The following is a 52,804-nucleotide window of genomic DNA, read 5'->3' on the forward strand; positions in this document are numbered from 1 at the left end:
GTGCGGGGGGCAGAGGGGAAAACTCTTCTCCCTTGCTCCCTGCTGCCCTGCTGCCCTGCTTCTTCCCCACTCCCTACTCCCCATTCCCTACACCTAGAATGCACCCACTACGTGCTGGAACAGTCAATGACAACTGCTGAGTTTCTCCTTCACTATTCCACTCAACTTCAGCAGTACCATATAAGAGCTTGTTGGGTTGAGTACGTAAACTGACGACATCTGCATTGGCTGTTGCCGAACTTGTGCCAGCGTTGACGGCAATTATCAATTCCTCTGTTCCTAAAGTTCGGGCAAAGATATAAATTTGTCCTTGAGCATGGAGGACTTGGTAATCACCTGTACGCAAGGCTGGGTATGTGTGGCGTAGGGCAATTAATTGACGATGAGTATTGAAAATTTCTTGATTCCAATTACTCTCTAAAGGAAAGCCACGACGTGAGTCTGGATCTATTGCACCAGGTAAACCAACTTCATCACCATAGTAAATGCTGGGCGCACCGGGAAAGGTAAGTAGCAGTAGAGTTGACAATTCTATACTACCTATATCGCCGCCTGCAATGCTCATCAATCGGGCTGTATCGTGACTTGCTAGCAAATTGAGTTGAGTTAGCTGAATTTCCCAAGGGTAAAGTTGCAGTACTTCTTGGATTTTGGTGGCGTACTCGGCGGCAAATAAGGGTGGGTAGGGTTGATAGTCGCGGCTTTGGACTTGTTCTAAGACTACGCGATCGCCTGCTGTAAAAGCAATTGTTGGCCCAGTAAATAGATAATTCATCACGCCGTCAAATTGTGTTCCATCCAACCACTCGCGGGAATCTCCCCAGACTTCGCCCACAATGTAAGCTTCGGGATTGACTGCCTTGACGCGATCGCGGAATTCCTGCCAAAATCCAGGAGTTTTTATTTCAAATGGTACATCTAATCGCCAACCGTCGATGCCGAATTTAATCCAATATTCGGCAATTTCCATAATATATTCCCGCACTTCTGGATTGTCGTGGTTAAATTCTGGTAAAGCACGATTGCCTGCCCAACCTACGTAGTTTGCTGGGAATTCTCCATTGTATGGTGAAAGAGGCCAGCCTTCTATTTTGAACCAATTTACCCAAGGCGAATGAGGACCATTTTCTAAAACGTCATGGAAGAAGAAAAAACCACGGCTGGAATGGTTAAATACCCCATCCAAAACAACTTTGATATTCCGTTGATGGGCTGCATCAAGCAATTCCTTAAAAGCCTCGTTGCCCCCCAGCATGGGGTCAACTTCATAATAATCGTGGGTATGATAGCGATGATTGCTAGCGGATTGAAAAATGGGTGTAAAGTAAATTGCGTTAATTCCCAAATCCTGGATGTAGTCTAAACCCTCTATGATGCCCCATAAATCCCCGCCTTTATAACCCTGGAGTGTTGGCATAGAGTCCCAATCTTCCCAACGGGCTTCACGCAGCAGCCGTTTGTGCGGCTGTTTGCTTCTAGCAAAGCGGTCTGGAAATATTTGGTAGAAAACAGCGTGCTTTACCCAGTCTGGTGTTTGAATTTGCATGAATAAATTTTTGTACCTTCAGAAGCGATCGTTGCAAATCTTAGCTTCTTTATGGCTCTTACTTATGATAGAAAATCTGTCATTTGCCAGCAGTCATTAGCGATTTAGTCTGTATCCGGCTACTTTATACGCAAATGTTATCAGTCTTAACTATTTTGACTAGAAACTAGAATTTATTTGAGTTTTTAACAGAAATCAGAGATGCGGCTGCTCAAAGATGTCTCACGAGCCACAGAAAATAACTATGAGGGAGACAGAATTCAAGAAGATGAGTTATGAATTAGCAATTGTCTTAGGAAAAGCTTACTGCCTCCTAAGCTTATTTGATGTTATCTATGAAAAAAATAGATAACTATAATCGCATCAAATAATAAATGCGAAAAAACTACGTTATAGAGCGACTGTTCCCTACTCAAATCACTACTTTCTTGACAGTAAAGAAATTTAACGTGAGGTAAAAATGAGGCACGAAAAACTTTCTCCTGGATTGCTTTTGGCATTTCAAGACTATCAAAATGAAGGAGATCAAGCTTTAGTTACACACAAGCGATCGCTTGGCATCATTGCCCACAAAAGCCCAGTCAAGCCCACTAAGAGCGTCGTTTTTATTTACTGCGACCATGATGCAGACTTAAGTTACTTATCACAATATAATATTGAAGTCAATCAAAACTCTGGAAGTGTGCGGACGGCTTTCTTACCGATAGAGAGTTTAGATGTCTTATCTGAAGAAGATGTGATTCGGCGAATTAAGCCATCACGCAAACTTCATTTGAGGATGGACACTGCAATGGGAACAGTCAAATTACCGGAGTTCCAGAACAAAACCGGACTGACTGGTAAAGGAGTAATTATTGGCATTATAGACAGTGGCATTGATCCGAAACACCCCGCCTTTGCTGGACGAATTTTACACATTTGGGATCAAACACTGCCAGGGCCAGGAGTCACAGAGGGCGGCTATGGGGCTGAATTGACGGGGGCGCAACTGACAATTTCTCAGGATACTGGTGGTCATGGTACTCACGTTGCAGGAATTGCCGCCGGTGCCGATGCTAGCTATGGCGGTATAGCACCAGAAGCGGAATTAGTTGTTGTCAGGTCAGATTTACAGGATGCCCACATTGCTGATGCTGTGCGTTACATTTTCCGAGTTGCTAGAGAATTGGGACGCCCAGCAGTGGTAAATCTCAGCTTGGGTGGACATGCTGATGCCCATGATGGTAGTGATTCTTTATCCAAAGTCATCAATGCCGAAACTGGCCCTGGAAGAATTGTTTGCTGTGCTGCGGGTAACGAAGGAAACTATAACATTCATGGAGAAGCGACGATACCCTGTGGACGCACTCGTGGTATGCGCTTTAATGTTCCTTTGAATCAAATAAGCATAGTTTGGTTAAACGGTTGGTATTCCAAAGACAGCGAATTGGAAGTGTCTGTGCGGAGTCCTAACGGTTTTGTCACCCCCTTCCAAAAAATAATTACTCACGGTAATGCCGCACAAGATTATCAGTTACCAGATGCACGGGTGCAATTAGCAACACCAGCGCCAGACCAAGCCAACGGCGACCATAATTTCTTTGTGCAAATACGCGGTATCGACCCCTCGCCAGTCATGGGAGGTATTTGGCAGCTGCGAGTCCGCAACAGTTCTTCAACTGACACACGTTTGAATGTGTGGACGCTAGATGACACTTCATCAGTGTTTTTTACAGGTAAAAGTGTGAAGGATACAGTAAAAATTGGTTCGCCAGGAGCCGCTAGCAGTGCAATTACAGTTGCCGCCTATACTACTAGAACCAAGTACACAGATATTGATAACAAAGAGCAAGAAATGGGGTTAGAATTGCATACTATTTCGGAATTCAGTAGTGAAGGGCCACTACGCAATGATGGACAAAAGCCGGATGTAGCAGCACCAGGAGCAATGATTATTTCCACCCTTTCCGCCGATGCAAGTTTTGACCGTTCATCAATGATTAATTCCAAGTTTGTGGTACAGGCTGGTACGAGTATGGCAACACCCTTCGTTAGTGGGTTAGTGGCACTGCTGTTGCAGCGCGATCCTAAACTTGATCCGGCTGCTGTGAAAGACTTGCTACGTAAAAATAGTACAATTCCCGGAAAACCCCCAAACACATTTGATGAAAAATGGGGTTATGGAGTGATTAACGCAGCTAATCTGTAATTAGACTGAGAAAGGTAAATATTATTTCTGTACAAGGATAGGCAATAAAAACCTATAAATTTGATAAGTTAGGGTAGGCAATTTTTGCCTGCCCTTTTTACCAAGGAATTACTGATGAATTATCAGAAACTAGATGCGGCTCTTGCTACAGCGCTGAATGGTGTTCAAAATTCAGAAAAACCGAGTTTGACGGTTTTTATTCATACTGAACCAATTTTAAACTCGGCTGCAACTGCTGTTTTAAAAAGTTTAGGCGTTAGTGGTGTTAGCAATGGCAAAGATATTTTCACGGCAACACTGTCACCAAATGCCATTTCTCAGTTATCAGAGCAACCTTGGGTGAAGTATTTGAAGCGATCGCAGCAATTAGGTTTGGTTGAGAGGAGAATAAATACTGGGAAGTTGGGTGTTTAATGAGTAAATAAGAGCGATCGCATTTCTAAACCAAGAATCTGTGTTATGCAAAGTCAATAAATTAAGGCTAAATTTGCTTTTTTAGTTAGAGTTGAAAATTAATATTAATATTTTCTATATAATCGTCTTGAGACAAGGCCGCTATTGCCATTTTATTACATAAAATATTTCTAGGTAACAAAAAAGACTTACACTTACCAATAGTAGTTTTCCTTAGACTGTCAGTAAGCGTAATTTGTAATTAATATACCGCAAGCGTTTCATTGATTTGGAATGTCTGATTTATTTACGCAGTGTCGTACTAATAGTCTGCCTCCCACACAGATTATGACAGGTTACAGATCCCTAACTTATTGAAAAAGTCGGGGATCTAAACACCCTCGACTAGTCAAAATTACGCTTGGTGGACTACTAGCAGAAATACCAAAGTTCAGCAGTTAGTGGTTTAACAATTAACATGAGAGGTTTTATCTGTGAAACGTCTAATTCAATTTCCCTTAGAAGACGGTAGCTACATCTTAGTAGAAGTAGATAAACCAGAGTCTGAAGATAGCATAGGACGAATTGGCCGCCAAGAGGATCTCTTGCAGAAGGCTGAACAAACCTTTGAGACAGCTTTGGAAGGAATCAAGCCCATAGCCAATACTATTATTAATAAGCTTCGGACTTTAAATCAGCCAGCCAACGAAGTAGAAGTAAAGTTTGGTATCAAAATGAGCGCTGAAGCTGGGGCGATTATTGCCAGTGCTAGTATTGAAGGAAACTACGAAATCACCCTTAAATGGAAACAAAAGTCAGTATAGATGCCAACAGAACTTGAAGCAGCAATTGTCCGAATTTGTAAGTCTAACGGAGTAGTTGTCGGTGCTGGCTTTCTAGTATCTCAAAAGCATGTCATTACTTGTGCCCATGTGGTTGCTGATGCACTAGAAATTTCCAGGGACACTCAAAAAAGACCTGCTGAAGTTGTGTATCTCGACTTTCCTCTCATCGCCCCAGAAGAAACGTTAACTGGAAGAGTAGTGTTTTGGCGACCAGTTCCGCCTAAAGGTTCTACCTCAGTCAAGGGTAAAGAAGACATTGCTGCATTGGAATTAAATAGCACTGTTCCAGAAACCGCTCAACCCGTAGATTTAATTATAGAAGAAGATTTACGCGGCCATTCCTTCAGAACTTTTGGATTTCCTGCTGGACATGATGACGGGTTAGAAGCTACTGGTGTACTACGCGGACGCCAAGGAACTGGCTGGATACAAATAGAAGATATCAAAGAAACAGGAGTTCGATTAGAGCCAGGCTTCAGTGGTGCGCCTATTTGGGATGAACAACTAAATGGCGTAGTCGGGATGGCTGTAGCAGCTGATCAAAAGCGTCCAGAAGCCAAGGTTGGTTTTATGATTCCAACTAAGGTAATAGCAACCGCTTGGCCTGCACTAGCTCAACAGACTATTCCACCACTAATTCTGACCCCGAAGAAACGCTTTCGATTCAGGTATAGCCCTTGGACATTAACTAGTCTTACTTTGCTTCCTTTATTGGGAGGGGTATTTCTTCTTGTGCCAAAAAATCCAACGCCACCAAAAATCTATCAGTGTAAAACTATGTCTCAAATGCAGGAAACAGTCAATAAAATTGTCATTGCTAATTTCTACAATACTAGTGTTGATACAAAAAATATTTTGCGAACAGAAGATCGATTATTTGAAATACTTAAAAAGGATGTTCAAAAAGTAAATGCAATCGAGGTTTGTCTTGCTAATGAAACAGTTTATAACTCATTAGAAGCCCAAAATTTAGGAAATAAGCTAAAAGCAACAATAGTTATTTGGGGAGGCCACGATAGCACATCGTTTGAGGTTAAATTAGAGGGAATAAAAGAAAAAATTCCATATCTAAATGGGTTATCATTTCCTTCAAGCAACGCTTCAGAATATAATTTACAGACCCAGGATATTCCAGGTTTGATAAGTGTAATGACTGCTTTTGGCTTGAGTGTGAGTTATTACTTGAACCACCAAATTCCTAAAGCTCGTGACATACTCACAGAGGCATTAGCAACTGCCGATCAGAGAAAGCTTGGTAAAAACAATGACGAGAATGCCGAAAGATTAGCAGAAGCTTATTATTTGTTGGGTTCTATGTTTGAGGTAAATATTGATGATTATAACTGTGAAAAGACTTTCGAGGCTTGTCAAAAAGCTTTAAATGCTTATGAAAAAGCTTCGGAATATAATAAATTTAAACCGTCCCAAAATCTTTTAAATAAAGGCATACTCTACGAAAAGTTAAAGCTACCAGATAAAGCCATAGAAGCTTACAAAACAATAATCGATTATGAACCTGAATCAAATTCTGCTGTAGTAGCGCGTGCTTACCGCGCAGATGTTTTATTAAGTAAAGGGGAAAAAGAAGAAGCCATAAAAGATTTAGACATTGTTTGTCAACGAAAACCTGCAAATCTTGAGTATCGTCATTTTTTAGGTTTAGCCCAATTACAAACAGGAAAGCTGGAAAAAGCTAAGGAGACATATCAGTATGTCAATATCTACGTAGATTCAGATAAAGAATTGAAAGATGAGATCATTGAGGATTTAAACACCCTCGCTAAAGGAACAAAAAGTCCAGATATGACAAAAGCAATACATGAAATTATTTCTGCTCTATAAAATATCATCAGGAGGCGAAGTTGGCCTCGGTCCGTCACCGCCACATAGTGTATCAGTGCATTGTCCATTTTTTTTACAACGTCCTCGCTCTCCACGATAAGGGCCATCAGGACAAATTGGCATACAGGTACATCTTTTCATTTTTAGACGTGATTGGAAATTTGTGTTCTCAGAAATGTTTGATGTAATTTCTTCAAGAGAAATTTCAGTGATTAAAGGCTCCTGGCTTGGGTGGCTAGATATTAGGTTAACTTCCATAAATCTTTTTTGTGCCTGATTTTAATTAGGTATGGAATAATACAATTATGAGTATTGCTCGTATTATGACATAACTAAAAACCGTAATACTAGGCAATTTTCCTAGAATTTATCTTGAGTTTATGATGATATATCCTAAAATTTGATCGCACCCCTAACCCCTAAATTTAACCATTATCTTGCTTCTGACTGCCCACATACATCTAAATCTACTAGTCTAGGTAACTCTAAGTAGACTATATTATCAGTGTCTAACAAGTGAAGCTTTGTGATGTGAAGTGAGATTCATTGAGTTAGCACTTATAACACTAGCGTAGCGATCGCCCCCCATTCCTCATACCAATTAATACAAATGTTCTGGTTGTCTACTTCCAGGCAGCATTATCTATCACCAGTAGTATTTTATAAAATTCATCCCTGAGAATATTTGCTCCCCCCTTACCTGTGGTGGCAGACAGTCCTAAACTGAAGATGAGAGTTGAAAGGCAGTCTGGAGAAATTTTGTGAAAAAAGTATTATCAATCATCCTTGGTGGTGGCGCGGGTACTCGGCTTTACCCGCTAACCAAACTACGCGCTAAACCAGCAGTACCAGTAGCGGGGAAGTATCGCCTAATCGATATACCTGTCAGTAACTGCATAAACTCCGAAATATTCAAAATCTACGTCTTGACACAATTCAACTCAGCTTCCCTGAATCGTCACATCGCCCGTACCTATAACTTTACTGGCTTCAATGAAGGGTTTGTGGAAGTGCTAGCGGCACAACAAACACCAGAAAACCCTAACTGGTTCCAAGGTACAGCCGATGCTGTGCGTCAGTACCTGTGGTTAATGGAAGAATGGGATGTAGAAGAATATCTAATTCTCTCAGGCGATCACCTCTACCGCATGGATTATCGCGAGTTTATCCAGCGCCATAGGGAAACGGGGGCTGATATTACTCTCTCAGTCATCCCCATCGATGAGCGCCGCGCCTCAGATTTTGGCTTGATGAAAATTGATGATTCTGGTAGGGTAATCGATTTTAGCGAAAAACCTAAAGGTGAAGCATTAATCCAAATGCGCGTTGATACAAGCGTACTGGGATTATCAAATGAACTTGCCCAGCAACAGCCTTACATCGCCTCAATGGGGATTTATGTCTTTAAAAAAGAGGTTTTGTTCAAATTGTTGAGAGAAGGTATAGAAAGGACTGATTTCGGCAAAGAAATTATTCCTGATGCCTCTAAAGATTACAATGTCCAAGCTTACCTTTTTGATGACTACTGGGAAGATATTGGGACAATCGAGGCATTTTATCATGCAAACTTAGCACTGACTCAACAGCCCCAGCCACCCTTTAGTTTCTACGATGAAAAAGCACCAATTTATACCCGCGCTCGTTACTTGCCTCCGACTAAACTTTTAGATTGCCATATCACAGAATCAATTATCGGCGAAGGTTGCATTTTAAAAAATTGCCGCATTCAACATTCAGTTTTGGGAGTGCGATCGCGAATTGAATCTGGCTGCCTCATCGAAGAATCTTTGCTCATGGGTGCAGATTTTTACCAAGCTTCTGTAGAACGCCAATCCAACGTAGAACAAGGTGACATTCCCGTAGGTATTGGTGCTGACTCGATTATTCGCGGTGCCATCATCGATAAAAACGCCAGTATCGGTCACGATGTCAAAATTATCAATAAAGATAACGTGCAAGAAGCTGACCGCGAAAGTCAAGGTTTCTACATCCGCAGTGGCATCGTGGTTGTGCTGAAAAATGCTGTCATTCCCGATGGAACCATCATTTAGTCATTAGTCATTAGTCATTAGTCATTGGTTAATAGTTACAAGTGACAAACGACAAAGGACAAAGGACTAATGACTAAACTCATTTTGTTGATTGGTCTTCCAGGTAGTGGGAAGTCAACTTTGGCAAAACAATTGCTGGCAGAATGCCCCCAGATGCCACTGATTTCTACGGATGGCATTCGGGGGCAACTGTTCGGTTCCCAAGCTATTCAGGGGCCGTGGCTGGTGATTTGGCAAGAAGTAGGACGGCAATTTCAGCAAGCTATTTCTACAAATAATACAGCTGTTTTTGATGCTACCAATGCCCAGCGCCGCCATCGGCGTGAAGTTATTGCTTTAGCCCGTGACTTGGGCTTTACCCAGATTACGGGAATTTGGGTGGATACGCCAGTGTGGCTGTGTTTAGCACGTAATAAAAGGCGATCGCGCCAGGTTCCTGAAGAAATTATTTTGCGGATGCACCGTCAACTCCGAGATGTTCCCCCAAGTCTGGAAGAAGGACTAGACAACCTGATCCGCTTATCAGAAAAATCGGAGTACGGAAATTGCGATCGCTTGTTGAGCGAGAACCACACTTGAATTTCTATATTCTTTGTTAATTTAAAGTCAGATTCTCTTTGCTTGGCACTATACCGGGCAAACTAACATCTCTTATCTTAAAAAAACATAACAGGAATTTCTATAGGAGGCTGGTAGATAGATGGCTGCAACCGACTTCAAAGACTATTACGCAATTTTGGGAGTTACTAAGACTGCCACTCAAGAGGAGATTAAGCAAGCCTTTCGTAAACTAGCCCGCAAATATCACCCTGATGTTAACCCAAATAACAAACAGGCAGAAGCACGCTTCAAAGAAGTTAGCGAAGCCTACGAAGTTGTGTCAGACCCAGATAAACGCAAAAAATACGACCAATTCGGTCAATATTGGAAACAAGCTGGTGAAGGTTTCTCATCTGGCGGCGCTGGTGTTGATATGGGTGGCTTTGACTTCAGTCAATACGGAAATTTTGATGAGTTCATAAATGAGTTGCTAGGACGCTTTGGTGGTGCTACCCCTCGTGGTGGCCGACAAAGTTACTCACAACAAAATAATTACTCAAATTCAAATTACTCACAAAATTACTCTTACCGCAGTTCTACAGGTACGACGAATGGTTTTAGCAGCACCTTTAACGATTATGGGTTTGGTGATGTAGGTACGGGTACTTCCCAAGATAGTGAAGCTGCGATCAGTCTAACTTTTGCTGAAGCATTTAACGGTGTGCAAAAGCGCTTCAGTTTAGGTAACGAAACAATTGATGTTCGTATCCCATCTGGCGCTAAACCTGGTACTCGTCTGCGCGTGCGGGGCAAAGGTCAAATCAACCCGATGACTCAACAACGAGGGGATTTATACTTAAAAGTCGAATTTCAGCCGCACTCTTTCTTCCAAATGGAGGGCGATAACTTGGTGTGCGAAGTGCCAATCACGCCAGATGAAGCTACCTTGGGAGCGTCTATTGATGTACCTACTCCTGATGGTTTAGTTAATGTCAAGTTACCAGCAGGAGTGCGTTCTGGTCAATCGCTGCGTTTACGTGGCAAAGGCTGGCCCCTCGCCAAGGGTGGACGCGGCGATCAGCTGGTGAAGGTGGCGATCGCACCACCAAAAGACCTCAGCCAGCAAGAGCGGGAATATTATGAAAAAATCCGGGCTATACGTACTTATAATCCCCGCAGTCATTTGCAACAAGTCAAGCTGTGAAAATTTAGCTTTGTAGAGATGGAAAATTTACCGTCTCTACATTGACTAGCTATGAATTTGCTGCGTGTTTCTCGCTACTACGATGGACTTTAACGCTTCCATTGCCTCTAGTGTAGCCTCGGTAGCTTGCCACGTTGAACGTGCAGCTAATCGGTCGTGCCAAGCATTCACTTTTGGATAATCACTTAAAGAAATGCCTACTTCTGGCAGCCATATTACTACAGTTCCAGCTACAATCTCAGCTAGAGTTAAGTTTTGACTACCAAAGTAAGGGCGATCGTCAAGTAAATTCTCAAAAAGCTTCAGCACTGTTGAAATTTTTTGCTTTGCCTGCTCGATTTTTTCTGGATCTTCCCCAGGTAAGCCCAATACCTGAGGTAAAAACGTGGTGGTTGCTGGCAAAAGCTCATTTACAGTTACCAGTTGTACCATGCGTGCGATCGCTAAATCCTTGGCATCTTTAGGCAACATCGCAGGTGTGGGATATTTTGCCTCTAAATAGTCCAAAATTGCCAAAGATTCCACTACATTAAAGCCATCATCCACCAAAGCTGGAATGTGATGGAAGGGACTAATTGCCGAAAACTCTGGTTTAAACTGCTCTCCATCCAGTTTTATCTCTACTAATTCAAACTCAAGTCCTTTTTCTAGCAGAGTAATCCAGACGCGGCGGGAGTTAGGAGAAATCGGCGCGTGGTAAAGTGTCAGCATGATAAAATTCTGATACTAGCTAATTGAGTAGTGAACTTATGAGAATTAAACAATCTTTTCAGATTATTCCACTTGTAATACTTACAGTATGCTTAATAGTCGCACCAACTTTATTATCAATTTCAACAAATAAGTTAGAAACAGTTGCCATAGGACAAACTACTAACATTGTACCTTCTGGATACGTGGGTGTTTGGCGTGGTAATGGTATCCAAAATAATAAGAATCAGTGGTCGATATTAATAACTCTAATATCCGGTGAAGTTGATTCTATAGTTGGCACAATTGCATACCCTTCCTTGAATTGTGGAGGATAACTTTCTCTGCAAAGGGTAAACAAAAGTTCTATTGAAATCTCAGAAGACATTACTTATGGCAGCTGTACTGGCAATGGAATAATTACTCTCCAGCAAGCATCAGCAAGAAAGCTAACATATGCATGGCGAAAAAACTTCAGCTCAGAAACTGCTACTGGGAGCGTGCAAAAAATTAGCAGTAATTAAGTCATTGTGCTTTGAAAGCATAACCGCAAACGTCAATTGATGACTTTTGCAATCAGTGTATTCATTTTGATAATTTCATTGGATTGAATTGTTCTAACAAAGTCTCAACGCTAGCATTGTGATCCAAAAAAGAAAATAAATGCCAGTACTGGAGTTTTCCTTCTTTATCTAATACGAACTGTGCTGGCAAAGGCGCTCCCAGTGCTTGTCCTACTTGATAGGTACGAAAAAATCGACAACTAGGATCGCTCAATAACGGCATTTTTAAACCTAAATCCCTCACAACAATTTGACTCTGCCGTTCATCGGTACTAGTAATCATCAAAACTTCTATACCACGTTTTTTAAATTGCTCGTAGTTCTCCTTTAAAGCTTTGATGTGAGGAAAACAAAAAGGGCAATATTGTTTTTCAGTAAAGATGCGAGTAAAGGCGAGTAACACTGGTTGCTTGCCTTTATAATCAGACAATTTTACTAAAGTTCCGTTGGTAATATCTGGCAGTTGAAAATCTGGCGTTCCTACTCCCAACCTGAGTTTATTTGTCGCTGGAACTGGTAAAAAATTGCGGAAGAATCGCTCATTTAATAAGCCACTAAAATCAGTTGAAGTAAGCATAATTTTAACCCTGATTATTTAAATACTATTTTATGAGAAAACCACAGATAGATACCGAGGTTGACACTGTTTAATGTGTATTATCTCTGTTTATCTGTGGTTTTCGTTGATTTTAGTCTCAACTCCAAAAGGATGGATTAGATCCTAGCTAGCGAAATTTAGACAGCAGAGAAGTAAACTTTAGACTTCACTGGATCAGGATTCATTGTCTTGTCACCAGGTTGCCAACCAGCTGGGCAAACTTCGTCGGGGTGAGACTGAACATACTGAATTGCTTGCAGTGTCCGCAGGGTTTCATCAACGCTGCGACCAAAAGCTAGGTTGTTAATGGTGGCGTGCTGTATAATACCATCTTTATCGATGAGGAACAGACCACGCAAGGCAATGCCTGCTGCTGGATCAAGAACGTTGTAAGCGGCGCTAATCTCTTTTTTGATGTCGGAGACTAGAGGATAATTCAGGTCGCCGACGCCACCAGACTTACGATCTGTTTGAATCCAAGCGAGGTGAGAGAATTCACTATCAACAGAAGCCCCAAGGACTTCAGTATTGATTTTCTTGAATTCTTCGTAGCGATCACTAAATGCTGTGATTTCAGTGGGACAAACAAAGGTAAAGTCTAGTGGGTAGAAAAACAGGACGACATACTTACCGCGATAATCGGAAAGTTTGATTGTCTTAAATTCCTGGTCTACCACAGCTGTTGCTGCAAAATCGGGAGCTTGTTGACCAACGCGGAGGCTTCCTTCGGTTCCGTAAGTAAGGGACATTAACCTAATTCTCCTTTATCAGTTTAGTAGCGTTGGAATTTGGGTCAAGTAAAACTCACCCATCCACGCTCTCACAATTTAATTACGATCTGTTACAACTATATCATACTCATAACGATTTTGAGTAGCAAATGCTTGATTTAGATACAAGAGAATGGGTGCTTACCAATGGCTTAGGAAGTTTTGCCAGTGGTACAGTTTCGGATGTCCGCACACGTACTTATCACGGTTGGCTGTTTGCCGCTACAAAGCCTCCTTCTGAGCGGACTCTGCTGTTTTCGCACCTAGAAGCTAGCTTGGAAGTATTAGGGAACGTTGTAGCACTGGGAACAAATTTTTGGGGTAACGGTCAGATTGAGCCGACAGGCTACGAATTGCTACGCTGTTTTGATATTAACCCAGTTCCAAAATGGATTTGGGGTCAAGATAACTGGCAGTTAACTAGACAATTAGTGATGCCCTATGGTTGGGAAGGGAGTAGCGAATGGGGAGTAGGGAGTAGGGAAAAGAATCATACTTCTTACTCCCCACTCCCTAGTACAGATGCGATTAATCGCGTCTCTTCCCACTTCCAATTTTGCCATCGAACTTTAATCCAATATCGCTACGAGGGAAGTGACACAGCGATTTTACGGCTGCGACTGCTGATAGCAGAACGTAACTTTCATCACCAGCAAACTGCTAATCCAGGATTACAGTTCTCACAATTGCTTGGGGAACAGCAAATCTGTCTGCAAGCAAAAAATTCTAGGGATTTCGGTATACCTTGGCACTTGCGCTGGACACAAGGAAGATATCAAACAGATGCAGTTTGGTATTGGAATTATGGATTGCCTGAAGAGACAAAACGGGGATTAGGCGACAAAGAAGACCTCTACAGTCCTGGTTACTTGATAGTTACACTGCAACCAGGAGATACAGTCACTCTAGAAGCACGAGTAGGTTTTCCCGACTCGATGGCAGGTGTTCTCACCTCCGAAACCTTTGCAGAAGCAGTAGAGGCAGAGCAAAAACGGCTCTCCCAGATTTTTGGATGGAGAGAGGGAGGCAGAGGGGCAGAGGGGCAGGGGAGCAGGTAAGCAGGGGAGCAGGGGAATAATTACGAATCTCAAATGCCCCATACCCAATGCCCCATGCCCACTTGCCCTAAGCGTATCGCTAAAGCGAAAGCTCCGCTAACGCGCAGCGCCTTTGTTAGGAGAAGCCGAAGGGATGCCCACTCCGGACTCTGGCAACAACTACTCAAAGCAAGCGATCAGTTTATCGTCTATCGAGCCTCAATTCCAGGCCCTACGGTCATTGCTGGTTATCACTGGTTTAATGACTGGGGACGCGACACATTAATTGCTTTACCTGGGTTGGCACTAGTTCCACGGCGCTTTGACTTGGCAAAAGGAGTATTGCGGACTTTTGGGCATTATTGCCGCCACGGTTTGATTCCTAATGCATTTCTTGATGTCAATGGAGAACCAATTTATAACAGTATTGATGCAGCGTTGTGGTGGATTGAAACTTTAGGACTTTATTTAGAAGCTACCCAAGACTGGGAATTTTTGGCAGAGCAATTCCCTTTAGTACAGCAAATTTACAAAGCATTTGTTGGTGGTACACATTTCAATATCCAGATCGATGCCACCGATGGGTTAGTTAGTTGGGATGCCCCTGGTTTAGCCCTTACCTGGATGGATGTGGTAATTGGCGCATACCCCGTCACTCCCCGTTACGGTAAGCCAGTGGAAATCAATGCACTGTGGTATTCTGCTTTATGTTGGCTGAGTCAGTGGGCAGAACGATTGAGCCAGCTTGAGTTTGGTGAGCCAGTGCGCCTCACGAAGCAAGCACAGCGTTATGCTCAACAAGCACAACATGTGAAAACCTCGCTGCAAAAATTCTGGAATCCTCAACTAGGTTATTTGTACGATACTATTGAGCCGGACGATCACCGGAATTTTCAAGTTCGTCCCAATGCGGTTTTGGCGCTGTCGCTGCATCATTGTGGCTTTTCTGTACAGCAGGGGTGTCAAGTATTAGATTTGGCAACTGTGAGCTTACTCACCCCCTATGGTCTTCGCAGTCTCGATCCAGGAGATCCCGAATACAAAGGCAGATATGAGGGTAATCAAGAACAACGCGATCGCGCCTATCACCAAGGCACTGTTTGGGCTTGGCTAATTGGGCCATATATTCGGGCTTGGCAACGTTTTTATCCACAGCGATCGCTGCCTTTTGATTGGCAACCTCTGCTAGATCACTTCTTATTTGACGCTTGTCTTGGTTCTATTTCTGAGATTTTTGATGGCGATGCACCTCATAAGCCCAGAGGAGCGATCGCTCAAGCTTGGTCAGTTGCCGAAGTAATCCGCCACATTAAATAGTATTGAAAGGATAGAAGCAGAATTTTGGCAGGAGTTTAAACAATTCGAGCAGGAGCGTACCATGAGTTACATGACCACAGGCGAGCGCATTGGCTACGAGCGAGGGAAGGAGGAAGGACAACAGGAACAAGCACAAACACTTGTACTACGACAGCCTAGCAACTGTGGTTGAGCTTGATGCTGAAAGACTACGACAGATGTTGCCTCCAGAAGGTGTAGGAATGAAGCACAGCCCAATTCCCTTGTGGGGAGCCTGCTATGCTGAGTCAGTTTGCCATAAAATCGAGTGGCAAATTAAAAAGACGGTGGGATGCGTAGGCCAAGCCCGTCGCAGACATCGCCATCAGTTACGCTTGTTACCAAAATGCCTTGTCTGTGAAAAACTTTTTCCATTCCGGCTTTATGGATGGACGGGCAATGCCAGCGATGTAAAACATCCTTTGCAAAAATGGCAGAATATCAAAAGCCTTACTAAGTAACAGAACTTGTCTTAACACTTTGACAATATAGTACCTTAAAAATAGTTATCAGATTGCGATCGCTTAAAATCAGCTTTTTAATTAAGCAACGCCATTTTCTAAGCAACATCAAGCTACTACAGCCAAAAACAGACACCTTGAAAGGGCTGGTTCTATATAAGGGAAACAACGATCACCATAATTGGATATTTTGTGGAAGGTTTATAGATATGATTTTATTTCAGAATATCTGATAAAGCTGCGTAGGCGTAGCCAGCCGTAGGCATCGCTGTGGACACAACCACTTATGCTGTCACCATTGACCGTACTGAATCAGGGGATGCTGGCTCAAAATGTAACACCATAATTTGCTCTGGGCGTAAACCGACAGATTCATAAGTGCGACCGTTGCGATCGCTAAATTCAACTTCAAAAGCAGCACCGGCAGCTAATAATTCTACTACTGTGCCAACTTGACCACGGTACAGGTTGTATTCAGGCAGATCAGCTGTCAGTGCCACTACATCCAGCAACTTGATTGTATTTTTAGTCATCTTCTACCACTTCCAAATATTTACAGCAGATAGCAGGTTGTTAATCTTGGGATATCAAAACCTTCTTCGATAATCCAACCACTGCGAATGGTCGCACTTCTATCTTGCCATTCCAACGTGAAATCTAGAGTGTAGCGTTGTCCAAATTCATCGCGTCGTCCCAAGCGAACTTGATGAGTTTTGACAACTTTGAGAATAATCTGGCGCAATTCTTCAGCATCGTCAGCTGTTATACCTAGAGTTGAGGAAAAAACGTGAGCTTTATGTTTCCCTTCATCATGTTCTGGATTGAGGCAATAATCACGCAGTTTACGAATATCAACGACTGCATTTTCTGCATTTGGAATTAAATTAGCTGAATTAGACATAATTTTTAGACTAGGTACTGGAGTTTAGGGAATATAAACATAGAAAATGCCTGTGCAAATTAAGTTTTACAGCCAAGGGGCTATTTGCGCTTAAAATACACAGGCACTTCAATTTTATTTCCTTAGTACATATTATACATTTAAGTCATAGCAAGGGTATATTTATTGAATTTTATTCAACTTTTTCAACAGAGTTAATGCTATTCCTTACCGCCGCCGAAAAGTTTGTATATCCCGTATCCAATAGCTGCCGCAGCAGCAACAGGTGCAGCAGCAACTATCGCAGTACCAGCGATCGCACCTCCCCCAACAACACCACCGATACCTGCAAGGGTACTCATAATTGCAGCACCAGAAGCACCAGCAGCTACTGTTACAGCACCAGCACCAGCTACACCAGCAGCAGCCCCAATATTTGTAGCTGTTCTTGCAGCTGCACGAGCTTCACGTTCTTCCGCAGACAAATCCGGTTGGTCTTTGAACAAAGTTTCATTCATTATTTTTGCTCCAGCATAAGCTGGGCCTGCTGCCAATACAGCAGGAGCAGCCGCCATACCACCACCAACCACACCACCTGCAGCAGCTAGACCAGAAGTGATTCCTGCTCCTGAAGTTGCTGCAACAGATAACCCTGTAGCAGCACTGACAGCAGCCCCTGCGGCCGCACCGGTCTCTACAACGGCTTTTACCGTCTTTAGGTCTTTAACGCCTAAAGTTTTTTCTACAGCAGTTTCTACACCTTTTTCAACGGCTTTATTGGTAATATCTTCAAAATTCATAAATCAATTTCTCATAATCTGGTACACGATACTCTACTATTAAAGCATAATTGTTACTAAACTTGTACCAGTATTAACACTGGTGGCATTTCGCTGTATACCAAATCAGCAACAAAGAGTTTGAAGCTGCTTAGAATAGTAGTGATAGAGAGGATTATAATTATGAGCGTCGTTATTCCTAATGAAATATTAACCGCAACTCGGATGACTGAAGGCGAAATGAAGCAGGAAATTGCAGTGATGCTTTTTCAAAAAGAAAAGTTAACCCTTGCTCAAGCCAGCCGATTTGCAGGGATAAATCGTATAGCATTTCAGCATCTACTCGCAAGTCGTCAAATTTCAGTGCATTATGGGGTCGAGGATTTTGAACAAGATATAGAAAACTTGCGGGCAATGGGTAGACTGTGATCATTGTCAGTGATACTTCGCCAATTAATAACCTCGCCGCCATTAACCATCTTCATTTACTACAACAGCTTTATGGAACAGTCCTAATTCCTGAAGCTGTCTACCGAGAACTAACTGATCCCAACTTTCCAGTTGCAGGTGCAATTGAAGTCCAAACTTTTATCTGGATTCAAACTCGTCCAGTTCAAGATCGTATATTGGTTGAAGCACTCAGCAATGAACTGGATATTGGTGAAGCTGAAGCGATCGCTCTAGCGCTGGAAATGAAAGCAGATCAAGTTTTGATTGATGAACGTCGTGGTCGCATGATTGCAGCTAGGCTAAATCTTGGTTACACAGGAATTTTAGGGATCTTGGTTGAAGCTAAAAGTCAAAGGCTGATTTCTGCTGTGAAACCTTTGTTAGATGCTCTGATTAACCAAGCAGGATTCTGGGTAGCAGAACCTTTATACAAAAGGGTTTTGCAGCTTGTTGATGAAAATTAATTTTTGATACATGTATGCGCTGAAGCATAACATAGGTCAGTTGATAGACAATGCGGCATAGACTCTCTAGCTGGGCAGCAGTAGGCATTCTGAACATTTCCTCACCTATTGGCTATCTTAGCAAGTCTTTGCGCTTAATTTGCCAGTAATACTTCGCCCATCAATAACTTCGCCGCCACTCTACTGAGTTTCCTTTTACTCTGATTCAAATTTATGCCAGAAGTCTATTGACTTCTGGTAAATCTATTGAGAAGCTAATAGTTAGCTTAACTAAATAATGCAGGTGCATCAAACTTGTGACAATACTGACGGGAAAAATAAATAGATCGCAACTTCCTAGCGAACCAAAACCGTTGATTTTGGAAACTCAGGGACTCACACGCCGTTTTGGGAAGTTAACCGCAGTTAATAACCTGAGCATATCTGTGGAACAAGGCGAAGTGTTTGGACTACTTGGCCCCAATGGCGCAGGGAAAAGTACAGTTATTAAAATGTTGACAACCTTACTGCCTATCAGTGCAGGGAAAGCAACCTTAGCTGGCTATGACGTGACTCGTCAACCTAATCCTGTGAGACGGGCTATCGGCTATGTCCCCCAGGCGCTCTCTGCTGATGGTAGTCTCACGGGTTACGAAAATCTCTTAATCTTCGCCAAGCTGTATGGAATACCTGCCAAAGGACGCGATCACCGCATTTATGAAATTCTAGAGTACATGGGTTTGCAAGATGCGGCGAAACGCTTGGTACGAAACTACTCTGGTGGGATGATCCGCAAGCTGGAAATTGGCATATCAGTTCTACATCAACCCCAAATTCTCTTTCTTGATGAGCCGACTGTCGGACTAGATCCCATCGCTCGGACTCAAGTATGGCAGCTTGTACTACAACTCTGTGCTGATTACGGCACAACTATATTTTTAACAACCCACTTTTTAGAAGAAGCAGACAGCTTATGTAACCGAGTGGCGATTATGCAGCAAGGTGAAGTCGTTACCACAGGTACACCAAGCGACTTAAAAGCTTCTTTAGATAACCCAAATCCAACTTTGGATGATGTCTTTATTCACTATACAGGCGACCAGTTAACATCAGGAGTCAACTACCGTGACACAGCAAGAACCAGACGTACTGCTCAACGGTTGGGTTAAAGCACCACCCACTGTCCGAGTAAATTTGATCTCTGCAATTAAAGAGCTAGTTACAAAAACCCTGGCGATCGCAGAATTGGAAATACGTAAACTCCGCCACGATCCCACTGATTTAGTAGTTCGAGCTGTGCAACCAACCTTATGGCTGCTGATCTTTGGGCAAGTTTTTGCCCGCACTCGCGTCATTCCTACAGGAAACTTACACTATTTGGACTTCATTTCTGCTGGTATTTTGGCTCAGAGTATTTTGTTTGTGGCAATTTTTACTGGTGGAATGACGCTAATCTGGGAGCGAGATTTAGGGATTGTACATAAATTTCTAGCTAGTCCCACACCCCGAATGGCAATGGTGTTGGGCAAAGCCCTGGCATGTGGGGTGCGATGTTTATCTCAAGTAGTATTCATTTACGGATTGACATTTCTATTGGGTGTCAAACTAAATCTTCATCCCTTAGCTATTCTGCAAGTACTAGTGGTAGTAATGCTGGGGGCGGGAACATTTTGCATTTTTTCATTAATTATTGGCTGTTTGGTAAAAAGCCGAGAAAGGATGACGGGTATTGGACAATTGTTAACCATGCCGTTATTTTTTGCGAGCAATGCCATCTATCCGATTTCGTTGATGCCCAGTTGGTTAAAGTTCATTTCCCATTTAAATCCCTTGACTTATGAGGTTGATGCCTTACGCGGTACCATGCTGTTAAACGGCACTAGCATCTATGGCTTTGGTCTGGATTGTACAATTCTCTTATTAACATTAATAATCTTAGCCATCATTGGTGGAAAACTTTATCCACGGGTGGCGATGTAACTAGGAGAACAACAAGCCCATGACCTTGGATAAACCTAATCAAGGTACAACTTCCGAAGAATGTGCCGCTAGAGTAATGGACACAGTTCCATTAGTGATGCGGTTTATCCGAGCGGATATGCGTGCCCATAGTGCCGCTTTTTTATCTATACCTCAGTTGCGATCGCTAGCATTTATCAACCGGAATCCTGGTGCTTCATTATCTGACTTAGCAGAGCATTTAGGTGTCACCTCTGCCACGGCATCAGCAACGATAGAACGCTTGGTAAAACGGGACTTCGTGAAACGGATTGCTCATCCTCAAGAGCGGCGGCGGGTGCTGCTCAATTTAACTGAAGATGGAAAACACCATCTCAAGCAATCCCAAGATCAAACTCGCGCTCATATTACTGACTTGCTGAAAGGTCTTACAGAAGACCAAATTTCCAATATTGAAGAAGGCTTAACTCTACTAAAAAATGTCTTCGAGAAAACAGAACTCAAAGCCCCATAACTTTGAGGTTGCACAACACGATCCCTTTGCAGCCTTTAAGTTTCGAGACTATCGGCTATTCACCATTGGACGGCTAATATTGTCCGTGGGGTCGCAAATGCAAACTGTAGCTATCGGCTGGGAACTCTATGAGCGGACTAACTCAGCCATAATTCTAGGTGGTGTGGGACTGGCGCAAGTATTGCCAATGATTGCTCTCACCTTGATTACCGGACATGTGGCCGATCGCCGCGAGCGCAAACTCATCATGTTACTGTCAGTGATGCTGCTAGCTCTCTGTTCGCTAGCTTTGGCAGTACTTTCTTATACTAAAGGTGCAATTTTTCTAATTTACGCCTGCTTGGTATTAACAGGTGTCGCTAGAGCATTCCTCAGACCAGCAAGTGATGCTCTGATGTGGCAGTTGATACCTGTGAGTGCCTTTACCAATGCAGCAACTTGGAATAGTAGTAGCTTTCAGCTAGCCGCAGTCATCGGCCCAGCCTTCGGAGGATTTGGGATTGCGCTGTTGGGAAGTGCTACAGGAGTGTATATAGCAGCAGCGATCGCAGCATTGCTGTGTTTTATTTTAACGCTGCCGATCAAAGAGCAAAAAAGTATTCGCTCAACCGAGCCAATCTCATTCAAAGCACTTGCAGCTGGTGCTAAGTTTGTTTGGCAGAATCAGTTGATTTTAGCCGCGATTACATTGGATATGTTTGCTGTATTGTTGGGTGGTGCGATCGCACTCCTCCCGATCTTTGCCAAAGATATTTTACATGTGGGGCCAGTGGAGTTGGGATATTTACAAGCAGCTCACTCCATCGGTGCTTTGACTATGGCTATCACCCTGGCGTATTTACCACCATTACGCAAAGCAGGACCAGCCTTATTATGGTCAGTGGTTGGCTTTGGGGTTGTAACAATTATCTTTGGACTTTCTCATTCTTTTTGGCTGTCTGTGTTGATGCTGATCCTTGGTGGCGCACTAGATAGTATTAGCGTTGTGATTCGCCATACATTAGTTCAAATCAGAACACCAGATCATTTGCGTGGTCGGGTTGCTGCTATTAATAGCGTGTTTATTAGTGCCTCGAATGAATTAGGGGGCTTTGAGTCAGGCTTGACTGCTGCTTTATTTGGCCCGGTGATTTCCGTTGTGGGTGGTGGAATTGGCACAATTGTAGTAGTGATTGCTACGGCAATGATTTGGCCAGGAATTCGTAAGTTAGGGGCTTTGCAAGAATATAAATAGAAGTACGTCTGATTTTAATTCCTGCATTTTGTAGCTCAGTTACTTACAAACTGCTGTAAAAAGGAAAATGGTAATAGTCAGATGATGAAGTCATAGCTACTACCATTTATTCCATAGATAATATTTGTCCTACCCAAGCAAGAGATAACAATCAGAATATGTTAGCTTTTGCATCAGGTAGGATTTTTAATTAGCGATTACACATTGCGTAATTAGAAGGTAGAAAAACCTAGAATTTGGGGATAATTTCTAACTTCAATTCGCCCTTAAAGTTATGCAATTGGCACTAAGCAATTGGGAAACCGCCGTCACCAGTACCAAATGGTATATTGCCTCCTTGTGGAATTCCATACTTAGAAAAGTCGAAGCTGCCTTCTTGTGGAATTCCATAATTAGCTATTTATTAACTCATATCTTTTCGAATTCCATAATTACCAAATCTAAATCTGCCTTCTTGTGGAATTCCATACTTAGCTTAATCGAAGCTGCCTTCTTTGGGAATTCCATACTTAGCAGAATCGAAGCTGCCTTCTTTTGGAATACCATACTTATCAAAATCGAAGCTGTCAGCCGTTGGGATGCCAAAAGCACCTCCAGGTGCGAAAGGATCGCTGAGGTTGCTAGCCTGACCACCACCATTAACGGGGTTACCAAAAACAGAATTTGAATCAGATGCCATTAGAGTTAATCCTCCTATTAGGACATAAATATTGCTTCATTAATAAATGTCAAAAAGCACAATTAAGCTTTATCTGTAGCTTTTTTATTGTTTTTTGAATTGCTAATCTTGAGCTTTTCGGACTAAATTACAGAGTTTTTTTATGAAAAAAATTACTGACAAAAAAACTGTAATTTGCCCTGGTCATGTTAATAAATATAAAAAACTTAACTTATTTTTACAATGAAAAATCTTTAGATGCTTGTGCCAAATCTTTTGATGCTTATGTAAAATCTTTAGATAATTTTACTAATGCAATTTGCAAGGTAAGATCATGTAAATTGGTATAAATAGGACTTGACAAATGGGCATTATGAGTAAAAAGACAATAATGCTGTTTTAAAAATTTCAAGGAGCAGATTACTTCTATAGCAATCCGATTTGATTATATGAAAAACTCTACGTATACGTAGGGTGTATTATGTCTTTTTTTATTACCTTTGATAGAGAATAATCTAAAACCTATATTTTTACCTCTCTTCTCAACAAAGAAGTTTAAATGACAAAGTTAGCTTGCGCTGCACAATTTATTATTTTATTTAGCGTTCAGAAGTGAGGCAGTATTTTTCTCTCCTCGTAGTAACAAAAGAGGGGTCAGGAGTCAGAATTCATTCTGAATTCTGTACGACTGGCGGATAGCCCAGCGTAAAGCCTTCGGCATGGCTTCTCTACGAGACGCTACGCGAACGCTTAGAGCGAGTCCACGTACTTTTACAGAGAAGCAAGCTACGCTTTTAGCGTCTCGTAGAAAGCGTCTGAATAATCGGCGTTTTTGCACCCCCACCAAATTTTCAATTTGGTGGTCAACAAGAAAGTCGCGGGTCTGAATCCCCAACTGATAGTGCAGCGTTAGCGTTAGCGAGGAACGAGCGTCTTGATTCTGACCGGAGGCAGAGCGTCTCCGGCTTTGCTCCTGAATTCTGACTTCTGAATTCTTCTTCAAGTTTAATTTTTAATTTTTTGACGGTGGTTAGCAGCTTGTAATAACAGAGATTCGGCAAAAGCGATCGCATCACTTGCAGATTTACCACCAGCTAACTGTGCTAGTTCTTCCCGGCGAGTATTTAAATTCTCCAAGGTAGTAACTCTGACAACGGTGCGCTGTTCGGCGTTGTCATTGTTGGCTTTTTTACCTTTGCCTTGATTGATAGTTTGCTTATCTACGCGGAAATGGCGATCAGCCATTGCTGCAACTAAAGGCTGGTGGGTAACACATAATACTTGGTTGCGTTGACTTAGGTGGTGTAATTTTTCTGCGATCGCTTGGGCGACTCTTCCTGAAACCCCAACATCAATTTCATCAAAAACCATTGTCCCAGCCACATCAACCTGAGAAAAACAAGCTTTCAGCGCCAGTAAAAAGCGGCTCATTTCCCCGCCAGAGGCAACTTCCGTTAAAGGTTGCAGTGGTTCTCCAGGGTTGGAACTAAACATAAAGGTAATTTTATCTGCTCCCATAGCAGTTGGGGGAGCAGGCACTATCTCAACCAGAAACTTCACCTTTTCCATCGCTAGGGGCTTGAGTTCAGTGATCAAACGTGATTCTAAATTAGCAGCCGCCTTACTCCGCAATTGAGTTAACTGATTACTTGTTTGGGTGAGTTTCTCAAAACACGCCTTTTCTTGCTGTTCTAGACTTTCGATAGATTGTTCGCTGTCGTTGAGTTGGGCTAATTCCCCTTGGATACGTTCGTAATAAGCGATCGCTTCTGTAAGTGTCGGCCCATACTTACGGCAAATTTGCTTTAATTCCTGAATTCGTTCTTCCACCTCTTCCAACCGATGCGGATCGGCTTCCAATCCATCCCCATAAGCATTAATCTGCCTTCCCACTTCCATTACCGCAGCTTGCGCGTCCCGCACCAATTCTAATAGGGATTGGAGCTGGGTATCATATTCCACCATGTCATTTAATGTCGCCTCACTATCTCCCAATAAATCTGCGGCGGCGGGAGTTTCATGATCGTTTTGATACAAAGCTTGATAAACCTTGTAACTCATTTGTTGCAAATCAACGACATGATTTAGGCGTTCTTGTTCTTGTCCCAACTGTTCCAATTCATTAGGTTCGCTGAGGTTGGCTGCTCCCAGTTCTTGCACTTGATAAGTGAGCAAGTCGAGTTGTTGTAACCGCTCCCGTTCTGATGTGCGGCGTTTTTCAAGTGCTAAATGCGCCTGTTGGTAAGCACTGAAGCCCGTGGCAACTTTATGACGCTGCTGCATCAGAGAGTCACCCCCATATAAATCCAACCAATCGCGGACTTGAGCAGATTGTCCCACTTGTACAGTTTGACCTTGGGCTGTGATTTCCACCAAGCGATCGCGCATTCCTGCCATAATCTGGCGATTGACCAACACACCATTCACCCGCGATCGACTGCGGATATTACTACCAGTGGCTGTGATTTCTCGGCTAATAACTACGGAATTTTCATCAAGCAAATCTATTTCTTGTTCAGTTAACCAAGCGGCTAGGGGGGCGTTTGAGGTGAAAGTAGCTTCTACCATCGCCCGACTTGTCCCCGTGCGAATGACTCGACTAGAGACTTTACCGCCCAAAGCGGCATCAATGGCATCCAAGATAATCGATTTTCCAGCGCCGGTTTCACCTGTTAACACATTTAGTCCCGCGCCAAATTCCAATTCCAGTTGGTCAATTAGGGCAAAGTTTTCAATTCGCAGGCAAAGCAACATCAAGCCAAATTCTCCATGAGGGCAGATGCCAAATACTTCTAACTTACAAGACAATAAGTATGATGATATTTCAGCAACTAGCAATACCTACTACTATTGAACTAGTATGCCCGTTTAAGTGTAGCAGACTAGTGGGGAGTAGGGAGTGGGGAGCGAGGAATGAGGGAGATGAGGAAGAAATAATTAATGCCCAATGCCCAATGCCTAATGCCCAATGCCCCATTCCCAATTCCCAATTTTTAAACATATTGTTACAATACTTAATGTGATCGTTCTGACTGGTGGCCATTCTTCATGATTGTTAAGACACTTCCCCCTAGTTCCCGACCGATTCAGGAGGACAGTAGCAACGGCACAAATAGCCGAGGCGAACTGGACGTTATTGATATAGTGCCAGAAGATGGTACACCAAGCTTAGTTGTGCGCTCGCCAAGACTCTTAGCAGCCCAACAGTTGAGGATAACAGCCCAACCTGAGACGCTTTACGATCCTGTGGTCATAGCGGCGCATTACCAAAACAGGCCCCTACAAGTTGTACGGCGGATTTTCGCCGTGTTGGGGCCGGCTCTATCCTTTGCTTTTGGGTTGTGGTCGGATAGTAAACGGGGAATTGTCGTCAAAAATGATCGCCGCCGAGCTACTCAATTACGAGTATTGCTGACCAAATTAGGGCCTGCTTACATCAAAATTGGACAAGCTTTATCCACCAGACCGGATCTGGTTCCTCCCGTATATCTAGAAGAATTAACTAAGCTACAAGACCAATTACCGCCTTTTCCTAACGAAATTGCTTACCAGTTTATTAAAGAAGAACTAGGCGCTCCTCCAGAAGAGGTTTACGCCGAACTCTCGGCCCAGCCAATTGCTGCGGCTTCATTGGGGCAAGTGTATAAAGGTAAGCTAAAAACTGGTGAAGAAGTTGCTGTTAAAGTTCAACGCCCCGACTTAAGAGAGGGGATTACCATTGACTTGTATATCTTGCGTAACCTCGCCGCTTGGGTGCAGAAAAAGGTCAAACGGGTAAGAAGTGATTTAGTTGGGATTCTCGATGAATTAGGCGATCGCATCTTTGAAGAGATGGACTACATCCACGAAGGTGAAAATGCCGAGCGATTTTTCGAGTTATACGGTCACATAAAAGACGTATATGTACCGAAAATTTACTGGGAATACACCAATCGCCGCGTCTTGACGATGGAGTGGATTAACGGCACTAAATTAACCCAAACAGAAGAAATTAGCGCTCAAGGTATAGATGCTCGTTATCTAATTGAAGTGGGTGTGCAGTGTTCCCTGCGCCAGCTGCTAGAGCATGGATTTTTCCATGCAGATCCCCACCCTGGTAATTTGTTAGCAACAACCGATGGTAAGTTAGCTTATCTCGACTTTGGCATGATGAGCGAGATTAAGCCACCACAACGTTATGGTTTAATTGAAGCGATCGTCCACGTCGTCAACCGCGATTTTGAAGGATTAGCAAAAGATTACGTTAAGTTAGATTTTTTATCACCAGAAACCGATTTAACACCAATTATCCCAGCTTTTGCCAGAGTCTTTGCTGATGCCCAAGGAGCCAGCGTTGCCGAACTTAACATTAAAAGCATTACCGATGAACTATCGGCTTTGATGTATGAGTATCCTTTCCGTGTACCGCCCTACTACGCCTTAATTATTCGCTCCCTGGTGACACTTGAAGGTATTGCAATATATATAGATCCCAACTTTAAAGTCCTCAGTGAAGCTTATCCCTACGTTTCTAAACGCCTGTTAACCGATCCAGCACCGCAATTAAGAGCATCATTGCAAGATTTGCTATTTAAAGATGGCAGATTTCGCTGGAACCGCTTAGAAAACTTGTTAAAGAATGCGCGTAATAGTCAAGACTACGACTTTAATTTAGTGCTGAATCAGGGGATAGAATTTCTGGCATCTGAACGCGGTGCTTTTATTCGTGACAAGCTAGTAGATGAATCTGTTAACGGACTCGATGCTTTAGGTAAAAATGTTTTGCATAACTTCACCTATTTGCTACGGGAACGCGTTGGGTTGACAGCAGTTAATGAAACTCCGGCGGCGACAGTTGAGCAACAACAAACCTTGGAGCATATCAAACGTATATTAGGTATTCTCCGAGAAACACGAGGCTTTGATCCAATGGAACTTGCGCCCAAAGTTGCCCAGTTATTGGTAAATTCAGATGTACAGCGTTTGGGTCAACAAATTGCCAACCGCTTTACGCAAAAGGCTGTAGCCAGATTAATTCGCCAATTATTGGCATCTTAGTAATATAGCAATCCTATCTGATTTGTGAAAATTCGCAGTGTCCAGATCCCCGACTTCTTAAAGAAGTCGGGGATCTAACTTTTCACGAATGATTTAGGATTGCTATATATAACGCAATACAGTTCAGTTAAGCATTTATTTCTTCTCTGAGTGCCGCGCCAGTTGCTAAGAAAGCGGGAACGCTAAGAGCGAACAAGTCGGGGAACCGCAAGGGCGCACTGGTTTCTTTGCGCCTCTGCGGTTCGTTAAAAAACTTGACTTTGCCAAAAGGTTTTAAGCCTTAACCCAAGCATATTGATATGTAACCCAACTCTTCCAGCTTTTTTAAGACCTTAGTTGCACTTTGAGCAACACTTTCTTCATTCGTTTTGTATTCGACTTCTGGACGGAGTGGTATTTCATAAGGATCATCAATACCAGTGAAGTGCTTAATCTCCCCGGATCTGGCTTTTTTATATAACCCTTTTACGTCTCGCTGTTCACAAACTTCTAATGATGCATTGACGTAAACTTCAATGAAAGATGGAATACTTTGGCGCACTTGTTCCCGAATTTCACGGTATGGTGAAATGGCCGAAACCAATACAATTACATTATTTCTGGTAAGAAGATGAGCTACAAAGCCAATGCGCCGAATATTCTCTTCTCGATCCTCTTTACTGAAACCCAATCCTTTGCAGATGTTTTGACGTACCGCATCGCCATCCAGAACTTCAACTCTGTATCCCTGTATCCGCAGTTCCTTCTCCACGAATTTACAGATAGTAGTTTTACCTGCACCACTTAGACCAGTAAACCATACTGTTACACCATACTCTTGTTGTTTCATCTTACCTTTGCCGTACACTTCAAATGGCACACCAAAAAAATGCTTTTTTGGGTAGTTTTAGGTCAATAAATACACACTTGAGCATGTTGTAGCTTTGTTACACAATTTTGGATTTTAAATTTTAGATTTTAGATTGATTTAAAATCTAAAATTCAGTGGGCAACACAATTACAAACTTTTAATAAATTCTGGGGGTTTAAGTCCCCGGCTTCTAACAAGCGGTAAGTTTTGTAGCAGAGTATAAATCCCCGTTGCAAAACTTAATTCACGAATTACGAATTACGAATTACGAATTATTTTAACTTTCCTCTTGGGAATGACCGTTTTTCTCACGTTTGAGGCTTTCTTCTAAGGCTTGAATTTGTTCACGACGAGCTTCCAATTCTAAGGAACGCCGCGCTAAGTCTTGGTTTTGCAAGGTTAGGGATTGTCGCCAATGTTCTGCTCGTTCGGCTTCGTGCTGCAAAAATTCCGGGGTAATGCCTATAGTGAGGTAGCTTTGTACCAGATGGAGTACCCAGTTAGTGGCATCTTCTAGTCTTTCAATGTCGCCTGTAGGGGAAAGTTCTACTAAAACAAGCAAGTTTTCACTGATAATTTTTCCCTTTCCTAGCAGAATGAAAGCGTCTTCTGGAATTATCGCCCACAAGTTATCAGCTTCTTGACGCGCCAACAAGCGTAACTGGTGCTTGTCTAAAAAATCGTTTTTACGCACCTGGGCTAGATATAGCATGAGAGTCGCTTCGCTCCAATTAAAAATTAAAAATTAGAAATTAAAAAATTTAATAAAAAAATAAGTGCCATTGATATTTGGATTTTGTTAATTGGTAATGGGTTATTGGGAATTATTGACACTCCCTATTACCCATTACAGTTATCCTAAGCCACGCAGGCGATCGCTACGACAACCCCTTGAGGCGATCGCGCAAAATTTCAGCTTGCTTCTGTGCTTCTGCGAAGGCATCCCGCGCCCCTTGTACCACATCAGCCCTAGCTCTATCTACAAAACTAGGATTGTTTAATCTGGTACTCAGGGATTGAACTTCGGCTTCAGCTTTACTTAAGCTTTTTTCTAGCTTGGCACGTACAGCTTCAATATCTACCACACCGCTTAGAGGAATTAGCACCTGTATTGTACCAATTACACCTGCAATCGCATTTTCTGGTTCTTGTGATTGTTCTAATTCTTTCTGCGGAAAAAACTGTCTCCATAACTTTTGTCTAGCTTGAGCAGTGAGTAAATTTTGGCTAACAAACCACGCTGTGTAACCAAAACCAACTAGTTCAAAGAAAGTTCCGATAATGGGAATGTCATCAATGGCATTTCCCGCAGCTAAACCCAATCTACCAAAGACAATGGCCACAATAATTAAGCCAATTGTCTTCAAACCCCTTTGAGGTTTTTTCGCAGCAATAGTTTGGTTTTCTTGCTTGTCGGTAATAGTTAAAGTCCCAACCTTCGCCAAATCTTTAATGTAATCTTGTCCAGCAGTGAGAACTTCCCGCTCTTTCTGGCTTTCAGTTTGCAAATTCGCTGTCACTTTTACCCCTGGCTTAATATCCGCTTCAGCCCGCAAATTCCGAATTGTGCGGATAGTAGCAATCAGTAATTCAAACTGTTCTTCTAAAGCTTGATCAATCAAGTTTGCATCTACCTGGGGATAGATTTGTAATGGTAAAGTTTGCGGGGAATCTGCTGATTGTTGGGTGAGAGTTTGCCAAATTTCTTCGGTAATGTGGGGCATGAAGGGATGAAGCAGTTTCATAATCCCTTCCAGTATGTAGCCGAGGGTTTGCTGTGCTACCCGCCGCGATGCTGGATCGGCATCTGCTTGCAATCTGGATTTCACTAGTTCAATATACTGATCGCAGAAATCACCCCAGATAAACTCATACAATCCCTTAGCTGCTTCCCCTAAACCGTAATTATCGATGTAATTGGTGGTTTGTTTAACAACTTGATGATACCGCGAGATAATCCAGCGATCGCTCAATTCGATAGCTACTGGGTTCCCCAATTGTTGCGGCGTTTGTCCATCCAAATTGATCATCACAAACCGGGCAGCATTCCACAACTTGTTAGTAAAGTTGCGGGAAGCCTCCACCGATGCTGATTCATCCTTTTTGCGATCGTACTCCAATCGGATATCTTGACCAGCGCCAGCCACTTCCCTAATTAGGGTATACCGCAGGGCATCAGTACCATATTTGTCAATTAATAACAATGGGTCAATGCCATTACCTTTGCTCTTTGACATCTTCTGGCCTTTTTCATCCAGCACCAAGCCGTGGATGTAAACTGTTTGGAAAGGCATTTTCCCCGTAAAATGCCCAGCCATCATGGTCATTCTGGCTACCCAGAAAAAGATGATGTCAAAGCCTGTCACCAAAGTAGTAGTCGGGTAGTAAGTTGCTAAATCCTGAGTTTGTTCCGGCCAGCCCAAAGTCGAAAATGGCCAGAGTCCAGAAGAAAACCAAGTATCTAGCACATCTGGGTCTTGTTCTAACTTGACATTTTCGCCAAATTGCGCTTTGGCTTTCTCCCAAGCTTCAGTTTCCGATTTTGCCACGACAAACGGCGTGTTATCGGTAATTTGCCCACCCGTTTCACTGACAGCGTACCAAGCCGGAATTTGGTGTCCCCACCATAATTGGCGAGAGATACACCAATCATTGAGTTTTACTAGCCAATCACGATAGACCTTTGTCCAGCGTTGGGGAACAAACTCTGGAGAATTTTGCTGGTCGAGGAATTCGAGAGTTTTGTCAGCTAGGGGGCGAATTTTGACAAACCACTGAGTCGAGAGGAGAGGTTCAATGGGTACTTTACCGCGATCGCTGTAGGGAACGGTATGCTTATAATCTTCTATCTTCACCAAAAAGCCATCTGCTTCTAGGCGAGAAACCACATTTTTTCTAGCAACAAAGCGGTCTTGTCCTTGAAACTCCCCAGCATTGGCGTTGAGAGTGCCGTCTTTATTCATAATGTTGATTAACGGCAGATTGTGACGCTTACCCATATCAAAATCGTTCGGGTCATGGGCGGGAGTTATTTTCACGCAACCTGTGCCAAAAGTGGGGTCAACGTATTCATCGCCAATGATCGGAATTTCTCGTTGTAAAATGGGCAGAGTCAGAGTTTTGCCAATGAGATGTTTGTAGCGATCGTCATTAGGATTAACCGCTACAGCCGTATCGCCTAGCATCGTTTCTGGTCGAGTTGTCGCCACCTCCACAAAACCGGAACCATCGGTGAGGGGATAGCGGAAGTGCCAGAGATTTCCATTCACCTCTTGATTTTCTACTTCCACGTCAGACACAGCCGACTGAGAAGCGGGACACCAGTTAACTAAATATTCACCACGATAAATTAAGCCTTCCTCGTAAAGGCGAGTAAATGCCTCCACAACAGCCTTAGATAAACCCTCATCCAGGGTAAACCTTTCCCGTGACCAGTCCACCGAGACACCCAAACGTCGTAGCTGATTCAGAATCGTTCCCTCAGACTCCGCCTTCCATTGCCAAGCGCGTTCTAAGAATTTTTCGCGCCCCAATTCATAGCGAGTCTTACCCTCTGTCTTGAGTTGCTTTTCCAGCATACTATGAACAGCGATGCTGGCGTGGTCAGTTCCCGGTAACCACAGGGTATTGCGCCCCTGCATCCGGTGGTAGCGCACGAGGGTATCAATCAACGCACTTTCAAAAGCGTGACCCATGTGTAAGCTGCCGGTGACATTCGGTGGGGGAATGACGATGCAGTAGGGTTCGCCACCTTTATTGGGGTCAGCTTTGTAAACTTGGTTGTCTTCCCAGAATTTTTGCCACTTGGCTTCGGTGGAAAAGGGGTCGTAGAGACTGGGGAGATTGGGAATGGTTGCGGTCATGCGGGGCAAACTAAGGAAGGACTTTAATAAATTTTGCCACAGGGTTGCAGAGGGTTTGTTTAGCAATTCTCGAAATCGTGGATGTACCCTTTAAAAAATTTGGAAATGCGAAATCTATTCTTGACTCTTGTAGTTATCTTGATAAATTCCGTAGCTGACATCTGTATATTCATCCAGAAATACTCATGAAATTGAAACCAGGTTTATTTCAACTCATCGTGTTCGTTATGACTGTATCGCTACTAGCTTCTTGTGCGACAACCCCAGAAGCAAGACAGTCAGATTGCATCTCCACAACGTCGCCGAACCTTAAACAACAACCCAATAACTGTTCACCCTCATCTAATAATAGCGGCAGATCAAGTGGTTACTCTGGTGGTAATAGCATTAGAAGATCCGGTTCTGGGAATTTATCTGAGGTCGGTACTTCCAGCGGTTCTTCCAAGGGTCGTAGTGGTTTTGGTAGTTTCGGTCGTGGTGGTCATGCGGGTGGATAAGAGAGTTATGAATATTTTCAACAGTCCTCAACGAAAGCGTCTATTTCAGTCGATGAAAATGGGTTGGTACAACTTTGCTCCCATTGAAGAAGGAACAGGTATACCTCTAACTGACCAAGAAACACCTTACGCTCTTTATTATTGCCATCAAGTTTTACCACAGACGATACAAGAAATCCGGCAAGCATCGGAATTAGTCGGTAGTGTTTTAACCCAAGCGTGGGAAATTATCCGCACTCTTGATGAGGATACATTACTTTACTATGGATTTCCTGAAGCTACCATCAAGTTAGTTAAATATGACTTCCTTGCACCATTTTGTATGCGTCTTGACTGGTGCTGGAATCAAGAAACGGGGATAAAAAAGGTAGTAGAAACTAATCCCCAAACTCCTAGTTTTTGGTTTGAGTGTACGGACGGCAATAACAAAGTCGCCAGACATTTTGGATTCCAAGAACCAGATTTAGATGCTCAAAAAATCTTAAAAATAACACTTAATCAGCATGTAAATAGAGCCGCATTAAATTTGCGTAAACCAATTACAGACTGTCGCGTGGCATTTACAGCTTTGAATAATGCGGAAGATTTAGGTACTATGCGATGGTTAAACAATTACTTGGAGTCTAAAAGTAGCGTTTTACCCTTAGAATATCTTGGCATCAAAGATGGTGAATATCTATTTGACCGGAGAACACAAAAACCAATAGATATACTCTTTATGTGGTATCCCATGGAATGGCTAATCCATGATACTGATGAAAAAGGTGAAAGATTATGGCCGGCTCTAGAGCAACTAATTTTTGAGAATAAAATTGTGATTGTGAACTTTGGTTCTGCCTTTGCACTGCAACCAAAAAGTATATTTGCCCTAATTACAGATTTGGGATATGACTTTTTCTCTGACAAAGATGCTGGAACAGTCTGGGAATATTTTCCTAAGACATCACTGAGTGCAACAGCAATAGGTAATTCATACTTTGCCAAACCTATTTTAGGAAGAGAAGGTGAAGGAGGATTTGCAGTTAATTCAGGAAATATCTCTGTGCGTAGTAGTAATAATGACCCTTGGTATACACAACAAAATTATGTCTATCAAGAGTTATTAGAGTTTCCTAAACTAGAAATTGATGGCAAGTCAATGACTCAAGTTTGGGGAGCATGGCTATATAACAATGGTAATGACAAGTTTATATCTGGAGGTGTAGGAATCCGCCTTTCTGAAGGGGAAATTACAGATAACTTATCCTATTGGTGTCCTATTGGATGCTAATTTTAATAGCATCGATAATTAGAGGCAAACATGAAACCTCAAACAACTTCCCCTTGGACTTTCATCCCTACCTTATATTTCACCTCCGGCATACCTTACGTCATCATCAACACAGTTTCCGTAATCTTTTACAAAAAACTCGGAATAGATAATACTCAAATTGCCCTTTGGACAAGTTTTCTTTATCTACCTTGGGTGATCAAAATGTTTTGGGGGCCAATTGTTGATATTTACTCTACCAAACGCAAATGGATACTTTATACCCAATTTGCCATGTTCTGTTGCTTGGGTTTGATAGCCATCTCTTTACAACTGCCAAATTTCTTTTTCATCTCCCTTGCAACATTAACAATAGGAGCATTTATATCCGCAACTTATGATATTGCTACCGATGGCTTTTATCTGTTGACTTTATCTCCAGAACAACAAGCCTTCTTTGTCGGCATTCGCTCACTGTTTTATAGAATGGCTGTCATTTTTGGCTCTGGAATATTAGTAGTCTTAGCAGGTCAGCTTGAAGTATCTCTCAATAACATTCCTTTAAGCTGGACTATAGCTATTGGCTTATCAGCTTTAATTTTAGCAATTTTGTTTATTTCGCATCGCCTAATTTTACCTTTATCTGAATCAGATAAGCAACGACAAATACAGGCTAAGGAAAATATACCTTTTTGGCCAATCATTAGCTCATATTTTACTCAGGATAAAATTATAAATATTTTAGCATTTATCTTACTATACAGACTTGGTGAAGCAATGCTTATCAAGATAGCCTCTTTATTTTTATTGGACAAACCAGAAGTAGGGGGCTTAGGTCTATCAACATCAGATGTCGGATTAGTCTACGGTACATTTGGGGTAATCTCCCTAATCTGTGGAGGAATTTTAGGAGGCTTACTAATTTCTAAATATGGATTAAAAAAATGTCTCTTACCTATGGCTTTAGCATTAAATTTACCTGATGTATTTTATGTTTATATGGCTTACATGAAGCCTTCACTAACATTAGTGTATCCCTTGGTTTCCTTAGAGCAATTTGGGTATGGTTTTGGATTTACAGCTTTTAGTGTTTATTTAATGTATATCTGCCAAGGCGAATATAAAACTTCTCATTTTGCTATCTCCACTGGCATTATGGCTTTAGGAATGATGTTACCCGGATTAGTTAGCGGTTATTTGCAAAAAGCACTTGGCTATCCATTATTTTTTGTCTTGGTCTGTTTGCTGACCATTCCTGGGATGATTGCTCTATTTTTTATTCCTTTAAAAGAAAAACCGAAGCATCAAAATAATTAAGATTATTGCAATTCATGAGTTATGTTTTAGGAATAGATGGCGGCGGTAGCAAGACTGTTTGTGTCTTGATGGATGATTCGCGTCAAGTGCTAGTCCGTGGTGAAGCAGGGCCATCTAACTATCAGAGTATAGGTATCGAAGCAACTTTACAATCTATTCAATCTGCAATTCACAATGCGGTTGAGGCAGCAATAATTACAAATACTGTGAATATTGACGCTATATGTTTGGGTTTAGCAGGTGTAGGTCGTGCAACAGATATCGAAGTAGTAAAAGGTTTAGTTAAAGAGTTACAGAATAACAAATTGCCTATTTTTTTGGCATTACAGCCAGCGAATATTGTAATTTGTAACGATGCTTTAATTGCTTTAGTTGGCGGAATTGGTCAGCCTGTAGGAATTGTGGTTGCAGCAGGTACTGGTTCGATAGTTTTCGGCCGAAATCATCAGGGATATACTAAACGAGTCGGCGGCTGGGGTTATATTATAGGAGATGAAGGTAGCGCCTATAAAATTGCGATCGCTGGCATGAACGCAGCATTAAAATCTTATGATGGACGGGAAATATCAACGAGTTTGCTAAAGGATTTCAAACAGCATCTTGATTTGAAAAGTATAGAAGATTTAATAGAAGTAATATATCGGCGAGAATGGGGAGTTAAACAGATAGCTGCTTTAGCACCAGTTGTAGATTTTGCAGCAGCGTCAGGTGATAGAGTAGCGAATATCATAATTGATGATGCTGTAAAAGAGTTAGTAAAAGCTACATCTACAGTAATTGATGCAATTTTTACTGCCGACTCAGTTTTAGAAGTAGTCACAACAGGAAGTGTCTGGCGGGGTAGATGCAAGATCCATGAAAGATTTGCAGCATCTCTTGTTAAGAAGTTTCCTAATGTAAAGGTGATTTTTCCGAGGTATGAACCTGCTTACGGTGCTGGTTTGTTAGCGTTGCAGACAACTCAAATTTGACGGACTACTAAATAATAGGAGTTTTCAGTCTGCAAATATGCGCCTCAAGAAAGTTACTATTTCAGACCAAGCTGCGGTGGTAGCACTAGAATCATAACGATAACCGTCGTCGCGCATGAATGTATGTTCTGCTTCATACAAGAAAACTTGGTGAGGTATGTTAGCATTTTCAATTGCTTTTATTATGGTTTGGCGATCGCTCTCTGGTATATGAGGGTCAAGAGTACCAAACACCATTAGCATCTCGCCTTTGATTTCACTTACCCTCTGGATTGTATCGGCTACCTCCTTACCCAGTTTACCACTGGGAATACCAGTAGGGTAACAGCAAACGGCAGCCCGAATTTCGCTTTGAAATGCTGCGCGGAAAGCTAAATGTCCACCAATACAGAAGCCGAGAGTGCCTATTTGATTTGGAGAAACCGCACTCTCTGTTTTCAGAAATTCAATCACAGCAAGGCAATCGGCATCATAATTAGCTACCGAGGTTCGACGCGCATCATCATTACCGCGCATCCTTCCCAAATCGTCTGGCTCAATTACTAAACCAACTGGCTCAATTCGGTGAAAAATTTCTGGCGCTGCTACTACATAGCCGTATCCTGCTAAGTAGTTAGCTAGACGAATCATTGCATCACCTAACTGATAAATATCACTGTAGAAGACAATACCAGGGTATTTTCCTGCTGCTTTGGGAGCCGCAACATAAACACGCATTAAGCTGCCATCTACTCTTAATTCAACATTGCGCTTAGTGATTTGCACTTTTTTGTCTCCGTGTTACGCTTGCTGTCATTAGCTTCTACACTGTAGCGCCGCAGCATCCGGTTACTTTCAAGTTACTAGGGAACCATATATTATTACTCTAAGTATTTTTACGCTAGCGTTTTATTTATTCAATAAGTACATTGAAATGATTGATAACATAAAACATTAGAAATTTTTACTTATTATATAATTTTTTATGGACAATAATTACGAAGAAAAAAATTTTTTCTATGAAAATACCTTTAAAGTAATCGAACAATACAAAAATAAGCACAATGATAACAATATTTATAATTCTCAAGAATATAAAGATTTTTTAAACATAGTAAAAACTCCATTTATTAAATTCTGCGACTTTATATATCAACAAATACCAACTGAAATTGCTGCCAATAATTTTTATGTAACAGCAGAAAATGGACGAAATGAGGTAGATATCTATATATTAGTTTCTCCTAGTAAGTTTCGCCTACACAAGTATTTAGATATATTTTCATTATTAAGTATAGAATTAGTAGATTCAGGTATAAATATCAAGTTAATAGAAAATGCAGGCGAATTTCTAGCAAAAAAGATTGTACAAATAAATCCTGTAATGATAGCAAATAGAATTGCTGAAGATATAAATGCATTTGATTTTCAATATATTGATGATGGTTGTTATTTGAATGAAATAGAAATATTAAATTCATCTAAAGAAGAATTAAATAATAAGTTTAAAGAATGGTTTCAACATTATCTTCCGTTATTTTTACAAGCAGTATCTAAGGAGGCAATACCTGATATTTGCCCAAATATAAGTGAACCTTATACCTTAAACCAATGTACTGAAGATACTGGAGTTTCCCAACTAGTTTTAAAACATTGGATACGCACGATTAATCGTAAAGGTCAAGCGATTTTATATGGTTCACCTGGAACAGGCAAAACCTTCATAGCTGAAAAACTTGCAAAACACTTAATTGGCGGTAGTGATAGTTTTTCGGAACTAGTGCAATTTCATCCAGCATACTCTTATGAAGATTTCATTCAAGGTATCCGCCCCCAAAGTCAAGATGGGAAATTGACATATCCGTTGGTTCCAGGGCGCTTTTTAGAATTCTGCAAAAAGGCGGAGTCTTGCCAAGGCACTTGTGTTTTGATCGTTGATGAAATAAACCGCGCTAATCTCACACAAGTTTTTGGCGAACTAATGTACTTACTTGAGTACCGAAATAGAGAAATTCCACTAGCTGGCGGTAACACCTTTCGCATTCCAGAAAATGTCCGCATTATTGGGACAATGAATACAGCAGATAGGTCTATTGCCAATATAGATCATGCCCTACGCCGCCGCTTTGCATTTATTGAACTTCGCTCAAACTATGATGTGCTGCGACGTTATCACCTAAAAACAGGTTTTGCAGTAGAGGGATTAATTAACATTTTACAGCAATTAAATCAGGCGATCGCAGATAAAAACTACGAAATTGGTATTTCATTCTTCTTAACAGATAACCTAACTGAAGATATAGAAGATATATGGTGCATGGAAATTGAGCCATATTTAGAAGAATACTTTTTTAACCAGCTAGAAAAAGTAGATAAGTTTCGCTGGAATGAAATAAAAAATAGACTATGAATATAAACCTAACAAAACCAAGAATTATTGAACTTACAGAATACGAAAATAAATTATTTCCGCTTGATAAAATACCTTATTCAGCCGGAGTCGAGTTATATGAGAAATACAAAACACAAGTAGATATAGAATTTCCTACATATACAACGAGACAACATTGGAAACTCAAAGCTAAAGGATGGGTAGGTTACATTCCTATAACTCCTGGATTTCATCTAAAAATAAATCCGAAAGTACCTATCCAAAACCTCTTCGGAATGCTGGAATATGCCTACAATTTAAAAGGGTTTCACTTTCTTGAAGGGCTAATGGATTGTGAATCTCTAGAGGACTTTTATAATAATCTGGCTCATATCTTAGCCGATAAAGTTTTAGATCGATGCCGCAAAGGACTATATCATACTTACTTACCTAAAACACAGCAGCTTTCTTATGTACGGGGAAGGCTAGATGTGCAACAGATAATTCAAAAGCCGTGGAATGTTAAACTTAAATGCAGTTACGAAGAACATACGGCTGATGTTAAAGAAAATCAAATACTGGCATGGACACTTTATATCATTGGTCGTAGCAGTTTATGTTCAGAAAGAGTATCACCAACAGTACGAAAAGCTTATCACGCTCTACAAGGATTAGTAACGTTGCAACCTTGTAGCGCAGAAGATTGTATCGCCAGACAGTATAATCGCCTCAATACAGACTATCAACCATTACATAATTTATGTCGATTCTTTTTAGAAAATAGTAGTCCCAGTCATGAAAGGGGAAATTACAAAACTCTACCCTTTCTCGTTGATATGGCACATTTATATGAACTTTTTGTTGCAGAATGGCTTAAGAAAAACACGCCGCAAGGCTATTTTTTTAAACAGCAACATCCAATAGAAATTAGTCAGAATCGACACTTTATTATAGATATATTACTCTGTAATGCTGCTGGCAAAACAATAGCAGTTCTAGATACAAAGTATAAAGCCTCTGAATCTACAGTAAATACAGATATTCATCAAATGATCAGTTACACCAACACAGCAAAATGTGAGCAAGCCTTTTTGATATACCCCAAAGACTTGACACAGCCACTAGATATTATAAGTGATCAAATCCGAGTCCGCAGCCTCACCTTTTCTCTAGATGATAATCTCGATCGCGCAGGTGAAACCTTCTTAAAAAACCTTTTTCTCCTAATCCCTCAGAACTCACACCAATAATTAATAAAGGGGACAGATGACATTCGCTTGCTGTGAAGCACCCATCCCCGAATAGCTGCCCAGATCATGAACCTGGAATCTATAGTCCGGTATCTAATCATCCCAGTATGGTCCGAGATATGTTGATTGTCACTGGGATAGATACTGATTTACGAAATACCTACGAAAAGATTGTTACACAATTACTCTTGTTCACCCTTACTTCCGCCTCCCATCGCCAACAGCGCCGTTCCGTAAGCTGCTTCTGTGTACACTGACGCTACTACAGGAACCTGCAAATAACGCGCCCTAATCGCAGTCCAATTATCATTCGCCGCGCCACCTCCAGCAGTATAAACACGGCTCAATTTATCTGCGCCCATTTGCTGTAATAATTCATACCCTCGCGCTTCTATGCGGGCAATGCTTTCTAACAACCCATGCAAAAATTCCACTGGATTATCTGGGCGTGGTGACAAACGTGGGGGTAGATTGGGATCGTTAATCGGAAAGCGATCGCCTACCTTCAACAATGGATAATAATCTAACTCGCTAGCTTTTAATGCATTAATCTCCCGGCTAAGGCTTTCTAACTCTGCGTTTGTGAAAAATTGCTTTAGTACTGCACCTCCAGTATTAGAAGCACCCCCAGTCAGCCACAAATCACCCAACCGATGGCTGTAAATCCCATATCTGGCATCTTCTACACGGGTACGACTTAATAACTTTAGTACCAACGTTGAACCAAGGGAAGTCACGGCTTCACCAGGTAATTTTGCCCCACTGGCGAGAAAAGCCGCAATACTATCAGTTGTACCTGCACACACCAGACAATCACGGCAAAAACCGAATTTGTCTGCAATTTCAGGGCGCAATTCGGCAATGGGAGTCCCAGGAGTTAAAACTTTGGGTAGCTGAATCGGTATTTGCAAATTTTCTAGCCATTCTGGGTATTTCAACTCTTCCACGTCATAACCCAGCTTTAAAGCATTATGATAATCGCTAATACCCAACTGTCCATGTAGGAGAAATGCCAGCCAATCTGCTTGATGCAGAAAATATCTAGCTTCACTAAAAGACGGTAATTGCCTCATCCACAAAAGTTTGGCCAGGCTGGAGGTGGCACTCAATACGGTATGATTGGGGGGTGCTATACTCTTCAAATGCTCTAGCACTAATGATCCCCGCGCATCGTTATACAGCAATGGTGCATCTGTTGGATTGCCAACAGCATCGAGCAGCAAGACGGTGGAAGAAGTACCATTAATTGCGATCGCTTTAATTTCTTGCCGCAATCGGTCAGGTATTTGTTGCACCAGCATAAACAAAGCCTCCTGCCAAATTTTGGGCGTAACGGCGGCTGGTGAGTCCTGGAAAGTATATCGCACCTGTACCTGGATGCTAGCTTCCTCGTCAACCACCATACCGCGTGCGCCAGAGGTGCCAAAGTCGATACCCAAATAGAAATCCATAGTTTTATGAATTTTTTTAATAAAGAATCACTAAGGACTACTGATTAATAACTGCTTTTGTTGCATCTTGTAACAAGATATTCCCCAATCTTGGCAAAACAAGGAAAAGTAGTAAACGAACTGTTCAAAATCTATTCAGGTTAGGAGGTTTTCAGCCATGCCTATCTTAGATACTCTGTACATCGCTCAGATATCTTCCATCTCAGATACTCAAGTCTACATCGCTCTAGTCGTAGCCTTGATCCCTGGAGTTCTAGCTTGGCGATTAGCCACAGAACTTTACAAATAAGGCTCCGATGTGACACAGTTAAAAAGCTAATAATCCTGGCAGTACGGGGTGCAATTTCTAGACCTTATGGTGTAAAGCCATAAGTATCAAGAAACCTTGCACTTACGTAAGCCAGGTTATTTTTTAACTAGTGCAACACTTGTAGCTATTTCAAAAAAATGAAGTAATATGACAGCTAAATCAGCAGTAATTAGCGCCAGAGAGCTTTTACAGTGCTTCCCTTCATTCAGCGAGGTTATTTTTTAGGATCATGAACGCGATTCAACCCTCCAAACCACCGTTACAACCTATACAAAAACGCCGGGTCATTCCTCGACCAAAGCGGCATCTTCGCCAACGTTCTTACCAGGTGATGGCTCTGGAAAGCACAGCCAAAATAGCAGTTAATCTTGTGATTACAGCCGTTGCAGCATCTGCCTTATCACAACTTTTGCCTTATCATTGGTCACAGCAAGAAAAGTTGCGCGAAATTAGTACTGAAGTCAAGCTGATGGAAGGACATGTCAATGGTTTGCAGGTGGAATTTAGCCGTAACTTTGATCCTCAGCAAACCAAAAGTATTATGCAACAACAAGGATACAGATTCGATCCTAATCAGCGTCGGGTCGTGTTGATGAATCCTGATCGCCGAGAAGATGAACAAACAGAGTCATCACCCTAAGACAAATAGCGAATTTGGGATTATTTAAGTTTTTTGTGATTCAGGCTACGTATAAGCCGGGTGTTAATTTATATTATTGCTAATAAATAATGGTTAATAGCTAATTTTTGAATAGCTATGTAGCTATCATCTATTAGTCATGAGCGATACAGCGTCACTAAACTCTCATTCAAAGTTTAATAATTTATTTTAAATTTTGAATCCCCCAGAAGAACTAATCTACCAATTAGGACGCTGATTGAGATAGCAGTTCGTTTAGCCAATTTTCGAGTTGTAAACGCAAGCGATAACCAGTAATATCCTTACTGTTATCGAGAAAGGGCAGTTGAGTGAGGGCGCGACGATAATCAGCGATCGCACAATTCCAGTCACCCCAAAGATGGTAAGTCCTGCCACGTTCAGCCCAGATATGACCTTTTAGTTGACCGAAAAGCAGTGCTACCTCAAAATTCTCAATTGCCTCTTCATAGTGCCCCAAATCACGCCAGGTAATGCCTCGGTTAATCCACGCCCGGACATGGCGAGGATTTAAATCAATTGCTTGGTCGTAGTCGGCAAGTGCTGCTGCTAATTCTCCACAAGCTGCGTAGTAATTTGCCCGATTATTATAAGCACTAGGCAAATAGGGATTAAGCTTGAGGGCTGTATTATAGTCGTCAAGCGCTTTTTGCGTTTCACCACTTTGGAAATAAATTAGCCCCCGATTGTTGTAATCAATGGCATTGTGGGGATGGCGGGAAATTAGTTGGCTTAGAAGTGCGATCGCTTCAGTATAATCTCCTTGTTGAGCTGACCTCAAAGCACAAGAGCGTAAGTAGCGATCGCCTAAAACAGATTCGCCACTGTCATTTTTCCTCTGTGCTTGGGCTTTCTGTGTAATATTGGTAACTATTCTACATTTGCTACTGTGCTGGTCACCATCAGCTAAAAATGAGTGAATATTCATACTTACCTTTACTAAATACCTGCTTTATGGAATCAAATTCTAGTTTTCGTCTGCTAGTGGTTTTACTACTATGTCTATTTTTAAAGTAATTAGGGTTACAGTAAAGCCACTCAAGAGAGAACTTAACCTAGCCGCACAAGAGAAATCTACGCCCTAGATAAACAATTGATCCTCAAACCTAATCATGAATACTTCATCCCCAGGGTGAATTCCAGAAATAGCAGATGTCAATCTCAAAGGCGAGTCAAGTAGTAAGAGCTACAAATTGGTAGAATGCCAACAAGCCGTTCTTTTAGAGTGAAAAAGATGGCAGAGGGCAGAGGGAGATGAAGAAGCAGTTCTTGCTGGGGGAGAAGGACAAGGGAACAAGGAGAATTAGAGACAAGTGGAAAGACTTATTGCAAGTTCTCACTCAAGTCACCTTATCCCCTTCTTGTCCCCTGCTCCCAGCAAGAACTGCCCCTCTGCCTCTTCCTAATACCCCATTCCCTAAATCCAATTTTTAAATTTTGAGAAATTTTCCGATGACAACTGCAATTTCCTATCCCAATGCCCCTGATTTAACAACCGATGATTACATTGTTATCGGCTTGGCAACCTGCTTCGTTAAAGAAGATGGAGAAGTTTATCAAATCGAAGTTATAGAACCGATTCCCTCTGCGGCTTTAGAAGCCCTCTTAAAGGGCATTCCTACCTCCTATAAGCTGGCTCATGCAACAACTTTGGGATCTGTGCTGGATGGCGATTCACAAGTGTTGCCAGATGGCTTCCCAAAGTCGGCTCAGTTTGGAGAAGAATTTGTACCACGGGCATTTGCAGCAGCTCGTACCTACAAGCGTCGTGAATCTGCAAAATCTTTAATTCCTTTAGGTACAAATTACAGCGAATTTAAGTATTCCATTGAGCGCAAGCGGGTATTAAACGCCGCTAGAGTTGTCACCAAAGAAGACAACATTAAACAACATTCTCACACTCACAAAGTTCTTTAAGTAATTATGCTCAAACTTTATGGTGGCGCTCGTAGTCGAGCCTCAATTGTTCACTGGTATTTAGAGGAACTAAAAGTTCCCTACGAATTTGTCAAGCTCGATATGCAGGCAGGTGAACACCTCAAACCTGAATATTTGGCAATTAACCCAGTTGGTAAAGTTCCAGCAATTGTTGATGGGGATTTTAAACTTTGGGAATCTGGAGCAATTTTGCTGTATCTTGCCGATAAGTACAGTAAAACTTCACTTTCACCAGAGGAACGTGCTGTATTTTACCAATGGGTTTTGTTTGCCAATGCTACCCTTGGGCCAGGAATTTTTGTAGAAGCAAGTCGGGAGCGGGAAATGCCCCGCTTGTTGACTCCGTTAAATGAAATTTTCAGTAAGCAACCTTTTTTGCTTGGCGATAAGTTCACTGTTGCTGACGTGGCAGTGGGGTCTATTCTGAATTACATTCCCATCATACTGAAGCTAGACCTCAGTTCCTACCCAGCCGTGTTGAACTATATGAAGCAGTTATCTGAGCGTCCAGCATTTCAAAAAAGTATTGGCGGACTGGCTTAATTGTAGTAAGGACACACAGATGTGCATGGGTGTCAATTTAAGCCTCGGCAAATAGAATTCGCGGCTACACAAACATAGACGCCTTGCGGCTTCCCGCAGGGTAGCCCACGGAGGTGGGCTAAGATAAAATTAAGGTTGATTTAACCCGATTAGGCGGGTTCTGCCTGTGTAGACGCGGTTTCTAACCGCCCTTCTAGGTTAAGTTAACTACCGTGTATTTAGATCCAAACAAAAATCTTCACAAAATGTAGTTTGGATAGGTAGTGCCCACCATGCAAATCTGTTAACGATAGTTTGTAAATTGCAAAGCCACCGGGTAGTCTTCTTGCTTCAGTCGCTGCATGACTACTTGTAAGTCATCTTTAGATTTGGCAGAAACCCGCACAGCATCTCCTTGAATTGAAGCTTGTACCTTTTTGAATTCGTCCCGAATCAATTTGGAAATTTGTTTGGCGATTTCCTGACTAATGCCTTTTTTGAGTTTGATTTCTTGACGCACGCGATTACCACTGGCTGATTCAACTTTGCCAAAATCAAAGATTTTCTGGGATAGGTTACGCTTGGCGGCTTTTTCCCGCAGAATGGTGTGTACAGAATCTAAGGTAAACTCGCTGTCAGTACTAACGTTGATGCTTTCTTCAACTAACTCGACAGTAGTTTCAGTGTCTTTGAGGTCGTAACGACCTTTGATGTCTCGTATAACTTGATCGACAGCGTTAACCAACTCTTGTCGGTCAAAGTCGCTCACAATGTCAAAAGAAAAAGTAGAAGCCATAAAACATTTTAGATTTTAGATTTTGGATTTTGGATTGGGAAAAGTTTTCCTCACTCCCTATTCTCCATGCCCCAATTAACTAATAGCTTGGATGATGCTCAAGAAAAAGAGAGTACCAGAGCTAAAGATGCCAATGGCAAACATCAGCGAGCCTTTTTCAGAGGAACTACGCTAACGCAAAAGGGGTATATTCAAAATATAAAAAATCGAGTATAGCAAACGAGCCACCAGAAAGGCGATGTCTGGCGACAAGCTGCTTTGCGTCTACGCAGCTACTTGGGCTGTAAAAGAATTTACACCAGTTACATAAACCATCAATGCTGCTGCAAACACCATAAACGCTTCAAAGGTGTTCTGATGTGCCCAAGTAGCTCGTTGGGCATAAGGTGGCAATTTATCAAACATAGCGCCAGGAGTAGAAAAAGTTTCATACCCAATACGCACACGGGCATAAGCTACTAGCAAAAATGGCACGTAAATTAGAACGACAGCAGCAGCGATCGAGTACAAAAAAATTATCATTACTTATTAGTTATTAGTCATCAGTCATCAGTCATCAGTCATCAGTCATCAGTCAAATACAAATGACGAAAGACAAATGACAAATGACTAATCAAAGTAAAAAAGCGTCACTACTTTTCTTTGTTCTTCTGCATCCTGACAAGTTTGTAACAGGGTGCGACTATCGTGAAACGCAAAGCAGATTAGTTGCTGGCAACGGGAGACAATCTCCTTGTTGCACAAGTAACTAGCTTCAGCAAGAGACAGATTATCATTACTGGGATTTTCGACTAGATGCATTACCTGTTCTAGTTGCTGGCGCGATTCCAAAGGCTGGCGTTCCAGGCTTTGGGGTAGAATCACTGTCAACAAATTTGCATCAGCCCGTGTTGCTCCCTTGATGGCCGCTGAATTTGTACCTGTAGCACCAGAAGTAATGATTCGATTACCCGATAAAACTAGGGCATAAGTCATCATTTCAATAAGATTCTGATGCGTAATCGGGACGTGACGAGAACCCAGCAAGGCGATTCTTTTAGAACCCGTTTGCTGGATTGTCGCCAGTTCTTGCGCTAATGTATCTAAGTTAATAAGGTCTGTTGATTGGCTCAAAGATGGAGAAAATCAGATTAAACGACCCAGATATTCTACCAAACAGCGTGTAGATGCGAGGAAAACTTGAGTTAAACATTGTCACTAATTTTCAATTGTTTGGTTCAGTAACTCCCTTACTTGGTTACACCAGGCTAGCCAATATGTTTCGTAACTAATGCCATTTAGGAGAGTCAAATACTGAAATTTGCCTGATTATGGCAGTTATTGCGGATTTTGAAAGTAATCTTGTTCTAAGTCTTTGTACGTAGACAATATGATTAGCAAAAATTTTAACCACTAAAAAGGCTATTTACGGCAATATGCTTTGGATTAGCTGCTCCAACTAAGCACATCCCAGCTATGGGCGCAAGGAAACAGCTCACCGTCCCTTAGGAGGTGACGGTGAGCCAGCTGTACCCTTACCAGTAATACAGCCTCCTAACTGAGAACTGAGCAATGAATCTAAGACAATGCCTTTGCGGGAGTTAAACCTAGTTTGGATAACAAACGGTCAATGTCAAAATGCTCGGACATCAACTTGCGAATATACTGAACCTTTATCGGCTCGTGGACACGGACTTGACCAAAAGTGCGGTCAACAATTTCTACAGTAGTCAGGGTATCTAAGTCAACAGACAAAATGGGGATTTCTAGGTCTTCAGCGCGACTGAGAATGAACGGTGGGGGTGGTAGTTGCCCGGTGAGAATTAAACATTGGGTAGAAGTTTCCAAAGCCGCTTGCTGAATTTCCACGCGATCGCCTCCTGTCACCACTGCCATATTCCGGCGTTTGCGGAAATATTTCACAGCAGAATTGACATTCATTGCTCCAATTGCTAGACTTTCCACCAATAAATCCATGCGATCATTGCGACAGAGAACATCAGCCTTTAACTGTTTGACTAGTTCGCCAACACTGACGCTGCGGAGCAAATCGCTATTAGGCAGCATTGCTAACACTGGAATACCCTGCTGTTCCAAAAATGGACGCAAGAGAGTGTCAACTGCTTCTAGTTGGGTGACAGGAATATCATTGATCACAACTCCAATCAAGCGATCGCCCAGACGCTGCTTTGCAGCCAATAGCGCCTCAACCGAAAGCAAGGATTTATAGCGGCTTACTAACAGCACACCAGCATCCAATACTTCAGCCATTTGCAGCAAAGACAAGTCAAACAAATTGCCTTCGGACAAATTACCAGGCCCCTCCAGTAACACCAAATCTCCTTGAGATTTATGTAAATATTGCTGTATTAGGGACTGCTGATAATCGGTTTTGTCTTCCCCCCGCAAGCGCTTTTGCACATTTGGTTCATCCAAAGCCAGCATTGTAGGTGCAACGCGGTTTTCCGGCAAATTGAGGCTAAGAGCGATGAACTGGACATCTTCCTCAATTACGGTTCCACTAGACGAATTGAAAGACGTACCGAGTGGTTTACCGTAGCTAATATCCAGACCTTTTTGCTGTAGCTGATGAGACAAACCCAGAACAGTTGCAGATTTACCGCTGTAATTCTCGCTCGATCCAATCAGCAAATATTTAGGGGATTTTGGCACACATGCACTCCTAATTTCAAAAGTCAGAAGAACCCAGCTAGGTGTTTCCTAATTCTAGTTCCTTCTGGCAAAAGCCTTTAGCTCTCACAAATTAAGGTTTCCCAGAATTACCTTCTAATTGAACAAGCAGGGAAGGCAGAGGAGGCAGAGGAAGCAGGGGAGGCAGGAGAGGCTTTTGAGGAAAGAAGGTTCTTATTCAGTAATTCTTCTCTCAAGAACAGCTTCTCTTGCCTAATTACCTGCCTCAAGCAAGAAATTCCTTAACCCAATGGTATTGCACCTTGTCTCCCTCTCCTTTTGTCCTATAATCCTAAATCTGGGTCAACTAAATAGCTGGCAAAAAAAGCTGCGATCGCAGTAGATGATTCCCCCAATTCTTCTTTTACGGCAATCTAGCCAATAAACCGTAGTATCGTAACTGAGTATGAACATCTCACATATAGCTAAAAAAAGTAAGTTGCAGTAATGAAAATTACGCATAACTCAGGTAAAAAGCTTCTCTTCGGCAAGATCGAGTTTTGAAAAACTGTAATGTTTAGTGAGGAAAACCTCAATGATTATCGATCCCTCCCAGAATGACCCACGGAATACCTATCAATTACTTGTAGGTTCAGTGGTTCCCCGACCGATCGCTTGGGTGTCAACGATCGCTAGCGATGGTACGCCCAATGTTGCACCTTTCAGTTTTTTTATGGGCGTGACAGCTAACCCACCGACCCTAGCCATCTCCACAGGTCTAAAACATGGTGTTAAAAAAGATACATTATTCAATGTAGAGCAGTTGGGTGAACTAGTGGTCAACATAGTTATTGAAGAATTGGGGGAACAGATGAACACCACCAGTGGTGACTTTCCACCAGATGTAGACGAATTTCAAGTAGCAGGACTAACTCCTGCTCCCTCAAAGCGGGTGCGTCCGCCACGAGTTGCTGAATCACCGATTAATATTGAGTGTGTGCTGAAGCAGGTAGTTTACGTAGGGAATGAAGGTAGCCAATCGGGATTAATTATTGCTGAGGCGGTGCTATGGCATATTCGGGACGATTTACTTACACCACAAAACACAATTGATGTCGCAAAGTTGCACGCGATTGGTCGCCTGTCGGGTAACTGGTATACCCGCACGCAGGATTTGTATGAAATTACTCGCCCCAGTTAAAGTGTTAGTTGATGCAAGAGCTAAGTGATAGATATTGAAAAATTGCTGGAAAGGTATCCTGCTGGGGAGAGAGATTTTAATGGGGCTAATTTGAACGATAGCGATTTTACTAGTGTTAATCTCAGTAGTATCGACCCGACTAAATCAGATGCGATCGCCTGCGTTAAAATGGAAGCAAAAGCAGATGAAAAGCCTTCATAACTTTTCTCACAAACCCAACACTTGCATTGATTTTTCAAGTACTTCTTTGGGGCGAAATGGTTTAGTTAGATATAAGTCTGCACCAACTTCAATTCCTTTTTGTTTATCAAATTCCTGTCCTTTAGCTGTTAAGATTACAATGTAGATGTCAGTCATTTGCAGGTCGTGTTTTACAATATGGCAGACTTGCAGACCATTCATTTTCGGCATCATCACATCAAGAAAAACCAGGTTTGGTTTTTCAGTTTTGATGGTTTCGAGAGCTTCTTCTCCATTTCTAGCAGTTAGAAGTTCAACACCCTCATCTTCTAATGCTTCTAAGGCTTGTTCCATCAAAATCAAGATATTAGGTTCATCATCAACAATTAGAATTTTCTGGGTCATAGGGCTTGGGTATTGGGTATTGGGTATTGGGCATGGAGAAGAAACAAGGGACAGGGGGAGTGAATTCTTCCCAATCCCCACTCCTAGCAATTACTGTTCAGACAGCATAATAAAAAATACATTTTCCAACTCCTTCTCAAAGCGTAGGGTTTTCACCAAATCGGCTTCTTGAGAGAAGATAGAATCAATGATAATCATGTCAGGTTTGGCTGACAGGGCTTTATAAATACATTCTTGCGCATCGGAGGCTTCAATCACACTGTATCCCTGAGTTTGCAGTACATCTGCTAGGGTTTTTAAGGCTGATGCATTTTTATCTACAACCAATACCTTTTTACTAGAAGTGCCTTGGTAAAGCAGTGAGCCAATTTCGTTGAGGAGTTTTTCTGTGTCAATGGGCTTGGTGAGATAGCGATCAATGCCAATATGGTAGCCCCGTTCTTTGTTTTCAATAATTGACAGAATAATAATCGGAATGTCTGCGGTTTGAGGATCGTTTTTGAGAACGGCTGCCACATCGAAGCCATTAATTTGGGGCATCATCACGTCCAAGAGAATCAGATCGGGACGGGCTGTTTTGATTTGATGAATTGCATCCATGCCGTCCTTTGCTTCGCGAACGTTGTAGCCTTCGTTTTCCAGTTGTTGACGGAGCAGTTCCCGAATGTTAGCGTCATCATCTACAACCAAAATGGTTTTACGGTTTTGGTTGGGCACAGCATTTTTGGTGATGACGTGTTCTTTGAGTTGTTTGACTAGCGTATCCAAATTCAGATTAGCAGTATTTTTTTGATCGCTGGCGTAGGTGGGAATGATAAACGAGAATATGCTGCCTTTACCTGGTTCACTTTCAACCCAGATTCTACCGCCGTGATGATCGACGATTTGTTTACAGATGGGCAGTCCTAATCCTGTGCCTTTGGGTTTGTCGGTGAGGGTGTCGCCAACTTGGCGGAATTTCTCGAATACTTTCGGCTGGTCTTCAGGTGCAATCCCAATGCCTGTGTCAATAACGCTGAAGCAAACACCGTCGTTTTCTTGTTTGACGCGGCAGGTGACACAACCAGATTCGGTAAATTTAACGGCATTGGAAATCAGGTTGATTAAAACTTGCAGCAAACGATTGCGATCGCCTACTATCTGAGGCAGTCCAGGTTCAATCTCGCACACCAACTGCAAGCCATTGGTTTCAAATAACCCGGCGGTAGAATTGCTTGCCCAATCCAGTAATTCGCTGGGATCAATCGGCTGCATCTGCCATTCCACCTTACCTGCTTCCATCTTAGCGATGTCCAGGACATCGTTAATCAAAGACGTGAGCCGTTCTGCTTCCGACACAATAATGTTGAGATTGTCAGCCACCCGCTTAATCGTTTTCTGAAGTTTGCGGTCTTCGGTAGAAATCATTGGGAACACATCGGTTTGCAACTTTTCTTGAATGATCGACGCAAAACCGAGGACAGAAGTCAGTGGCGTCCGCAGCTCATGGGAAACTGTTGAGATGAAGTCGGTCTTCATCTGGTCGATTTCCTTTTCTGCCGTCACATCCCGAATTAGCAGCGCCGAACCGAAGCAGGCAGAGGGTTCTGGGTCTGCTGTCTTTTTAAAAATGGCGGTTGCCACTGCTTGACCAATGCGTTCTTTGGTCAGTGCAACTTCGGCAGAGAACACCTCTTGGGGATGGGACTGAGTTCGTGCAACCAGGTCTGCTAAACCAGATATCGGCAATTCTCGGTAGTGACCGTTGAGGGCGGTAGCTGTCAATCCATACATGGCTAAAAAGGCAGGATTAAAGTGGGTGATTTGTCCTGCGGTGTCTGCCACTAACAAACCATCTGCTAAGTTATCTAAAATGGCATTTAATCCCTGTGCTTCTGCTAGAGTATTTTGCAGCGCAGCCGTCCGCTCTTCAACTCTGGCTTCCAGTTCTTGATTCAGTTGCCGCAGAGCGATTTCTGCTTGTTTGCGGGCAGTGATGTCGGTATTAATTTCCAGCACCGCGCAAGGTTGACCAGAGATGTCCCGTTGCAACGTCCATCGGCTCTGGACGGTAATCAGTTTGCCATTATGGGTGAGGTGTTCCACTTCTCCTTCCCAATTTCCTTGCTCTAATAACTCTGCTACAATTTCTTCCTTTGGTTTTGGAAAGGTTTTTTTGATAAAAGCCTGAATGCATTGGCCTTTCACTTCTTCACGCGTCCAACCGTAGAGTCTTTCGGCACCCTGATTCCAGTGAGAGATTTTGTCGCTCATGTCGCGGACGATGATGGCATCGCTGGAATGATTCAACATATCTAATAAGCGTTGATTTTCAGCTTCTGCCTGCTTGCGATCGTGAATATCAGTACAGGTGCCAATCCATTCCCGAA

49 protein-coding genes and 2 pseudogenes are annotated in these 52,804 nt (G+C 42.2%); 28 read left to right on the forward strand and 23 right to left on the reverse strand.

Annotation, left to right across the window (positions count from 1 at the left end):
• Positions 1 to 73: 73 nt before the first annotated feature.
• Positions 74 to 1,546, reverse strand: coding sequence for a glycoside hydrolase family 13 protein (locus tag ACFE90_RS05585; protein ID WP_375498516.1), 1,473 nt, complete (start codon positions 1,544 to 1,546; stop codon positions 74 to 76).
• A gap of 460 nt (positions 1,547 to 2,006) precedes the next feature.
• Here ACFE90_RS05585 and ACFE90_RS05590 point away from each other — a divergent pair, with 460 nt between their 5' ends.
• From ACFE90_RS05590 to ACFE90_RS05620, 7 genes are all read left to right on the forward strand, one after another.
• Positions 2,007 to 3,734, forward strand: a complete 1,728-nt coding sequence (locus ACFE90_RS05590) for a S8 family peptidase (RefSeq protein ID WP_375498518.1) — start codon at positions 2,007 to 2,009, stop codon at positions 3,732 to 3,734.
• Positions 3,735 to 3,848: 114 nt separating this feature from the next.
• Positions 3,849 to 4,148 (forward strand): hypothetical protein, encoded by a 300-nt coding sequence (locus ACFE90_RS05595; RefSeq protein ID WP_375498520.1) that lies wholly within the window; start codon positions 3,849 to 3,851, stop codon positions 4,146 to 4,148.
• A 473-nt stretch (positions 4,149 to 4,621) separates the two neighbouring features.
• Entirely contained in the window at positions 4,622 to 4,951 is a 330-nt protein-coding gene (locus ACFE90_RS05600; RefSeq protein WP_375498522.1) for a CU044_2847 family protein, read from the forward strand.
• Positions 4,952 to 6,814, forward strand: coding sequence for a trypsin-like peptidase domain-containing protein (locus ACFE90_RS05605; RefSeq protein ID WP_375498524.1), 1,863 nt, complete (start codon positions 4,952 to 4,954; stop codon positions 6,812 to 6,814).
• Between the two features lie 761 nt (positions 6,815 to 7,575).
• On the forward strand, positions 7,576 to 8,865 hold the full coding sequence (locus ACFE90_RS05610) for a glucose-1-phosphate adenylyltransferase (RefSeq protein ID WP_375498526.1): 1,290 nt from the start codon (positions 7,576 to 7,578) through the stop codon (positions 8,863 to 8,865).
• 69 nt (positions 8,866 to 8,934) lie between these two features.
• On the forward strand, positions 8,935 to 9,444 hold the full coding sequence (locus ACFE90_RS05615; RefSeq protein ID WP_375498528.1) for an AAA family ATPase: 510 nt from the start codon (positions 8,935 to 8,937) through the stop codon (positions 9,442 to 9,444).
• Between the two features lie 121 nt (positions 9,445 to 9,565).
• Positions 9,566 to 10,609, forward strand: a complete 1,044-nt coding sequence (locus tag ACFE90_RS05620; RefSeq protein ID WP_375498530.1) for a DnaJ C-terminal domain-containing protein — start codon at positions 9,566 to 9,568, stop codon at positions 10,607 to 10,609.
• Positions 10,610 to 10,654: 45 nt separating this feature from the next.
• Here ACFE90_RS05620 and ACFE90_RS05625 read toward each other — a convergent pair whose 3' ends face one another.
• The 3 genes from ACFE90_RS05625 to ACFE90_RS05635 all read right to left on the reverse strand — a co-directional run bounded on the left by ACFE90_RS05625 (position 10,655) and on the right by ACFE90_RS05635 (position 13,209).
• Complete coding sequence (locus ACFE90_RS05625) at positions 10,655 to 11,320, reverse strand: glutathione S-transferase family protein (RefSeq protein WP_375498532.1); 666 nt, start codon at positions 11,318 to 11,320, stop codon at positions 10,655 to 10,657.
• A 564-nt stretch (positions 11,321 to 11,884) separates the two neighbouring features.
• A complete protein-coding gene (locus tag ACFE90_RS05630) occupies positions 11,885 to 12,439 on the reverse strand; it encodes a peroxiredoxin family protein (protein ID WP_375498534.1) in 555 nt (184 codons plus the stop codon).
• Positions 12,440 to 12,597: 158 nt separating this feature from the next.
• Entirely contained in the window at positions 12,598 to 13,209 is a 612-nt protein-coding gene (locus tag ACFE90_RS05635; protein WP_292706261.1) for a peroxiredoxin, read from the reverse strand.
• 131 nt (positions 13,210 to 13,340) lie between these two features.
• Here ACFE90_RS05635 and ACFE90_RS05640 point away from each other — a divergent pair.
• Positions 13,341 to 15,584: pseudogene (locus ACFE90_RS05640) on the forward strand (amylo-alpha-1,6-glucosidase).
• A gap of 164 nt (positions 15,585 to 15,748) precedes the next feature.
• A complete protein-coding gene (locus ACFE90_RS05645) occupies positions 15,749 to 16,063 on the forward strand; it encodes a hypothetical protein (RefSeq protein ID WP_375498536.1) in 315 nt (104 codons plus the stop codon).
• Between the two features lie 284 nt (positions 16,064 to 16,347).
• Here the strand turns inward: ACFE90_RS05645 and ACFE90_RS05650 are convergent, their stop codons facing one another.
• The 3 genes from ACFE90_RS05650 to ACFE90_RS05660 all read right to left on the reverse strand — a co-directional run bounded on the left by ACFE90_RS05650 (position 16,348) and on the right by ACFE90_RS05660 (position 17,743).
• Entirely contained in the window at positions 16,348 to 16,596 is a 249-nt protein-coding gene (locus ACFE90_RS05650; RefSeq protein ID WP_375498538.1) for a DUF4926 domain-containing protein, read from the reverse strand.
• 20 nt (positions 16,597 to 16,616) lie between these two features.
• Positions 16,617 to 16,964, reverse strand: coding sequence for a DUF6883 domain-containing protein (locus tag ACFE90_RS05655; protein WP_375498540.1), 348 nt, complete (start codon positions 16,962 to 16,964; stop codon positions 16,617 to 16,619).
• Between the two features lie 200 nt (positions 16,965 to 17,164).
• Positions 17,165 to 17,743, reverse strand: a complete 579-nt coding sequence (locus ACFE90_RS05660; RefSeq protein ID WP_375498542.1) for a hypothetical protein — start codon at positions 17,741 to 17,743, stop codon at positions 17,165 to 17,167.
• 162 nt (positions 17,744 to 17,905) lie between these two features.
• Between ACFE90_RS05660 and ACFE90_RS05665 the strand changes: the two genes are divergently transcribed.
• The 6 genes from ACFE90_RS05665 to ACFE90_RS05690 all read left to right on the forward strand — a co-directional run bounded on the left by ACFE90_RS05665 (position 17,906) and on the right by ACFE90_RS05690 (position 22,322).
• A complete protein-coding gene (locus tag ACFE90_RS05665) occupies positions 17,906 to 18,151 on the forward strand; it encodes a UPF0175 family protein (protein ID WP_094348425.1) in 246 nt (81 codons plus the stop codon).
• Positions 18,148 to 18,636: a DUF3368 domain-containing protein gene (locus ACFE90_RS05670; protein WP_375498544.1), complete on the forward strand. Its 489-nt coding sequence runs from the start codon at positions 18,148 to 18,150 to the stop codon at positions 18,634 to 18,636. The genes ACFE90_RS05665 and ACFE90_RS05670 overlap by 4 nt, the downstream gene beginning before the upstream one ends.
• Before the next feature lie 296 nt (positions 18,637 to 18,932).
• The gene (locus ACFE90_RS05675) at positions 18,933 to 19,784 is read left to right on the forward strand and encodes an ABC transporter ATP-binding protein (protein ID WP_375498546.1); all 852 of its coding nucleotides are present in this window, start codon (positions 18,933 to 18,935) and stop codon (positions 19,782 to 19,784) included.
• Positions 19,741 to 20,595, forward strand: coding sequence for an ABC transporter permease (locus ACFE90_RS05680; RefSeq protein ID WP_375498548.1), 855 nt, complete (start codon positions 19,741 to 19,743; stop codon positions 20,593 to 20,595). Before ACFE90_RS05675 ends, ACFE90_RS05680 begins: the two co-directional genes overlap by 44 nt.
• A 19-nt stretch (positions 20,596 to 20,614) precedes the next feature.
• The gene (locus ACFE90_RS05685) at positions 20,615 to 21,088 is read left to right on the forward strand and encodes a MarR family winged helix-turn-helix transcriptional regulator (protein WP_375498550.1); all 474 of its coding nucleotides are present in this window, start codon (positions 20,615 to 20,617) and stop codon (positions 21,086 to 21,088) included.
• Positions 21,054 to 22,322 carry an MFS transporter gene (locus ACFE90_RS05690; protein WP_375498552.1) on the forward strand — a complete coding sequence of 423 codons (1,269 nt, stop codon included), beginning with the start codon at positions 21,054 to 21,056 and terminating at the stop codon, positions 22,320 to 22,322. The genes ACFE90_RS05685 and ACFE90_RS05690 overlap by 35 nt, the downstream gene beginning before the upstream one ends.
• Before the next feature lie 475 nt (positions 22,323 to 22,797).
• On the opposite strand, the gene ACFE90_RS05695 is transcribed toward ACFE90_RS05690, so the two are convergent.
• The 3 genes from ACFE90_RS05695 to recN form a co-directional block, all read right to left on the reverse strand.
• Positions 22,798 to 23,001 carry a hypothetical protein gene (locus ACFE90_RS05695; RefSeq protein WP_375498554.1) on the reverse strand — a complete coding sequence of 68 codons (204 nt, stop codon included), beginning with the start codon at positions 22,999 to 23,001 and terminating at the stop codon, positions 22,798 to 22,800.
• Positions 23,002 to 23,641: 640 nt separating this feature from the next.
• On the reverse strand, positions 23,642 to 23,983 hold the full coding sequence (locus ACFE90_RS05700) for a hypothetical protein (RefSeq protein WP_375498556.1): 342 nt from the start codon (positions 23,981 to 23,983) through the stop codon (positions 23,642 to 23,644).
• A gap of 2 nt (positions 23,984 to 23,985) precedes the next feature.
• Complete coding sequence (gene recN / locus ACFE90_RS05705; protein ID WP_375498600.1) at positions 23,986 to 25,734, reverse strand: DNA repair protein RecN; 1,749 nt, start codon at positions 25,732 to 25,734, stop codon at positions 23,986 to 23,988.
• Between the two features lie 294 nt (positions 25,735 to 26,028).
• On the opposite strand from recN, the gene ACFE90_RS05710 reads away from it, so the two are divergent.
• On the forward strand, positions 26,029 to 28,017 hold the full coding sequence (locus tag ACFE90_RS05710) for an ABC1 kinase family protein (protein WP_375498558.1): 1,989 nt from the start codon (positions 26,029 to 26,031) through the stop codon (positions 28,015 to 28,017).
• Positions 28,018 to 28,297: 280 nt separating this feature from the next.
• Here ACFE90_RS05710 and cysC read toward each other — a convergent pair whose 3' ends face one another.
• The 3 genes from cysC to ACFE90_RS05725 all read right to left on the reverse strand — a co-directional run bounded on the left by cysC (position 28,298) and on the right by ACFE90_RS05725 (position 32,730).
• Entirely contained in the window at positions 28,298 to 28,846 is a 549-nt protein-coding gene (cysC, locus tag ACFE90_RS05715) for an adenylyl-sulfate kinase (protein ID WP_375498602.1), read from the reverse strand.
• 298 nt (positions 28,847 to 29,144) lie between these two features.
• On the reverse strand, positions 29,145 to 29,579 hold the full coding sequence (locus ACFE90_RS05720) for a hypothetical protein (protein ID WP_375498560.1): 435 nt from the start codon (positions 29,577 to 29,579) through the stop codon (positions 29,145 to 29,147).
• A gap of 166 nt (positions 29,580 to 29,745) precedes the next feature.
• The gene (locus ACFE90_RS05725) at positions 29,746 to 32,730 is read right to left on the reverse strand and encodes a valine--tRNA ligase (RefSeq protein ID WP_375498562.1); all 2,985 of its coding nucleotides are present in this window, start codon (positions 32,728 to 32,730) and stop codon (positions 29,746 to 29,748) included.
• A 185-nt stretch (positions 32,731 to 32,915) separates the two neighbouring features.
• Between ACFE90_RS05725 and ACFE90_RS05730 the strand changes: the two genes are divergently transcribed.
• Genes ACFE90_RS05730 through ACFE90_RS05745 form a run of 4 tightly spaced genes read left to right on the forward strand, consistent with a single transcriptional unit; the run spans position 32,916 to position 36,764 of the window.
• Entirely contained in the window at positions 32,916 to 33,227 is a 312-nt protein-coding gene (locus ACFE90_RS05730; protein ID WP_375498564.1) for a hypothetical protein, read from the forward strand.
• A gap of 7 nt (positions 33,228 to 33,234) precedes the next feature.
• On the forward strand, positions 33,235 to 34,497 hold the full coding sequence (locus ACFE90_RS05735) for a glutathionylspermidine synthase family protein (RefSeq protein ID WP_375498566.1): 1,263 nt from the start codon (positions 33,235 to 33,237) through the stop codon (positions 34,495 to 34,497).
• 30 nt (positions 34,498 to 34,527) lie between these two features.
• The gene (locus ACFE90_RS05740) at positions 34,528 to 35,793 is read left to right on the forward strand and encodes an MFS transporter (protein WP_375498568.1); all 1,266 of its coding nucleotides are present in this window, start codon (positions 34,528 to 34,530) and stop codon (positions 35,791 to 35,793) included.
• 14 nt (positions 35,794 to 35,807) lie between these two features.
• The gene (locus tag ACFE90_RS05745) at positions 35,808 to 36,764 is read left to right on the forward strand and encodes an N-acetylglucosamine kinase (RefSeq protein ID WP_375498570.1); all 957 of its coding nucleotides are present in this window, start codon (positions 35,808 to 35,810) and stop codon (positions 36,762 to 36,764) included.
• A gap of 24 nt (positions 36,765 to 36,788) precedes the next feature.
• Here ACFE90_RS05745 and ACFE90_RS05750 read toward each other — a convergent pair whose 3' ends face one another.
• Positions 36,789 to 37,529: a dienelactone hydrolase family protein gene (locus tag ACFE90_RS05750; protein ID WP_375498572.1), complete on the reverse strand. Its 741-nt coding sequence runs from the start codon at positions 37,527 to 37,529 to the stop codon at positions 36,789 to 36,791.
• A 199-nt stretch (positions 37,530 to 37,728) separates the two neighbouring features.
• Between ACFE90_RS05750 and ACFE90_RS05755 the strand changes: the two genes are divergently transcribed.
• Positions 37,729 to 39,153, forward strand: coding sequence for an McrB family protein (locus ACFE90_RS05755; RefSeq protein WP_375498574.1), 1,425 nt, complete (start codon positions 37,729 to 37,731; stop codon positions 39,151 to 39,153).
• Positions 39,150 to 40,364: an McrC family protein gene (locus tag ACFE90_RS05760; protein WP_375498576.1), complete on the forward strand. Its 1,215-nt coding sequence runs from the start codon at positions 39,150 to 39,152 to the stop codon at positions 40,362 to 40,364. Before ACFE90_RS05755 ends, ACFE90_RS05760 begins: the two co-directional genes overlap by 4 nt.
• A gap of 182 nt (positions 40,365 to 40,546) precedes the next feature.
• Here the strand turns inward: ACFE90_RS05760 and ACFE90_RS05765 are convergent, their stop codons facing one another.
• The gene (locus ACFE90_RS05765; RefSeq protein WP_375498578.1) at positions 40,547 to 41,815 is read right to left on the reverse strand and encodes an FGGY-family carbohydrate kinase; all 1,269 of its coding nucleotides are present in this window, start codon (positions 41,813 to 41,815) and stop codon (positions 40,547 to 40,549) included.
• 199 nt (positions 41,816 to 42,014) lie between these two features.
• Between ACFE90_RS05765 and psaM the strand changes: the two genes are divergently transcribed.
• Positions 42,015 to 42,104, forward strand: a complete 90-nt coding sequence (gene psaM / locus ACFE90_RS05770) for a photosystem I reaction center subunit XII (protein ID WP_040630342.1) — start codon at positions 42,015 to 42,017, stop codon at positions 42,102 to 42,104.
• 250 nt (positions 42,105 to 42,354) lie between these two features.
• Positions 42,355 to 42,765 carry a hypothetical protein gene (locus tag ACFE90_RS05775; protein WP_375498580.1) on the forward strand — a complete coding sequence of 137 codons (411 nt, stop codon included), beginning with the start codon at positions 42,355 to 42,357 and terminating at the stop codon, positions 42,763 to 42,765.
• A gap of 226 nt (positions 42,766 to 42,991) precedes the next feature.
• Here ACFE90_RS05775 and ACFE90_RS05780 read toward each other — a convergent pair whose 3' ends face one another.
• Entirely contained in the window at positions 42,992 to 43,711 is a 720-nt protein-coding gene (locus tag ACFE90_RS05780) for a tetratricopeptide repeat protein (RefSeq protein WP_375498582.1), read from the reverse strand.
• A 524-nt stretch (positions 43,712 to 44,235) separates the two neighbouring features.
• On the opposite strand from ACFE90_RS05780, the gene ACFE90_RS05785 reads away from it, so the two are divergent.
• On the forward strand, positions 44,236 to 44,700 hold the full coding sequence (locus ACFE90_RS05785; protein ID WP_375498584.1) for a hypothetical protein: 465 nt from the start codon (positions 44,236 to 44,238) through the stop codon (positions 44,698 to 44,700).
• Positions 44,701 to 44,706: 6 nt separating this feature from the next.
• Positions 44,707 to 45,264 carry a glutathione S-transferase family protein gene (locus ACFE90_RS05790; RefSeq protein ID WP_375498586.1) on the forward strand — a complete coding sequence of 186 codons (558 nt, stop codon included), beginning with the start codon at positions 44,707 to 44,709 and terminating at the stop codon, positions 45,262 to 45,264.
• 283 nt (positions 45,265 to 45,547) lie between these two features.
• Here ACFE90_RS05790 and ACFE90_RS05795 read toward each other — a convergent pair whose 3' ends face one another.
• The 5 genes and pseudogenes from ACFE90_RS05795 to ACFE90_RS05815 all read right to left on the reverse strand — a co-directional run bounded on the left by ACFE90_RS05795 (position 45,548) and on the right by ACFE90_RS05815 (position 48,691).
• Positions 45,548 to 46,039, reverse strand: a complete 492-nt coding sequence (locus tag ACFE90_RS05795) for a YajQ family cyclic di-GMP-binding protein (RefSeq protein ID WP_012411046.1) — start codon at positions 46,037 to 46,039, stop codon at positions 45,548 to 45,550.
• Positions 46,040 to 46,114: 75 nt separating this feature from the next.
• Positions 46,115 to 46,561, reverse strand: a pseudogene (locus ACFE90_RS05800) (MAPEG family protein).
• 87 nt (positions 46,562 to 46,648) lie between these two features.
• A complete protein-coding gene (locus ACFE90_RS05805) occupies positions 46,649 to 47,152 on the reverse strand; it encodes a hypothetical protein (RefSeq protein WP_041565591.1) in 504 nt (167 codons plus the stop codon).
• Positions 47,153 to 47,236: 84 nt separating this feature from the next.
• Positions 47,237 to 47,329: a hypothetical protein gene (locus ACFE90_RS05810; protein WP_375498588.1), complete on the reverse strand. Its 93-nt coding sequence runs from the start codon at positions 47,327 to 47,329 to the stop codon at positions 47,237 to 47,239.
• A 267-nt stretch (positions 47,330 to 47,596) separates the two neighbouring features.
• A complete protein-coding gene (locus ACFE90_RS05815; RefSeq protein WP_375498590.1) occupies positions 47,597 to 48,691 on the reverse strand; it encodes a phosphotransacetylase family protein in 1,095 nt (364 codons plus the stop codon).
• Positions 48,692 to 49,244: 553 nt separating this feature from the next.
• On the opposite strand from ACFE90_RS05815, the gene ACFE90_RS05820 reads away from it, so the two are divergent.
• Positions 49,245 to 49,850, forward strand: a complete 606-nt coding sequence (locus ACFE90_RS05820) for a flavin reductase family protein (RefSeq protein WP_375498592.1) — start codon at positions 49,245 to 49,247, stop codon at positions 49,848 to 49,850.
• 24 nt (positions 49,851 to 49,874) lie between these two features.
• Positions 49,875 to 50,051: a hypothetical protein gene (locus tag ACFE90_RS05825; protein WP_375498594.1), complete on the forward strand. Its 177-nt coding sequence runs from the start codon at positions 49,875 to 49,877 to the stop codon at positions 50,049 to 50,051.
• 6 nt (positions 50,052 to 50,057) lie between these two features.
• Here ACFE90_RS05825 and ACFE90_RS05830 read toward each other — a convergent pair whose 3' ends face one another.
• Both ACFE90_RS05830 and ACFE90_RS05835 read right to left on the reverse strand, forming a co-directional pair.
• Positions 50,058 to 50,435 carry a response regulator transcription factor gene (locus tag ACFE90_RS05830; RefSeq protein WP_375498596.1) on the reverse strand — a complete coding sequence of 126 codons (378 nt, stop codon included), beginning with the start codon at positions 50,433 to 50,435 and terminating at the stop codon, positions 50,058 to 50,060.
• Positions 50,436 to 50,525: 90 nt separating this feature from the next.
• Positions 50,526 to 52,804: response regulator (locus ACFE90_RS05835; protein WP_375498598.1), on the reverse strand; the 2,279-nt coding region annotated here is incomplete at its 5' end.

It is taken from the genome of uncultured Nostoc sp. (assembly GCF_964245445.1).
In the GTDB taxonomy this organism is placed as follows: Bacteria; Cyanobacteriota; Cyanobacteriia; order Cyanobacteriales; family Nostocaceae; genus Nostoc.

Bases quoted from the DNA above. Each gene is read 5' to 3' on its own strand.
- ACFE90_RS05585 (WP_375498516.1), bottom strand. From the start codon at position 1,546: ATGCAAATTCAAACACCAGACTGGGTAAAGCACGCTGTTTTCTACCAA.
- ACFE90_RS05590 (WP_375498518.1), top strand. From the start codon at position 2,007: ATGAGGCACGAAAAACTTTCTCCTGGATTGCTTTTGGCATTTCAAGAC.
- ACFE90_RS05595 (WP_375498520.1), top strand. From the start codon at position 3,849: ATGAATTATCAGAAACTAGATGCGGCTCTTGCTACAGCGCTGAATGGT.
- ACFE90_RS05605 (WP_375498524.1), top strand. From the start codon at position 4,952: ATGCCAACAGAACTTGAAGCAGCAATTGTCCGAATTTGTAAGTCTAAC.
- ACFE90_RS05615 (WP_375498528.1), top strand. From the start codon at position 8,935: ATGACTAAACTCATTTTGTTGATTGGTCTTCCAGGTAGTGGGAAGTCA.
- ACFE90_RS05620 (WP_375498530.1), top strand. From the start codon at position 9,566: ATGGCTGCAACCGACTTCAAAGACTATTACGCAATTTTGGGAGTTACT.
- ACFE90_RS05625 (WP_375498532.1), bottom strand. From the start codon at position 11,320: ATGCTGACACTTTACCACGCGCCGATTTCTCCTAACTCCCGCCGCGTC.
- ACFE90_RS05630 (WP_375498534.1), bottom strand. From the start codon at position 12,439: ATGCTTACTTCAACTGATTTTAGTGGCTTATTAAATGAGCGATTCTTC.
- ACFE90_RS05635 (WP_292706261.1), bottom strand. From the start codon at position 13,209: ATGTCCCTTACTTACGGAACCGAAGGAAGCCTCCGCGTTGGTCAACAA.
- ACFE90_RS05650 (WP_375498538.1), bottom strand. From the start codon at position 16,596: ATGACTAAAAATACAATCAAGTTGCTGGATGTAGTGGCACTGACAGCT.
- ACFE90_RS05655 (WP_375498540.1), bottom strand. From the start codon at position 16,964: ATGTCTAATTCAGCTAATTTAATTCCAAATGCAGAAAATGCAGTCGTT.
- ACFE90_RS05660 (WP_375498542.1), bottom strand. From the start codon at position 17,743: ATGAATTTTGAAGATATTACCAATAAAGCCGTTGAAAAAGGTGTAGAA.
- ACFE90_RS05665 (WP_094348425.1), top strand. From the start codon at position 17,906: ATGAGCGTCGTTATTCCTAATGAAATATTAACCGCAACTCGGATGACT.
- ACFE90_RS05685 (WP_375498550.1), top strand. From the start codon at position 20,615: ATGACCTTGGATAAACCTAATCAAGGTACAACTTCCGAAGAATGTGCC.
- ACFE90_RS05690 (WP_375498552.1), top strand. From the start codon at position 21,054: ATGTCTTCGAGAAAACAGAACTCAAAGCCCCATAACTTTGAGGTTGCA.
- ACFE90_RS05695 (WP_375498554.1), bottom strand. From the start codon at position 23,001: ATGGCATCTGATTCAAATTCTGTTTTTGGTAACCCCGTTAATGGTGGT.
- recN (WP_375498600.1), bottom strand. From the start codon at position 25,734: ATGTTGCTTTGCCTGCGAATTGAAAACTTTGCCCTAATTGACCAACTG.
- ACFE90_RS05710 (WP_375498558.1), top strand. From the start codon at position 26,029: ATGATTGTTAAGACACTTCCCCCTAGTTCCCGACCGATTCAGGAGGAC.
- cysC (WP_375498602.1), bottom strand. From the start codon at position 28,846: ATGAAACAACAAGAGTATGGTGTAACAGTATGGTTTACTGGTCTAAGT.
- ACFE90_RS05720 (WP_375498560.1), bottom strand. From the start codon at position 29,579: ATGCTATATCTAGCCCAGGTGCGTAAAAACGATTTTTTAGACAAGCAC.
- ACFE90_RS05725 (WP_375498562.1), bottom strand. From the start codon at position 32,730: ATGACCGCAACCATTCCCAATCTCCCCAGTCTCTACGACCCCTTTTCC.
- ACFE90_RS05730 (WP_375498564.1), top strand. From the start codon at position 32,916: ATGAAATTGAAACCAGGTTTATTTCAACTCATCGTGTTCGTTATGACT.
- ACFE90_RS05735 (WP_375498566.1), top strand. From the start codon at position 33,235: ATGAATATTTTCAACAGTCCTCAACGAAAGCGTCTATTTCAGTCGATG.
- ACFE90_RS05740 (WP_375498568.1), top strand. From the start codon at position 34,528: ATGAAACCTCAAACAACTTCCCCTTGGACTTTCATCCCTACCTTATAT.
- ACFE90_RS05745 (WP_375498570.1), top strand. From the start codon at position 35,808: ATGAGTTATGTTTTAGGAATAGATGGCGGCGGTAGCAAGACTGTTTGT.
- ACFE90_RS05755 (WP_375498574.1), top strand. From the start codon at position 37,729: ATGGACAATAATTACGAAGAAAAAAATTTTTTCTATGAAAATACCTTT.
- ACFE90_RS05760 (WP_375498576.1), top strand. From the start codon at position 39,150: ATGAATATAAACCTAACAAAACCAAGAATTATTGAACTTACAGAATAC.
- ACFE90_RS05765 (WP_375498578.1), bottom strand. From the start codon at position 41,815: ATGGATTTCTATTTGGGTATCGACTTTGGCACCTCTGGCGCACGCGGT.
- ACFE90_RS05775 (WP_375498580.1), top strand. From the start codon at position 42,355: ATGAACGCGATTCAACCCTCCAAACCACCGTTACAACCTATACAAAAA.
- ACFE90_RS05780 (WP_375498582.1), bottom strand. From the start codon at position 43,711: ATGAATATTCACTCATTTTTAGCTGATGGTGACCAGCACAGTAGCAAA.
- ACFE90_RS05785 (WP_375498584.1), top strand. From the start codon at position 44,236: ATGACAACTGCAATTTCCTATCCCAATGCCCCTGATTTAACAACCGAT.
- ACFE90_RS05790 (WP_375498586.1), top strand. From the start codon at position 44,707: ATGCTCAAACTTTATGGTGGCGCTCGTAGTCGAGCCTCAATTGTTCAC.
- ACFE90_RS05795 (WP_012411046.1), bottom strand. From the start codon at position 46,039: ATGGCTTCTACTTTTTCTTTTGACATTGTGAGCGACTTTGACCGACAA.
- ACFE90_RS05820 (WP_375498592.1), top strand. From the start codon at position 49,245: ATGATTATCGATCCCTCCCAGAATGACCCACGGAATACCTATCAATTA.
- ACFE90_RS05830 (WP_375498596.1), bottom strand. From the start codon at position 50,435: ATGACCCAGAAAATTCTAATTGTTGATGATGAACCTAATATCTTGATT.